At 62.2% G+C, this 57,671-nt stretch carries 46 protein-coding genes, 1 tRNA gene and 2 pseudogenes (2 of these 49 only partly in view); 15 read left to right on the forward strand and 34 right to left on the reverse strand.

Going from position 1 to position 57,671, the window contains the following annotated elements; genetic code table 11:
- The 4 genes and pseudogenes from MKD49_RS22510 to MKD49_RS22525 all read right to left on the reverse strand — a co-directional run.
- Positions 1–927, reverse strand: partial view of a DASS family sodium-coupled anion symporter gene (locus MKD49_RS22510; RefSeq protein ID WP_252697424.1) — the 5' portion only. It extends 579 nt beyond the left edge of the window; only the first 927 of its 1,506 coding nucleotides appear in the window; it begins with the start codon at positions 925–927; its stop codon lies beyond the left edge, outside the window.
- Between the two features lie 165 nt (positions 928–1,092).
- Positions 1,093–2,427 (reverse strand): DUF3100 domain-containing protein, encoded by a 1,335-nt coding sequence (locus MKD49_RS22515; protein WP_121044595.1) that lies wholly within the window; start codon positions 2,425–2,427, stop codon positions 1,093–1,095.
- A 96-nt stretch (positions 2,428–2,523) separates the two neighbouring features.
- On the reverse strand, positions 2,524–4,038 hold the full coding sequence (locus tag MKD49_RS22520) for an aldehyde dehydrogenase family protein (RefSeq protein ID WP_252697425.1): 1,515 nt from the start codon (positions 4,036–4,038) through the stop codon (positions 2,524–2,526).
- Between the two features lie 14 nt (positions 4,039–4,052).
- Positions 4,053–4,934, reverse strand: a pseudogene (locus MKD49_RS22525) (NAD(P)-dependent oxidoreductase); the annotation flags it as partial.
- Positions 4,935–5,183: 249 nt separating this feature from the next.
- Here MKD49_RS22525 and MKD49_RS22530 point away from each other — a divergent pair.
- A complete protein-coding gene (locus MKD49_RS22530) occupies positions 5,184–6,098 on the forward strand; it encodes a LysR family transcriptional regulator (RefSeq protein WP_034341250.1) in 915 nt (304 codons plus the stop codon).
- Between the two features lie 16 nt (positions 6,099–6,114).
- Here the strand turns inward: MKD49_RS22530 and MKD49_RS22535 are convergent, their stop codons facing one another.
- The 8 genes from MKD49_RS22535 to msuE all read right to left on the reverse strand — a co-directional run bounded on the left by MKD49_RS22535 (position 6,115) and on the right by msuE (position 14,226).
- Positions 6,115–6,876, reverse strand: coding sequence for an ABC transporter ATP-binding protein (locus tag MKD49_RS22535; protein WP_252697427.1), 762 nt, complete (start codon positions 6,874–6,876; stop codon positions 6,115–6,117).
- A 1-nt stretch (position 6,877) separates the two neighbouring features.
- On the reverse strand, positions 6,878–8,137 hold the full coding sequence (locus MKD49_RS22540; RefSeq protein WP_051057714.1) for an SfnB family sulfur acquisition oxidoreductase: 1,260 nt from the start codon (positions 8,135–8,137) through the stop codon (positions 6,878–6,880).
- Positions 8,138–8,231: 94 nt separating this feature from the next.
- Positions 8,232–9,548: an ABC transporter substrate-binding protein gene (locus tag MKD49_RS22545; RefSeq protein WP_039790040.1), complete on the reverse strand. Its 1,317-nt coding sequence runs from the start codon at positions 9,546–9,548 to the stop codon at positions 8,232–8,234.
- Between the two features lie 46 nt (positions 9,549–9,594).
- On the reverse strand, positions 9,595–10,650 hold the full coding sequence (locus MKD49_RS22550) for a branched-chain amino acid ABC transporter permease (protein ID WP_134137293.1): 1,056 nt from the start codon (positions 10,648–10,650) through the stop codon (positions 9,595–9,597).
- 1 nt (position 10,651) lies between these two features.
- Positions 10,652–11,548, reverse strand: a complete 897-nt coding sequence (locus MKD49_RS22555; protein WP_039790041.1) for a branched-chain amino acid ABC transporter permease — start codon at positions 11,546–11,548, stop codon at positions 10,652–10,654.
- Complete coding sequence (locus tag MKD49_RS22560; protein ID WP_371925505.1) at positions 11,548–12,435, reverse strand: ABC transporter ATP-binding protein; 888 nt, start codon at positions 12,433–12,435, stop codon at positions 11,548–11,550. The genes MKD49_RS22555 and MKD49_RS22560 overlap by 1 nt, the downstream gene beginning before the upstream one ends.
- Positions 12,432–13,592, reverse strand: a complete 1,161-nt coding sequence (sfnG, locus tag MKD49_RS22565; protein WP_252697429.1) for a dimethylsulfone monooxygenase SfnG — start codon at positions 13,590–13,592, stop codon at positions 12,432–12,434. The genes MKD49_RS22560 and sfnG overlap by 4 nt, the downstream gene beginning before the upstream one ends.
- Positions 13,593–13,653: 61 nt before the next feature.
- A complete protein-coding gene (gene msuE / locus MKD49_RS22570; RefSeq protein ID WP_252697430.1) occupies positions 13,654–14,226 on the reverse strand; it encodes an FMN reductase in 573 nt (190 codons plus the stop codon).
- 447 nt (positions 14,227–14,673) lie between these two features.
- On the opposite strand from msuE, the gene MKD49_RS22575 reads away from it, so the two are divergent.
- Together MKD49_RS22575 and MKD49_RS22580 are read left to right on the forward strand one after the other, a co-directional pair.
- Complete coding sequence (locus MKD49_RS22575; RefSeq protein ID WP_252697431.1) at positions 14,674–15,816, forward strand: sigma-54-dependent Fis family transcriptional regulator; 1,143 nt, start codon at positions 14,674–14,676, stop codon at positions 15,814–15,816.
- 126 nt (positions 15,817–15,942) lie between these two features.
- Positions 15,943–18,093, forward strand: coding sequence for a TonB-dependent siderophore receptor (locus tag MKD49_RS22580; protein WP_252697432.1), 2,151 nt, complete (start codon positions 15,943–15,945; stop codon positions 18,091–18,093).
- 32 nt (positions 18,094–18,125) lie between these two features.
- On the opposite strand, the gene MKD49_RS22585 is transcribed toward MKD49_RS22580, so the two are convergent.
- From MKD49_RS22585 to MKD49_RS22620, 8 genes are all read right to left on the reverse strand, one after another.
- Complete coding sequence (locus MKD49_RS22585; protein ID WP_252697433.1) at positions 18,126–20,420, reverse strand: heavy metal translocating P-type ATPase; 2,295 nt, start codon at positions 20,418–20,420, stop codon at positions 18,126–18,128.
- Positions 20,421–20,606: 186 nt separating this feature from the next.
- Positions 20,607–21,821 carry a PLP-dependent aminotransferase family protein gene (locus MKD49_RS22590; RefSeq protein WP_252697434.1) on the reverse strand — a complete coding sequence of 405 codons (1,215 nt, stop codon included), beginning with the start codon at positions 21,819–21,821 and terminating at the stop codon, positions 20,607–20,609.
- Positions 21,822–21,834: 13 nt separating this feature from the next.
- Positions 21,835–22,872, reverse strand: coding sequence for an ABC transporter substrate-binding protein (locus MKD49_RS22595; protein ID WP_371925507.1), 1,038 nt, complete (start codon positions 22,870–22,872; stop codon positions 21,835–21,837).
- Positions 22,873–23,026: 154 nt separating this feature from the next.
- Positions 23,027–24,541 carry an aldehyde dehydrogenase family protein gene (locus MKD49_RS22600; protein ID WP_252697436.1) on the reverse strand — a complete coding sequence of 505 codons (1,515 nt, stop codon included), beginning with the start codon at positions 24,539–24,541 and terminating at the stop codon, positions 23,027–23,029.
- A 359-nt stretch (positions 24,542–24,900) separates the two neighbouring features.
- Positions 24,901–25,785 carry a transcriptional regulator GcvA gene (gcvA, locus tag MKD49_RS22605; protein ID WP_209567925.1) on the reverse strand — a complete coding sequence of 295 codons (885 nt, stop codon included), beginning with the start codon at positions 25,783–25,785 and terminating at the stop codon, positions 24,901–24,903.
- Positions 25,786–25,886: 101 nt separating this feature from the next.
- A complete protein-coding gene (locus tag MKD49_RS22610; RefSeq protein WP_252697437.1) occupies positions 25,887–27,293 on the reverse strand; it encodes an FAD-binding protein in 1,407 nt (468 codons plus the stop codon).
- Positions 27,283–28,356, reverse strand: a complete 1,074-nt coding sequence (locus MKD49_RS22615) for a DUF1338 domain-containing protein (RefSeq protein ID WP_252697438.1) — start codon at positions 28,354–28,356, stop codon at positions 27,283–27,285. Before MKD49_RS22615 ends, MKD49_RS22610 begins: the two co-directional genes overlap by 11 nt.
- A gap of 475 nt (positions 28,357–28,831) precedes the next feature.
- Positions 28,832–29,770, reverse strand: a complete 939-nt coding sequence (locus MKD49_RS22620) for a LysR family transcriptional regulator (protein WP_252697439.1) — start codon at positions 29,768–29,770, stop codon at positions 28,832–28,834.
- Between the two features lie 408 nt (positions 29,771–30,178).
- Here MKD49_RS22620 and MKD49_RS22625 point away from each other — a divergent pair, with 408 nt between their 5' ends.
- From MKD49_RS22625 to MKD49_RS22640, 4 genes and pseudogenes are all read left to right on the forward strand, one after another.
- Positions 30,179–30,514, forward strand: a complete 336-nt coding sequence (locus MKD49_RS22625; RefSeq protein ID WP_051057514.1) for a helix-turn-helix transcriptional regulator — start codon at positions 30,179–30,181, stop codon at positions 30,512–30,514.
- Entirely contained in the window at positions 30,501–31,760 is a 1,260-nt protein-coding gene (locus MKD49_RS22630; RefSeq protein ID WP_252697440.1) for a type II toxin-antitoxin system HipA family toxin, read from the forward strand. Before MKD49_RS22625 ends, MKD49_RS22630 begins: the two co-directional genes overlap by 14 nt.
- A gap of 81 nt (positions 31,761–31,841) precedes the next feature.
- Positions 31,842–32,198: pseudogene (locus MKD49_RS22635) on the forward strand (isocitrate lyase/phosphoenolpyruvate mutase family protein); the annotation flags it as partial.
- Between the two features lie 388 nt (positions 32,199–32,586).
- On the forward strand, positions 32,587–33,069 hold the full coding sequence (locus MKD49_RS22640; RefSeq protein ID WP_209567931.1) for a group 1 truncated hemoglobin: 483 nt from the start codon (positions 32,587–32,589) through the stop codon (positions 33,067–33,069).
- A 195-nt stretch (positions 33,070–33,264) separates the two neighbouring features.
- Here MKD49_RS22640 and MKD49_RS26530 read toward each other — a convergent pair whose 3' ends face one another.
- From MKD49_RS26530 to MKD49_RS22660, 3 genes are all read right to left on the reverse strand, one after another.
- A complete protein-coding gene (locus tag MKD49_RS26530; protein WP_305882137.1) occupies positions 33,265–34,830 on the reverse strand; it encodes a methyl-accepting chemotaxis protein in 1,566 nt (521 codons plus the stop codon).
- Between the two features lie 113 nt (positions 34,831–34,943).
- Positions 34,944–35,849, reverse strand: coding sequence for a transporter (locus MKD49_RS22655; RefSeq protein ID WP_245202094.1), 906 nt, complete (start codon positions 35,847–35,849; stop codon positions 34,944–34,946).
- A gap of 58 nt (positions 35,850–35,907) precedes the next feature.
- A complete protein-coding gene (locus MKD49_RS22660; protein ID WP_209567936.1) occupies positions 35,908–36,309 on the reverse strand; it encodes a hypothetical protein in 402 nt (133 codons plus the stop codon).
- Between MKD49_RS22660 and MKD49_RS22665 the strand changes: the two genes are divergently transcribed.
- The 6 genes from MKD49_RS22665 (at position 36,308) to MKD49_RS22690 (ending at position 42,917) form a co-directional block, all read left to right on the forward strand.
- Positions 36,308–37,822 (forward strand): amidase, encoded by a 1,515-nt coding sequence (locus MKD49_RS22665; RefSeq protein WP_209567938.1) that lies wholly within the window; start codon positions 36,308–36,310, stop codon positions 37,820–37,822. The genes MKD49_RS22660 and MKD49_RS22665 overlap by 2 nt on opposite strands.
- A 70-nt stretch (positions 37,823–37,892) precedes the next feature.
- Entirely contained in the window at positions 37,893–38,492 is a 600-nt protein-coding gene (nthA, locus tag MKD49_RS22670) for a nitrile hydratase subunit alpha (protein WP_252697441.1), read from the forward strand.
- A gap of 62 nt (positions 38,493–38,554) precedes the next feature.
- Positions 38,555–39,214, forward strand: coding sequence for a nitrile hydratase subunit beta (gene nthB / locus MKD49_RS22675; RefSeq protein WP_252697442.1), 660 nt, complete (start codon positions 38,555–38,557; stop codon positions 39,212–39,214).
- Positions 39,211–40,452: a GTP-binding protein gene (locus tag MKD49_RS22680; RefSeq protein ID WP_209567944.1), complete on the forward strand. Its 1,242-nt coding sequence runs from the start codon at positions 39,211–39,213 to the stop codon at positions 40,450–40,452. Before nthB ends, MKD49_RS22680 begins: the two co-directional genes overlap by 4 nt.
- Positions 40,453–40,477: 25 nt before the next feature.
- The gene (locus MKD49_RS22685; RefSeq protein WP_209567947.1) at positions 40,478–41,527 is read left to right on the forward strand and encodes a phenylacetaldoxime dehydratase family protein; all 1,050 of its coding nucleotides are present in this window, start codon (positions 40,478–40,480) and stop codon (positions 41,525–41,527) included.
- A gap of 466 nt (positions 41,528–41,993) precedes the next feature.
- Positions 41,994–42,917, forward strand: coding sequence for a helix-turn-helix domain-containing protein (locus MKD49_RS22690; protein WP_252697443.1), 924 nt, complete (start codon positions 41,994–41,996; stop codon positions 42,915–42,917).
- Between the two features lie 78 nt (positions 42,918–42,995).
- Here the strand turns inward: MKD49_RS22690 and MKD49_RS22695 are convergent, their stop codons facing one another.
- The 4 genes from MKD49_RS22695 to MKD49_RS22710 form a co-directional block, all read right to left on the reverse strand.
- Positions 42,996–44,144, reverse strand: coding sequence for an acyl-CoA dehydrogenase (locus MKD49_RS22695; RefSeq protein ID WP_209567950.1), 1,149 nt, complete (start codon positions 44,142–44,144; stop codon positions 42,996–42,998).
- 36 nt (positions 44,145–44,180) lie between these two features.
- Positions 44,181–45,383 carry an acetyl-CoA C-acyltransferase gene (locus MKD49_RS22700; RefSeq protein ID WP_252697444.1) on the reverse strand — a complete coding sequence of 401 codons (1,203 nt, stop codon included), beginning with the start codon at positions 45,381–45,383 and terminating at the stop codon, positions 44,181–44,183.
- 68 nt (positions 45,384–45,451) lie between these two features.
- The gene (locus tag MKD49_RS22705; protein WP_209567954.1) at positions 45,452–46,216 is read right to left on the reverse strand and encodes an SDR family NAD(P)-dependent oxidoreductase; all 765 of its coding nucleotides are present in this window, start codon (positions 46,214–46,216) and stop codon (positions 45,452–45,454) included.
- A gap of 47 nt (positions 46,217–46,263) precedes the next feature.
- Complete coding sequence (locus MKD49_RS22710; protein WP_252697445.1) at positions 46,264–47,934, reverse strand: AMP-binding protein; 1,671 nt, start codon at positions 47,932–47,934, stop codon at positions 46,264–46,266.
- A gap of 126 nt (positions 47,935–48,060) precedes the next feature.
- Between MKD49_RS22710 and MKD49_RS22715 the strand changes: the two genes are divergently transcribed.
- Positions 48,061–49,089, forward strand: a complete 1,029-nt coding sequence (locus tag MKD49_RS22715; RefSeq protein WP_252697446.1) for an AraC family transcriptional regulator — start codon at positions 48,061–48,063, stop codon at positions 49,087–49,089.
- A 249-nt stretch (positions 49,090–49,338) separates the two neighbouring features.
- Here MKD49_RS22715 and MKD49_RS22720 read toward each other — a convergent pair.
- Positions 49,339–49,417, reverse strand: a tRNA-Ile gene (locus MKD49_RS22720).
- Positions 49,418–49,474: 57 nt separating this feature from the next.
- Positions 49,475–51,700: an RNA polymerase sigma factor RpoD gene (gene rpoD / locus MKD49_RS22725; RefSeq protein ID WP_008325811.1), complete on the reverse strand. Its 2,226-nt coding sequence runs from the start codon at positions 51,698–51,700 to the stop codon at positions 49,475–49,477.
- 52 nt (positions 51,701–51,752) lie between these two features.
- Here rpoD and MKD49_RS26610 point away from each other — a divergent pair, with 52 nt between their 5' ends.
- A complete protein-coding gene (locus MKD49_RS26610) occupies positions 51,753–52,046 on the forward strand; it encodes a hypothetical protein (RefSeq protein ID WP_227022640.1) in 294 nt (97 codons plus the stop codon).
- A gap of 490 nt (positions 52,047–52,536) precedes the next feature.
- Here MKD49_RS26610 and dnaG read toward each other — a convergent pair whose 3' ends face one another.
- The 5 genes from dnaG to MKD49_RS22755 form a co-directional block, all read right to left on the reverse strand.
- Positions 52,537–54,333 (reverse strand): DNA primase, encoded by a 1,797-nt coding sequence (dnaG, locus tag MKD49_RS22735; RefSeq protein ID WP_134135372.1) that lies wholly within the window; start codon positions 54,331–54,333, stop codon positions 52,537–52,539.
- 40 nt (positions 54,334–54,373) lie between these two features.
- On the reverse strand, positions 54,374–54,820 hold the full coding sequence (locus tag MKD49_RS22740) for a GatB/YqeY domain-containing protein (protein ID WP_121044756.1): 447 nt from the start codon (positions 54,818–54,820) through the stop codon (positions 54,374–54,376).
- A 297-nt stretch (positions 54,821–55,117) separates the two neighbouring features.
- Entirely contained in the window at positions 55,118–55,330 is a 213-nt protein-coding gene (rpsU, locus tag MKD49_RS22745; protein ID WP_006462949.1) for a 30S ribosomal protein S21, read from the reverse strand.
- Positions 55,331–55,542: 212 nt separating this feature from the next.
- Positions 55,543–56,751, reverse strand: a complete 1,209-nt coding sequence (locus MKD49_RS22750) for an NAD(P)/FAD-dependent oxidoreductase (protein WP_252697447.1) — start codon at positions 56,749–56,751, stop codon at positions 55,543–55,545.
- A 260-nt stretch (positions 56,752–57,011) separates the two neighbouring features.
- Positions 57,012–57,671 carry the 3' portion of a YbdK family carboxylate-amine ligase gene (locus MKD49_RS22755; protein ID WP_227022641.1) on the reverse strand. It continues 570 nt past the right edge of the window, so 660 of the gene's 1,230 nt are visible here — the last part of the coding sequence; the start codon falls outside the window, past its right edge; the stop codon is at positions 57,012–57,014.

Below are 57,671 nucleotides of genomic sequence, written 5' to 3' on the forward strand. Positions count from 1 at the left end.
CATGGCCGGGACATTGGCCCACAGCAGCAGCAACAGCGCAAAGGTCCCCAGCATCACCTTTTCGCTGGCCCCGAGTTTGCCCATCTTGTCGAGTTCGCTGCGGGCGTAGTCCACCGCATTGGGCGTGGACTTCAGCTCCGGCGGCGAGAGCAGGTAGATCACCATCGGCATGATCAGCAGGCACACCAGGCCGGGCAGCAGCATGCACAGCGCCCAGGTGGTCCATGAGAGTTGCAGCGCATGGCCGGTGGCCTTGGCCACATAGTTGACCACCAGCGGATTGGGCGCGGTGGCGGTGAGGAACATGGCCGAGGTGATCGGATTGGCGTGATAGTTGACCAGCGCCAGATAGGTGCCGACCTTGTTCTGCGTGCCCTTGGCCGGATCGGAATCGAAAGCGTTGGCAATCGACTTCATGATGGGATGCACGATGCCGCCGCCACGCGCCGTATTGCTGGGCGTGAACGGGGCCAGCACCAGTTCGCAGATGGCCAGCCCGTAGCCGATGCCCACTGTGCGCTTGCCCAGCAGCGCAATGAACATCAGCCCGACGCGGCGGCCGAGCCCGGTCTTTTTCAAGCCGCGCGAAATCAGGATGGCCACCACGATGAGCCAGATCAGCGGATTGGAAAAACTCGCCAGCGCATCGGCAATCGCACCCTTGGAGGAAGTCGAGGTGACCTGCGACAGCGAGACGATGACGATGGCCATCATCGCCATCACGCCGATGGGCATGACCTTCAGGATGATGGCCACGATGGTGGTGAGGAAGATCGCCACCAGTGCCCAGGCCTTGGGCTCCAGCCCCGCCGGGCAGGGTGTGAGCAGCAGCAGGATCAGGACCGCCGTGGCGATCAGGGCCGGACCCAGCTTGAACGGGACGGCATCATTGAAATACTTGAAGGTGGCTTTGAGTTGATTGAACATCACATCATCCTGGGACGGAAACTGGAACCATGAAAGCAAGATGGCCGCACAGCCTGTTGCCGTGCGGCCATCCTGGTGCCAAGTATAGTCAGCCGGGTGAGTGCGCTGTTGCGCTCATTGGCGATGTTTTGATCTGGGCCAGCCAAGCCTCAGTTTTATGGTCCCTCAGTGGAAGATCTCGGCCACCAGCGTGGCACCGATGAAGGTACCGGCGTTGGCGGCGAAGGACACCAGCACGATGCGCCAGCCCAGGCGGCGGAACGCCGGGATATCCTTGGCCAGCGACAGACCGGCGAAAGTCAGCATCACCGGTGTCACCGACAGGAAATTGATCTTGCCGGTCAGCGCCACCAGTTGTGCGGCCCACGGACAGAGCGGCGAAGTCAGCGCCATGGCCACGATGGAGACCCAGCACACCGCCGGCACCTTGCGGCCGGTCAGGCGGCACAGCATGTCGCCCACGGCCACTGCGGCCACGATCACCAGCATGCCCGGCAAGGTCTCGACGGGCTTGCTGCCATACAGGATCCAGTCGCTCACCAGCGTCAGTACTGCGGCCACGCCCCAGGCTCCCCACTTCTGCAGTTCGCTCAGTTCCGGAACTTCGGCATGATCGCTGGCCGTGACCTGGCTCTGCTCGGTCGAGGCACGCGTGGTGCGGCCCAGGATGGGCTCCAGAATCCGATAGCCATACACCGCCAGCGGCAGCGAGATGAACAGCGTGAAGTAAGTCCCCAGCGTGGTGGTGATCAGGTTGCTGGCGGCGGCGAAGGTCATGACATCCTTGGCCACTTCCGCGGTCTGCTGGGCAGCCACGGCGCCGGCGGCGGCGGCCATCATGCTGCCCGATCCGACACCTGCGCCCATGGCCAGCGCGTAGGGATGGAAGATGTTGAGGCTGGCCAGGAAACCGGCCAGGATGGCGATGAACACGGCACCGAACAGGGTGCCGGTCAGATACTCGGCCAGCACGCCGCGTCCCTCGGGAGAATCCATGCCATAGCGCTCGCCGATGATGGCCAGGCTGGGTTCGCGCCCCACCGAGAAGGTCGCACCGATGGCTTCGCGCTTGATGCCCAGCAGCAGTGCCAGGGGCAGGCCGATCAGGATGGTGCCGACGAAGTGGCCCAGCTCCTGGAAGGCCAGCGCCCAGCCGGCGGCGGCCAGCTTGGGCAGCGAACTGCCGACCATCAGACCGAGTTTGGCGATGAACAGCAGCAGCGCCGGCTGCAGCACCGACGCGGCACGAAACTGCAGGGACGTATCCAGGCGCAAGGGCGCGGGCATGGACTTGTGCAGCAAGCCCAGCAACCCGCCCATGATGATGGCCCACACCATCGGCAGCAACACCACCTTGCCCGGACCGACATTGAGCGTGACCGAACCGATCCAGTCGGCCAGCAACATCACGATGGCCGTGAAGAAGTACAGCTTCAGGAAGGGAAAGCGGGTCCGCTCTCCCTGTGGTTGCGCGACATGGCTTGCGTAGCTTGCTTGCATCTTGCTTCTCCCTCGTGACGTTGGCCGCCCGGCATCGGCCGGGCAGCCCTCTGTGATGGTGGATCGGTCGGTGTGGTGCTGCCTGGAACGGAATCGTCAGCCGGCGTAGCCGAAGGGCGTGGCCGGATTGGCTGCGGTCTCGACCCACACGCTCTTGGTCTGCGTGTAGTCGTAGAGCGCTTCCATGCCGCTGGAGCGCCCGTAGCCGCTGCGATTGAAACCGCCGAAGGGCGAGGCCACGTTGATGGTCTTGTAGCTGTTGACCCAGAAGGTACCGGCGTTCACGCCCGCAGCCACCCGATGCGCACGTGCCACGTCGCGCGTCCACACCGCACCGGCCAGACCGAATTCGCTGTCGTTGGCAATGGCGATGGCCTCGGCTTCATCCTCGAAAGGAATGGCCACGGCCACCGGACCGAAGATCTCCGCGCGCGCCACCTCCATCGCATTGTTGGCCTGCGCCAGCAGGGTCGGCCGCACGAAATAGCCCTCATCGCCATAACGCGTATGACCGGCGGCCAGGGTCGCGCCCGCTTCCAGTCCGCTGGCCACCATGCGCTGGATGTGTTCGTACTGGCGGCGGTTGTTGATGGGCCCGACTTCGGTGCTGTCCTCCAGCGGTGCGCCGAGCCGGATCTTTTCCGCGCCGGCCGCAACCGTCTCGACGAACTGCTCATACACCTTGCGCTGGACCAGCAGGCGCGAACCCGCCACGCAACTCTGTCCGGCCCCCGAGAAGATGGCCGCCTGCGCACCGAAGGCGGCCAGGCGCAGGTCGGCATCATCGAAGATGATGTTGGCCGACTTGCCGCCCAATTCCAGCACGCAGGGCATCACGCGTTCGGCGGCGGCCTTGGCGATGAGCGCACCGGTGGCGGGCGAGCCGACGAAGATCACCTTCTTCACCGACCAGGTCGCCATGGCCTGCGGCACCATGCTCTGGCCGAGGCCGGCCAGCACGTTGACCAGCCCGACCGGCAGACCGGCCTGCTCACCGAGGCGCGCGATGGCCAGCGACGAGAACGGCGTCAGCTCCGAGGGCTTGAGCAGTACCGCATTGCCGGTGGCCAGCGCCGGACCTAGCTGCCAGCCACAGGTAAAGGCCGGGGCATTCCACGGCGTCATCTGCAGCACCGTGCCGTAAGGTTCGCGGCGGGTGTAGTTCAGGTGCGAACTGGGGACCGGAATGACTTCGCCATAGAACTTGTCGGCCCATCCGGCGTAATACTCGAACATCTCGGCGACCTTCTGCATCTCGGCACGACAGTCGCGAATCGGCTTGCCGGAGGAGATCGCTTCCAGCCGCGCCAGGGCTTCGGCCTCGGCCCGGATGACTGCGCCCACCGCGTACAGCGCGCGGCCACGGGCCGCATGGCTCAGTGCCCACCACTGGCGTTGCGCACGCTGGGCGGCAGCGGCAGCGGCCTCCACGGCGGCGCCACCGCCATCACGGTAGCTCAGCGAAGGGCGGCCGGTGGCCGGGTTGTAGAGCTGGATGCTCTCGCCCTGCCCGGCCACGAGCTCGCCGTTGATCCAGGAGCCGATTTCCTTGGCTGCGGGGAAGAAATGGCCGAAGGCCAGCATCAGTTGGTCTGTGTCATGGGGCTGCATGCGTGCTCCGGCAATCAATGTTGGGAAGGTTCGATGTAAGTCACGATGCGGTTGAAATCTTCCGCATCAGCCAGGCGCTCCACGCTCCCGGCCCACAGCCGCCCGGCTTCCTGCGCCAGCGGCGTGGCACTCCCGGTCTGTTCGATCAGGTTCATGGCCAGGCGCAGGTCCTTGCGCATCAGTTTCATGGTGAAGCCGGAATCGAAGGCTTCATTGAAGATCCAGGTCGGATAGAAATGCTCGATCACCTTGCTGTTGGCCGAGCCGGCGGCCAGCCCCTGGAAGATCTGGCGCGCATCCAGTCCGGCAGCCGCAGCGATGCGCGCGGCCTCACCGGCGATGAGCAGATGGGTGCCGGTGACCAGATTGTTGAGCAGCTTGGCCACATGGCCGGCACCCACCGGACCGACGTGCACGCGCTTGGCGCTCATCACGGCCAGCACCGGTTCGATGCGCGCCACGATCTCGGCGCTGCCGCCGATGACCATGCCCATGGTGGCCGTGGCCGCGCCCTTGGGGCCGCCGCTGACCGGCGCATCGACCAGTTCCATCTCCGCTGCCTGCAACTCGGCCGCCAGGCGGCGCGTGCTGTTGGGGTCGGCGGTAGTGGTATCGACGATCACCAGTCCGGCCTTGCCACTGTACAACAGCCCGCCCTCGCCCAGCACGACCTGCTCCACGATGTCCGAGGTCGGCAGCGACAGCACCACCAGTTCCACCGCCGCAGCCAAAGCCGCAATCGTCTCCACGCAATGCAATCCCCGCTGCGCCAGCTCCGTGCGGGTCGCTGCGAGGGCGTCATAGCCGGTCACCTCATAGCCCCCGCGCTGCAGGGAAAATGCCATCCCACGGCCCATGTTGCCCAGGCCAATCACTCCGATTTTCTTCATCCTTGTCCTCTGCGTTCTCTTGCGATCAACTCATCTTCACCAAATCGAGGCAGGCTTGCGCCAGCGTGATGCGCGGCTCGCACCGATTTTGCGCATCGCAGCAAAATCACCGAAATACACCACAAGATGCACGGTGTTCACTGTGTTTTGCGCGAACTTGCCTTTGATGGACGTTGAGTTTGGCGGCTTTGATCACTACAATCAATCCGCACAGATCATGTTTATTGTTCTAATTTCGAGAACACGGAGAATCCCATGGGCGAGACCCTCAACGACCACCGCATCGCCTATCTGCACGAGGCAGTACGCAGCGGCAGCGTGCGCGCTGCGGCCGACGCGCTGGACATCGCGCCTTCGGCGGTGAGCCGCCAGATCAGCCTGCTGGAACAGGAGTTGGCGGTGCCGCTGATCGAACGCCACAAACGCGGCGTCAGTCCGACCGAGGCCGGGGCCCTGCTGCTGGAGTATTACCGCGAACAGCGTTCGCACCAGTCCGACGTGCTGGCCAAGCTGCAGGAGATCCGCGGACTCAAGCGCGGATCGATCAACATCATCATGGGGGAAGGATTCATCTCGGACATGGTGAGCGGACCCATCAAGCAGTTCTGCAAGAAGTATCCGGAGATCTCACTGGTGCTGGATCTGGCCGGCACCAACGAAGTCGTCAGTGCGGTCGCGGCCGATGAGGCGGAAATCGGGTTGGTCTTCAATCCGCCGGTGGAAGCCAAGATCGTCAGCCGCGCGGTGGCGCGCCAGCCCATGTATGCCATCGTGGGACGGCAGTTTCCCTTGCTGGGCAAGGTGGAATCGGTGACGCTGCGCGAGCTGGCGGCCTATCCGATGGCGCTCACGCATCTGGCCTATGGCACGCGGCAACTGGTGGAAGCCGCCACGCTGATCGAGAAGACCCGCCTGACGCCGACCATCACCACCAACTCGATTGCCATCCTCAAGCATTTCGTGAAGTCCGAGCTGGGCTTCACGCTCTTGCCCCTCTTCGCGGTCACTACCGAACTGGCGGCGCGTGAACTGTACGCGATCCCGGTGCGCAATACGCTGCTGACACGCTCGGAGGCGCATCTCATCACGCGCACCGGACGGCAATTGTCGACGGCGGCCAACCGGCTGCTGCAGCACCTGAGTACGCGCATGAAGGCCTTTCAGGATTAGGGCCTGTTCACGCAGGTCAGGCGGCCTGCGCGACATTGCCCTCGCCGAAATAGAAGGCCTGGATATCGGCACGCTCCCGCAGCGCCCGGGCGTCGCCGCTCAACACGCTGTGCCCGTGCTCCAGCACCGTGGCGCGATGCGCGTACTGCAGCGCCACCGCCGAATTCTGTTCAGCCACCAGCAGGGCCACGCCCTCCTCGCGGTTGAGCCGGCTCAGTTGCGCAAAGATGTCCGCCACCACCTTCGGTGCCAGCCCCATCGAGGGCTCATCCAGCACCAGCAGGCGCGGCCGCGAGATCAGCGCGCGGCCGATGGCCAGCATCTGCTGCTCGCCGCCCGAGCACAGCCCGGCCAGGCTGCGGCGACGCTGATGCAGCAGCGGAAAGAAGGCATAGATGCGCTCCAGTGCCTCCCGCAGCACGGCACGCCGCGTGAAGTGCGCGGGCCAGCCGGTGAGCAGATTCTCTTCCACGCTGAGGGACGAAAAACAATGCCGTCCTTCCAGCACCTGCGCCAGTCCCTGCCGCACCAAGTCGGCAGGACTGCTGCGCGCCACCTCCCGCCCCTCGAACAGGATGCGCCCGCCGCGCACCTGCCCGCGCTGCGCCGCCAGCAGATTGGAGACCGCCTTGAGCGTGGTCGACTTGCCCGCGCCATTGGCCCCCAGCAGGGCGTGGATCTCGCCCGCCTGTACGTCCAGGCTCACATCCTGCAAGGCCAGCAGCGCGCCCTGATAACGCACCTCGATGGACTCGATCTGCAACAGCGGCGCACTCATCTCAGCTCCATGCATGGAAAGGCGGCTTGACGCCATTGAGGTAGTAATTGCCGACGATGGCGTATTTCCAGCGCACCGGATCATGCAGCGTGTGCGTGCGCGCATTGCGCCAATGGCGGTCCAGGTTGTACTGGCCCAGTGTGGAACGCGTGCCCGCCAGCTCAAACAGCTTGTTGGTGGCGTGGATGGCGATCTCGGTGGAGAGCACCTTGGCTTCCGCCGTCAGGATCTGCGCTCGCGCCACGTTCTCGGCATCGGGGGCGGCGACGGCCGCATCGATGGCGCGGCCCGCGCGTTCCAGCAGCGCTTCGCTGGCATGCAGGCGGATCTGCAGGTCGCCCACGGCCTGGATGGAATACGGATCTTCCCAGGCGTGATCGCGCTGGCTGTCGATCCACGGGCGCGACTTGGTGCGCACGAAGTCCTGGGTATCGGCAATCGCGGCGCGGGCAATGCCCACGTCCACCGCAGCCTGGATGATCTGGAAGATGGCGCCGTCGGCGGAGGGTTCGAGGTAGCCCTTGTAGGCCGGGATCAGATGCGTCTTCGGCACTTTCACCTGATCGATGATGACGGTGCCGCTCAGGGTAGTGCGCTGGCCGAAGGCTGACCAGTCGTCGATGACGGTCAAGCCCGGTGCATTGCGCTCGGCCACCACGTACCAGGTGCGGTTCTCTTCATCATTGGCGACGATGGGCACGTAATGCGCCAGCAGCGCGCCGGTGGAGTAGAACTTCTTGCCGCTCACGATGACGTGGTCACCGGCATCGACGAAGCGCGTCTCGAAGTCCGCAGCCCGCTTGGATCCCGACTCGGAGAAGGCATTGCCCCACCGCACGCCGCGCAGGAAATCGGCGAAGAAACGCTGCTGCTGTTCCGGATCGGAAACGGTGCGCACCGCCGCCACGAAGCCCAGGTGATTCTGCGTGATCTGGCCCAGCGACGGGTCGGCCGCGGAAATGATGGCGATCACTTCGGCCAGCGTGGCATAGGAGACTTCGGCCCCGCCGAAGGCACGCGGCACGTTGATGGCCCACAGGCCGCTTTGCGAATAGGCCTCGATCTCTTCCACCGGCCAGCGGCGCAGCTGGTCGCGTTCGGAAGCGCCTTGCGCCAGGCGCTTGGCCAGCGTGTGGGCGACGGCGATGGCTTCGGCGTCATCACGGATCACGTGCGCCGGTTGCGCCGCGCGCGGCAAGCCGGGTACCGGGCCGCTGGCGGGAGAATAAGACTGTGTGGAGGGGGCGAGCACGGCAGACATGGTCGGACCTTTCAGAAAAAATGGGGAAGTGGAAGAAGACGGCAGGTGGTCCCGCAACAGCGCAACAGCGCATCAGCGCAGGACCGCCCTGCCCTCAGTCATCGATGCTCTTGCGCACCTTGATGTTCTTTTCCTTGGCATAGGCCAGGGCGGACTTTTCGATGATGGGACGCAGCAGTTTCCAGTCCGGGGCGATCCAGTCGGAGACCACGTTCCACTGCTTGCCATCCCATTGCTGGAAGGCCACCAGGCCATCGCCTTCGTGGTTGTCCCAGGTCACGTGGATGGAGTGGAACAGGCCCTTGGCACCGAGTGCAGCCGTGCGGGCCTGGTCGATATTGAGGTTCTCCAGACCCCAGCGGATTTCATCCCCGGTGAGCGTGCGCTTGCCGAATTTGGCCTGGGCGATGCGGATCGCTTCCACATTGAGGATGCCGTTGAGCACGCCGAGATTGTGATAGACGCTGCCGATGCGCTTGGGATCCTGCAGGTTGCCCTTGCCAGCGCCGTAGACGGTCTTCTGGATTTCCTGCAGCACCGGATACTGCGCGCCTGCGGCCACGGTGGTGATCGCCACATAGCCCTTGGCCGCGTCACCAGCCGGGATCACGTCCTCCTCCGAATTGGACCAGACGTTGCCGATGATGTGATCCGCCGGGAAGCCCGACTTCTGCGCCGTCTTCAGCGCCACCGGATTCATCACGCCCCAGCCGCGCAGCACCACATAGTCGGGCTTGGCGCGGCGGATCGCCAGCCATTGCGCCTGCTGGTCATTGCCGGGGTGCGGCACTTCGATCTGCTGCAGCGAGAAACCATATTTTTCCGACAGCAGCTTGTAGATCGGGATGGTCTCCTTGCCATAGGGCGAGCCGTGATACAGCACCACGATCTTCTTGCCCTTGAGCTTGTCGCTGCCGCCTTCCTTGCTGGCGATGTAGTTGACGATACCCGAGGTCTCGCTGTAAGGGTTGAGCAGCAGCGGGAAGATGTACTTGAACACGCGCCCATCGGTGGTATCGGTGCGGCCGTGGTTGATGGTCAGCAGCGGCACCTTGTCGGCCGTGACGCGATCCAGCAGCGCATAGGCGATGCCGACCGAGAGCGGGTTCCAGGTGGCGATGTTGGGACGCTGCTTGAGGCGCTCGTAGACTTCCACGCCGCGCTCCACTTCGTACTGGGTCTCGCCTTCTTCCCAGGTCAGCTTGACGCCGCCCACGCCGCCGTCGCGCAGGTTGACCAGGTTCAGGTAATCGATGAAGCCGCCAAAGAAGCCGGTCCCGCCAGCCGCATACGGACCCACCCGGTAACTCTGCAGGGGGAAGAATTGTTCATCGGCATGGGCATGTTGCAGGCCTGCAGACAGGAGGGCTGCGGAGAGAATGAAGGTTTTTAATAATTTTGCGTGCAGCATGGTGAGAGAGCTTCTCCGTGGTGAGGGTGGAAGTGAAGGTAAATAGTTATGGCGCAGGCGCGCGCTTGTGAAGGCGACGCCGTGCGCGTTCCCACAGGGCAGCCAGGCCCTGTGGCTCGACAATGAGGAAGAAGATGATCAGCGCCCCCAGCACGATGCGCTGGCTCATTTCCAGCACGCCCGAGTCGAACCACTGCCCCAGCAGCAGGCTGCCCAGGCGCGACAGCAGCAGCGGAAACACCACGATCAGCGCCGCCCCCAGGAAGGCCCCGCGAATGGTCGCCAGCCCGCCGATGATGACGATGAAGAGAATCTGCAACGAACGATCCAGATTGAAGCCGGCCGGCTCCACCGTGCGCAGGTAGACGAAGCCCCACAGCACACCGGCCACGCCGATGACGAAGGACGACACGGCAAAGGCCAGCAGCTTGGTGCGCAGCACCGGCACGCCGATCACGCGGGCGGCCTGTTCGTTGTCGCGCACGGCGATGAAGTGATGGCCGGTCTGGCTCTGCACCAGCCGCCAGCACAGCAAGGTCAGCACCGTGACGATGGCCAGCGCGAACAGGTAGCGGCCCGCCGGCGTATCGAAGGCCAGCCCGCCCACCACCAGCGGCGGCGCATCGATCACGCCGGACGGATTGTCATTGCTGAACCAGCTGAACTTGACCAGCACCCACTGCACGAAGAACTGCGCCGCCAGCGTCGAGACGGCCAGATAGAAACCGCGCAGGCGCAGACTGGGCAAGCCGAACACCAAACCGATGGCGGTCGCCGCCACGCCGGCCAGCGCGATGGAGACCAGCAGCGGCAGGCCCTCCACGCGCAAGTTGAGGTTGTAGGCAGCGAAGGCACCCACCGCCATGAAGGCCGAACTGCCCAGCGAGAGCTGGCCCGCGTAACCAGTCAGCAGATTGAGTCCGACCGCCGCCAGCGAGAGTGCCAGGAAAGGAATCAGCAAGGCATCGATGACATAGGGCGAGGCGAACCAGGGAAGAATGACCCAGGCCACCAGCAGCAACAGCAGCCAGGGTGCGGCACGCCGCCACGAGAGGCCACGCAGGGGCAGCACGCGCGGCGAAGAAGCGAGAGAAGTCGTCATGTCAGGCCCTTTGCCATGCACGCTGGCCGAACAGGCCACTGGGCCTGACCAGCAGGAAGGCCAAGGCGGCCACGTAAGCGAACCAGCCTTCGATGCCGCCGCCCACCAGCGGACCGAGATAGACCTCCGCCAGTTTTTCCAGCGCACCGATGAGCAGGCCACCGACGATGGCCCCCAGCACCGAATCGAAACCGCCCAGCACCAGGACCGGCAAGGCCTTCAGCACCACCAGCGACAGCGAGAACTGCACGCCCAGGCGCGCGCCCCACAAGAGACCGGCGATCAGTGCGATCAATCCTGCCGTGGCCCACACGGCGGCAAGAATGCGCGGCAGGCGCAAACCCACTGCCAATGCGGCAAAGCCGTCATCGGCCAGCGCGCGGAATTCCAGTCCGAGGCGGGTGTAGCGGAAGAAGGCCGACAGCAGCGCCACCATCACGGCCGCCGTGGCAGCGGCAAAGAGATCGAAGGAAGAGATCATCATCCCGCCCAGTTGCAGGGGCGTATCGGCGATGCCCAGCTCCAGCGCATGCACCTGCGTGCCCCACAGCAATTGCGCCGCGCCCTCGATCACGTAGGACAGACCCAGCGTGGCCATGAACAGCGTCATCGGCGACTGGTTCTGCAAGGGACGCAATACCACCCGCTCAATCGAGAGGCCCAGCAGGATCATCGCCGCCAGCGTCAGCAGCAAGGCCAGCGCGAAAGGAACACCGCGCTCCACCAGACTCACGAAAGTCAGCGCGGCAAACAGCAGTTGCGCGCCCTGCGCAAAATTGAGCACGCCCGAGGTCTTGTAGATCAGCACGAAGCCGATCGCTACCAGCGAATACATCACCCCCGAGAGCAGGCCACCGGTCAGCACTTCGGCGAAGAACACCCAATCGAAGTCAGCCATCACGCGGCCTCCTGCGTGGTGTGATGCTCAGGCTGGGCCACGCCCAGATAGGCCTCGATCACGGCGGCATCCTGGCGCACCTCCGCCGGTGCGCCATCGGCAATCTTGCTGCCATGCTGCAGCACCACCACGCGGTCGGAGAGTCCGAAGACCAGGCCGATGTCATGTTCGATCAGCAGAATGGCGGTCCCGAACTGATCGCGTGCGGCGCGCACGAAATGCGTCATCTCGCTTTTTTCGGTGACGGTCATGCCGGCCATCGGCTCATCCAGCAACAGCAGCCGGGGCTGCGCCACCAACGCGCGCGCCAGTTCCACGCGCTTCTGCAGGCCATAGGGCAAGCCACCCACCGGACGCTCCGCATGCGCGCGCAGGTCGAGGAAGTCCATCATCTGCGCGGCCAGTGCACGGGCCTCGTTGCGCTCGCGGCGGGCGCGGCCGAGACCGGCGATCTGCTCCACGAAGCTGGCCCGCATCGCATCGACGCGGCCCAGCACGATGTTGTCGCGCACGCTCAGGCCCTTGAACAGGGCCAGGTTCTGGAAGGTACGCGCCACGCCCAGCCGCGCCAAACGTGCCGTGGGCACCTGCCGGAAACGCTTGCCGGCCAGGCTGACCGTGCCCTGCGTGGGCCGGTACAGTCCGCTCATGACGTTGACCAGCGAACTCTTGCCCGCGCCGTTGGGACCGATCACGGCCAGGATCTCGCGCTCATGCAGGGCCAGGTCGACATGACGCAAGGCCTGCACGCCACCGAAGGACAGGCTGATGCCCTCCAGCTGCAGGACCGGCGCGACGCCGCCCTGCACCGAGCGCTGCGCCGATGTGCCGGCGTCAGCGTCCGCATGAGCGGGCAGCGCGAGCTCAAGCGTGCCGCTCATGCTCATGCCACCGCTTCCAGTGTCTTCGCCTGCTGTGGTGCAGCCGCTGCCGTGGCCTGACGCGCTTCCAGTTCACGCACCAGCGGCAACACTTTCTGGCCGAAGTATTCGACTTCCTCGATGAAGTGCAGGAAGCCGGTCAACACCAGATCCACGCCGATGGCCTTGAGCGCGACGATGCGTTCGGCGATCTGTTGCGGTGTGCCGATCAGGTTGGTCTTGAAGCCGTCGTTGTATTGCACCAGGTCGTCGAAGGTGGACTTGGCCCAGTTGCCCTCGCCTTCGGGCGAAGCCTTGCCCGCCTGCTTGACCGCGTCGCCGAAGGCATGCACCGCCTCCACGTGGGCGTGGTCGATGATGTCCTGCAGGACGGCTTGCGCTTCTTCTTCGGTATCGCGGGCGATCACGAAGGCGTTCACGCCGATGCACACCTTGTGGCCGTTCTGCGCGGCCTTGGCCTGGATGTCATCGATCTGCGCCTTGAGGCCCTCGACCGTATTGCCGTTGGTGAAGTACCAGTCCGAGACGCTGGCCGCGTTGTCGCGCGCGGCACGGGAGCTGCCGCCCTGGAAGATTTCCGGGTGCGGCTTCTGCACCGGCTTGGGACTGAGGGTGTAATTGTTGAAACGATAGAAATCACCCTTGAAGGTGAAGTCATCCTGGGTCCAGATGCCCTTGAGTGCGCGGATGAATTCATTGGAGCGGCGATAGCGTTCGTCATGTTCCAGCCAGGGTTCGCCGATGGCCTGGAACTCGCCCTTGAACCAGCCGCTGACCACGTTGATGGCGATGCGGCCCTGCGAGATGTGGTCGATGGTGGCGATCTGCTTGGCCACCACGGCCGGATGCCACGGACCGGGCAGGATCGCGGCCAGCACCTTGAGCTTGGTGGTGGCGTGCAGCAGGGCCTGGCTGAAGGAGACCGACTCGTGCTGGTATTCGGCACCATAGCCGGCGGTGAAACGGATCTGGCTCAAGGCGTATTCGAAGCCGGCCTTTTCCGCGGCCACCGCCAGGCGCTGGTTGTACTCCAGGCTCCAGTCGGTGCGTTGCGGGATCGTGCTCACCACCAGGCCGCCGCTGACGTTGGGGACCCAATAGGCGAACTTGACGGCATCGGTGCGCGGGGTGGTGGAGGTCGTGGTAGCGGGGACTTGGCTCATGAAAAAACTCCTGTGAAAAAGAGGATGATCGGGTGATCGAAAATGAAATGGCGCGCGGTGATCAGCGGGCGGCGCGGGACGGTGCCGCCGATGCGGCAAGGCCTTGCAACACCGGCAGCGCCCGCTGCACGGTCAGGGCAATGCGTTCCTGCAGGGCCGCACTGATGATGGTTTCGTTGTCGAACTCCTGGGCATTGGCATATACGCCCAGCGGCAGCGTGAGCGCCTGGAAGAAGGCGAACAGCGGACGCAACTGGTGATCGATGGCCAGCGCATGGCGATCACTGCCACCGGTGGCGGCCAGCAGCACGGGCTTGCCGAACAGCGACTCCTGCGGCACCAGGTCGAACAGATGCTTGAACAACCCCGAATAGGAGCCGCGATAGACGGGGCTGCCCGCCAGCAGCAGATCGGCGCTTTCAATGGCGGCGATCTTCTGGCGTACGGGGTCGGGCAACTGCGCCAGTTCAGTGGCACTGAGCAACTGGCCGCTCAGGTCGGAAAGCGCCACCACTTCCGTCTGGATGGCGATGTGCTGGCCCAGCTGCGCTGCAATGGCATTGAGCAGGCCCAGCGTACGGGAGGGACGGCGGCCGCTTCCGGCGACGATGACGACTTGCAGGGGACGGCTCATGAAGAAGGCTCTCCTTGGATAACTGAAGGAAGGACGCGATCGCATCCGCCCTCCTCATTCAGCGAAGAACGTGCCACCCTGCGAAGCCTTTCAAATCAAGGACTTGCAAAAATGCGGGCTACTGCTGCAGCAGCAATCTGCTCCCGCGCTGCTGCTGGAGCAGCAAGAATGCTGCGCCAGGCTTGCTCCGATGTGCCTCCTTATTTACTAAGTTTTCGAAGCTGTATGACAGCTTTGCATTCTCCTGCCGAAGCTGTCGCCAGACGGCGACGGATGATCGTCAGGTCCTTGTCAGACAAGCTTTTGCGGGCGATGACCCAACGTATACCGAGCATGCTTATGCTGAATTGGTCGTTAATGCGCTCTTTGCATATTGTTAGAATCAATTCACCTTCCCTTCCTGCCTCTCCCCCCGGAGCAGGAGATTCCACAAGCCCGGAGCCTGACATGCATGCCAGCCCTCGCTCTGCCCATCTGTATGCGCTGCCCTCTTCGCCGGAGGGTGATGGCGACCTTGCCGCGCGCACCGCATCGCCGCTGCTGACCTTGCCGCATGCGCGCAAGCTGGGCACGTCCATTCGCGCCACGGCGCAGGTGTTCCATGATCCGGTCTCGGTGGCCCTGCTGGAACGCGTACAGCGTGTGGCACCGAGCGATGCCAATGTGGTCATCATCGGTGCCACCGGTACCGGCAAGGAACTGATCGCGCGTCATGTGCATGCGTTGAGCCATCGCCGTGATGCGCCCTTCGTGGCCGTGAATTGCGGTGCGTTTTCGGAGAGCCTGGCCGAGAGCGAATTGTTCGGCCATGAGAAAGGCGCCTTCACCGGTGCCATCGCGCGCAAGGCCGGCTGGTTCGAGGCGGCCAACGGCGGCACGCTGTTCCTCGATGAAATCGGCGACCTGCCGCTGGCCATCCAGGTCAAGCTGTTGCGGGTGCTGCAGGAACGCGAAGTGGTGCGGCTGGGATCACGGCGCAGCATCCCCATCGACGTGCGCGTCATCGCCGCCACCAACGTGCGCTTGCAGGATGCGGTGGCGGCCGGGCATTTCCGCCAGGATCTGTATTACCGGCTGCAGGTGGTGCAACTGGCCATTCCGCGTTTGCGCGAGCGGCCTGCGGATATCCTGCCGCTGGCCTATCACTTCCTCCATGAATATCGCCAGCGGCTGGGCTATGGCGCGCCCCGCATCGATGCCGAAGGCGAACGCAAACTGCGCGAGCACGACTGGCCGGGCAATATCCGCGAACTGGAAAACGCGATCCACCATGCGCTGCTGATCTGCCAGGAAGACAGCCTGCGCGCCGAGCACTTCCATCTCTCCCATGTGGAGCGGCGCCCGGCCTACGCCGCGCATGGCGGCATCGATTGCAGCAACGATCCCTTGCAAGCGCTGGAACAGGCCTTGCAGAACCTGTTCAATCAATCGCAGGCGGGCCTGTTTGAAAAAATCGAAGACACGGTATTTCGTACCGCCTTCGAGTTTTGCGAACGCAATCAGGTACAGGCCGCGCGCCTGCTCGACATCAGCCGCAACGTGCTGCGCGCCCGGCTGATCCGCAACGGGCAGATCTCGGCGCTGAAATGACGCTCATTGCAAAATAACAACTTGAACAGACTTTTCTTCACAATAAACTTACAATTTCCCAACAATTGTTAACGATTATCATTTATATTCATCGGCCCGATTATTTGCCTGGCTGTTTGAATACCGATGATGATGCACCGAGGATTTGCGACTTCCCTTCCCTGCCGCTGCGCCACCAGCGCCGCGTGGCTGCTGACCAGTCTGCTGGCGGTGGCGCCCCTGGCCTGGGCCGACGATGCGGCCACGGCCGCAGGCAGCAATGCAGCGGCCCTGCCCGAGATCAGCGTCTCTGCTGGCCGCGACAAGGCCAGCAGCAGTTACAACGCCACCAGCACCAGCGGTGCCACGCGCACCGAAACCCCGCTGATGGAGCTGCCGCAGTCGGTACGCGTGATGACTACCCAGCAGATCGAGGATCTGGGTGCGGTGCGTCTGGCCGACACGGTCGATTACGTCAGCGGCATCAGCCGCCTCAATGACTTCGGCGGCACCTGGGACAACTTCGCCATTCGCGGCTTCAGCAGTACCGACATGGGTTTCCTGGTCAATGGCTTCCCCGGTTCGCGCGGCTACAATCCGCGCCGCGATACGGCCACGATCGAACGCATCGAGTTCCTCAAGGGCCCGGCCGCCGCGCTCTATGGCAGCAGCGAGCCGGGCGGCACCATCAACATCGTCACCAAGAAACCGCAATTTACGCGCAAGAACAGCGCCGAACTCAGTGCCGGTACTGGTGGCCTGCGCCGTGCCACGGTCGACAGCACCGGTCCCCTGAGCCAGAACCTGGCCTATCGCCTGATCGCCATGACCGAGGAAGGCGACAGCCGTTCCAGCCTGCTCAACAACCGCCGCTCGCTGGTGGCCCCGTCACTGGCCTGGGTGATCGACAAGGACACCCTGCTGAACTACGAGGCCGAATTCCTGCAGGCGAGCACGCCGCTGGACCGCGGCCTCATCAACGTGCGCGGCGTGCTGGGCACGCTGCCGCGTGACCGCGTCCTGAACGAACCCTCGGATGGCAACATGGCCATGCGCAGCAATACGCATCAGCTGACGCTGGAGCGCACGCTGTCCGAGCAGTGGCGTGCCAGGCTTGGTGCCAGCTACAAGGAAAGCAGCTTCGATGGCTATTACACCGAAGCGGCCCTCTCCAATCCGCTGGCCGCCGACAATCGCACGCTCAACCGCACCCGCACCTGGCGGCAGCTTCCCTCACGCGATACCTCCTTCCAGGCGGAGCTGCAGGGCAACTTCAACACCGGTGCCATCGGCCACACCCTCCTGATCGGTGCAGAAGCATCGACGCTGTGGATGAATACGGAAATCCTGCGCTCGGCCAATACCCCCATCGATATCTACAATCCGGTCTATGGCAGCCCGTTGCTGCCGCTGACCAACCGCACCAGCAGTTCGGACGAAAGACAGCGCGTGAAGGGCGTGTTCGTGCAGGACCAGCTGAGCCTGTCGCCGCAATGGAAATTGCTGGCGGGCCTGCGCTGGGATCAGTACAAGCAGAGCATCGAGAACCGTGGGGGCGGCGTCACCACCACCTCGCAGCAACAGAGCGCCGTGTCGCCGCGCGCCGGCATCACCTATCTGCCGACGGCCTGGAGTTCGGTGTATGTGACGGCGGGCAAATCCTTCCGCGCCAACAGCGGCGTGGATGCCAGCGGCCGCGCCTTCGATCCGCAGCATTCGACCGCCTATGAAGCCGGTCTCAAGCTGCAGACTACGGATGAACGCCTGGGGGCCAACTTCGCGGTCTACGACATCACCAAGACCAATGTCCTTACCGCCAGCGACACGCCCGGCTTCCAGGTGGCGGCTGGCGAAGCCAAGAGCACCGGCTTCGAGGCCGATGCCTATGGCCAGATCGATGCGCACTGGCGCCTCTCGGCCAACTTCGCCTGGGACAATGCGCGCGTGACCAAGGACAAGACCCTGGCCGCCGGCACGCGCCTGGCCAACATTCCGGCCTACAGCGCAGGTCTTCTGGCCATGCGTGAGGATGCGACGGCCAGTGGCGCACGCTATGGACTGGGGGGCGGCGTGAACTACGTCGGCAACCGTTCGGGCAATACCGCCGACACCTATTCGTTGCCGGCATATGCGACGGTCAAGCTCCTGAGCTACTGGCAGGTGAGCAAGAATGTGCGGCTGTCGCTGGATGTGCACAACCTCTTCAACCGCAACTACTATCCGGGTTCGTGGAACAACCTCTACGTGATGCCGGGGGCGGAACGCACTGTCGTGGCGCGCATGAAGATCGACCTGTAATCCGTAAACAATATCCCGGGCAAGCGAAGCATTCAGGAAGAGAGCCCATGAAAAAGCTCTTCCTCCTGCGCGATATGCAAGCGCAGGATGGCCTCCAATGCGTACAGCGCATGCCGCAGCTCCTGCGCCGTGGCCGGTGCCAGCGGCGGATCAGCGGGACTGGTACCGAGCTGCGCGGCAATCCGTTCGATGGTGCGGCTCAGTCGATGGATTTCACGATGGGTGCTGCTCATCGCGGCCATCGGGTCACGGCCGCCTATCAATGTCGCCAGACGCGGATAGAGGCGCGCATCATCCTCGGTTTCATGCGGCAGCAGGCGCGTCTTGAGCAATCCGTTCAGGGACTGCAGTGCCTCGCGCAAGGCGCTGACCGTGAGGACATCGCTGTGCCCGGCCAGCCACAACAGGCGATCCAATATCGGTGCCAGCACGGCATGCTCCTGCTGCAATCGCTCCCGCTCGCCAGCTGGCAAGCGGCTGCGCAAGACGTCCTTCTGCAACGTCAGCACCCGCAGTGCATTGAGGATGACGGCCACGTCGATGCCTTCCTGCAGGACCGCACCCGCCACCGGAGGCAGATAGCCGAACGCGGCCACCAGCATCGCCAGCACCGATAGCCCCATCCCGGCCATCACGCTCTGCAAGGCAATGCGGCGGGTCTGCTGCGCCAGCTGCACGGCGAACACCAGGCGATCCAGACGATCCACCAGCAACACCACCTGCGCCGATTCGGCCGCCGCAGCAGCCCCGCGCGCGCCCATGGCCACACCGATATCGGCGGCGGCCAGGGCCGGGGCATCATTGACCCCGTCGCCGACCATCAACGTGACACCCTGCTGGCGCGCTGCAGTGATGGCCGCCAGCTTGGAGGCCGGGCTCTGCTCGGGCAGGATCTCGTCCACGCCCAGTGCACGGCCGATGGTGGTGGCCACATCGTGGCGATCACCGGTCAACATGACAATGCGTCGGGCACCGAGCGTGCGCAGCAAGCGCAGCGCACGCGGGGCTTCCAGCCGCACTTCATCGGCCAGCAACAGCACCCCGGCAAAACGCCCTTCGATGGCGACATACACCCCCGCCACTCCCTCATAGCCGATCCGCTCGTTCAACGGCACAGCCCAGGCGGGCAGCGCCGTACCGGCCAGCACATGGTCAAGGGTGCCGACGCGCAGCGCGCGCCCTTCCACGCGGCCGCTCAATCCGGCACCGGGGGACTCGCTCACCTGCTCGGGCAGCGCCAGATCGAGTCCGCGTTCAAGCGCCGCACTGACCACGGCTTGCGCGATGGCATGGACCGACATCTGCTCCAGCGACGCCGACAATCTCAGCAACTCGTCAGCGCCCATGCCGGGCGCAGGATGCAGGGCCATCAGATGCGCCTTGCCCGTGGTCAGGGTACCGGTCTTGTCGACGAAGAGGGTATGCAGCTGCGCCAGCTTTTCCAGCGCACCGCCGTGCTTGATGAGTATCCCCTGCTGGGCGCAACGCGACATGGCGCACACCAGCGCCACCGGTACCGCCAGGATCAGGGGACAAGGCGTTGCCACCACGGCCACCGCCAGCGCGCGCTGCGGGTCACCGCTGATGAGCCAGGCCAGCCCGGCCAAGACGAGCGAGAGCGGCACGAACAGCAAGGCATAGCGGTCGGCCAGCCGCACTGCCGGTGCACGTGACTGACGGGCGGCACTGACCAGGCGCACGATGTTGCCCAGGGTCCCCTGCTCTGCCGTGCTGGTGGCCAGCAGCTCGAAGGCCTCGCCGGCATTGATGCTGCCGCTGCAGAGCGCAGCCCCCGAGGCGAGATTGACCGGCAGTGACTCGCCTGTCAGGGTGGCCTGGTCGAGCAGCGCTGCGGACAGTGCGATGCCATCCACCGGCACCGTCTCGCCGGGACGCACCAGCAGGCGGTCGCCGGGCCGGATCGCTGCCACCGCGACCTCCACGACACGGCCGTCTTCGTGACGATGCGCCTGTTGCGGCACCTTCGCCAGCAGCGCCGACATCTCCTGCTGCGCGCGGCGTTCGGCGTGGCTTTCCAGGGCGCGGCCGGTGACGAACATGAGGGCGATCACCGCTGCGGTCAGTTCCTCCTGCAAGACCAGCGCACCAGCCAGGGTGAGCAAGGCCATCAGGTCCAGCCCCCACTGGCGGTGCCACAGGGACAGCACCGTTTCACTGACAACGAAGAGCAGCACAAGCGCGGCACTGACTTTCCAGACGCACGCGGCGATGAGTGGCAGGTGCCAGAGATGCAGCAGCCCGCCCGTGGCCAATGCCAGGGCACAACAGAAAACCAGGGGAAGATGGAAACGATGGCGCCAGTTCATGGATCTGGGCCGCAGCATCACGGCAGTTGGCGAGCAGGATCGCAACAGCGATGATGAGGCCGGAGAGCGCCTCAGCGATGCTTATCTCTCTCACAAGGCTGACTTGCGTCAAGTCCAGCCTCCGCAACATGTTCAGTGCGGCAACATCGGGCGTACCGTGGAAGCATCACGGCACGCCCATGCGGATCAGGACAGAGTTTGTTGCGCCTCGGCATGAGCTCGGCGCAGTCGCGTCACGCCTTCAATAATCTCCTGCGGCTGGGCATTGGCGAAAGAAAGTCGCCAATGGCCCGGATCGGATGGCGTGGCATAGAAGGCGCTGCCCGGCACGTACATCACGTTGTGACGCACCGCGATCCGCAGCAGCGCCGTGGCATCGGTGCCATCCTTCCAGCTGGCCCAGATGAACATGCCGCCTTCCGGGGCAATCAGTGAGAGACGATCGCCGAAGGCCTCGCGCAGCGAAGACAACATGATCGCGCAACGTTCGCGATAGGTAGCGATGATGTGCGGCAGATGGGCCTCCAGATGCCCGGCCTGCAGATATTGCGCCGCCACCATCTGCATCCACGGCGCGGTGCACAGGTCGCCGGTCTGCTTGGCGATGACGGCACGGCGCAGAATCTCCGAGGGGCCGCACATCCAGCCGATGCGCAAACCCGGTGCCACGATCTTCGAGAGACTCGACAGGTACACCAGCCAGTCACGCGCCCCCTCGATCTCCTGCGCCACCTGCAGCAGCGGCGGCTCGGCCTGCCCGGAAAAACGCAGCTGGCCGTAGGGATCATCCTCGATCACGATGAACTGGTAACGCACCGCCAGCGTGAGCAAATGACGGCGGCGTGCCAGCGGCAAGGTGGCGCCGGTCGGATTGGCGAAGCTCGGTACCAGGTACAGCAGCTTGGGCCGGGCACCCGCCAGCAGCAAGGCTTCCAGGGCATCGGTATCCATGCCCTGGGCGTCACCGGGAATTTCCAGCAGTTCGGCATGCGCCAGGCGCAAGGCCTGGATCGCCGCCGGATAGCAGGGCCGCTCGATGACCACGCCATCGCCCGGCTCCAGCAGGATGCGCAACAGCAACTCGAAGCCTTGCTGTGAACCGGTGGTGACAATGAGTTCGCCCGGATCGGCACCGCCGATGCGCGCACGCGTGACCTGCTTGAGCACTTGGGCCAGTTGCGCCGCCCCTTCGGTGGCCCCGTATTGCAGGCAGGCCGCCGCTGCGCTGTCGAGCAGGGTGGCGGCGCTCTTTGCCAGCCCTTGCGTATCGAACAGCGCAGGCGCGGGATAGCCACCGGCAAAGGAGATCATGCCGGGTTGCTGCGTGTACTTGAACAGCTCCCGGATGGGCGACCCCTGAGGCGACTGGAAGGCCGGATTGAAACGATAGGCTGCGGTCATGATCGATACAGGCTTATTGCTCGATCATGCGGTTCCAGCGGTTGTTCCACTCGGAGCGCTTCTCGTTGACGGTATCCCAGTCGACGGTGTTGAGGTTCTTGGTCAGCACTTCGCTCTTGCCCAGCTTGGCCTGCGCGGCATCCGACAGCGGCACGTTGCGGTTGACCGGAATCGAATTGGCCAGCGCCATGCTCTTGGCCTGCACCGCCGGGGTCAGCAGGAATTCCAGCAGCTTCTGCGCCAATTCCGGTTCGCTGTTGCCCTTGATGGGGCAAGCGCCGGTCATGAGCAGCACGCCGCCTTCCTTGGGGGTGGCGAATTCAGCGGGGATGCCCTTGTCCTTCAGGTTGGCGATGCCGGTCACGGTCAGCGGGAAGATGGCCGCTTCATTGGTCTGCACCATCTCGGAAATCTTGGCCGAGCTGGAGAGATATTCGACCACGTTGGGGCCGATGGTGCTGCCCCACTTCTTGAAGCCGGGGTCGACGTTCTTGTCGGTACCGCCCACCAGGCGGTTGAACATCATGAAGCCATACAGGCCGAAAGTACTGGCCGAGATCGACTGGAACACCACCTTCTGCTTGTACTTGGGATCAGCGAAATCCATCCACGAGGTCGGTGCCGGCCAGCCCTTCTCGGCGAACAGCTTCTTGTTGTAGCCGATGCCGAGCACGCCCATCTCGATGGCCACGGCCTGGTCGTTGGCCAGGCGCGCGAAGGGATAGACATCCTTGAGCACGGCGGCGTCCTTGACCTTTTCGCACAGGCTCATGTTGATGGCGCGGTACATGATGCCGTCATCGAGGAAGGCCACGTGCATCTGCGGCTTGTCGCGCTGGGCCTGCATCTTGGCGATGATGTCAGAGGAGGTGCCGGGCACCACCACCACCTTGACGTTGTTGGCCTTCTCGAAGTCGGGGAAGATCGAGGCGGTGTAGTTCTTTTCCATCGTGCCGCCGTTCATGCCGACGTAAATGGTCTTGGTCTGCGCCTGCGCGCCAGTGGCGATCAGGGTCGCAGCGATTGCACAGGTCACTGCCAGGGTCTTCATCTTCATTACTGCACTCCTTGCCGGTTTGCCGTTGTGGATCCCGCTTGCGCGGGCATGGGTCGTGGGATGCCATGCCGGATTCCCAGGTGGAGCAGGAATCCGGCAGCGGTGCTGCATTTTTGCTTGGGGTACTGCAGGTGGACGTGGCCGTCGCTCAGTCGATATCGAACTTCACACCCTGCGCCAGCGGCAGGGTCTTGCTGTAGTTGATGGTATTGGTGGCGCGGCGCATGTAGTTCTTCCAGGCGTCCGAACCGGATTCGCGGCCCCCGCCGGTTTCCTTTTCGCCGCCGAAGGCACCGCCGATTTCTGCCCCGCTGGTGCCGATGTTGACGTTGGCCAGGCCGCAGTCGCTGCCCACGGCCGAGACGAACAGCTCGGCTTCGCGCATGTCATTGGTGAAGATGGCCGAGGACAAGCCTTGCGGCACGGCGTTGTTCATGGCGATGGCATCGCCCAGTTCATCGTACTTGACGATGTAGAGGATGGGCGCGAAGGTCTCGTGATGCATGATCGCGGTCTGGCCGGGCATGGTCACCAGTGCCGGGCGCACGTACCAGGATTGCTGGCCCATCACGTCCACCCGTTCGCCGCCGGTGACTTCACCGCCCTGCGCACGCGCTTGCTTGAGTGCCGCCTGCATGGCATCGAAAGCAGCCTGGTCGATCAGCGGGCCGACCAGGGTATCGCCCTGCAGCGGATCACCGACCTTCACGCTGGCGTAGATGCGCTTGATCTGCGCCACTACCTGGTCATGAATGCTGCTGTGGACGAACAGGCGGCGCAGGCTGGTGCAGCGCTGGCCGGCGGTGCCCACGGCGGAGAAGGTGATGGCGCGCAGGGCCAGGTTCAGGTCGGCCGAGGGCGCGACGATCATGGCATTGTTGCCGCCCAGTTCCAGGAGGCTGCGGCCCAGGCGTTCGGCCACCACGGTGGCGACCTTGCGGCCCATGCGCACGCTGCCGGTGGCGCTCACCAGCGGCACGGTGGCCGAACGCGAGAGGGTCTCGCCCAGGTCGGCACCGCCGATCAGCAGGCCGCACAATTGCGCCGGCACCAGGTTCGGACGCTGTGCCGAGAAACGCGCCACGGCCTTGGCGAACAGGGCTTGGACGGCCAGCGCCGTGACCGGTGTTTTTTCGGAAGGCTTCCACACCACGGCATTGCCGCACACCAGCGCCAGCGCGGCGTTCCACGCCCACACCGCGACCGGGAAATTGAAGGCGGTGATCACGCCGACCACGCCCAGCGGATGCCAGGTTTCCATCATGCGGTGGCCGGGGCGCTCGGAGGCGATGGTCAGGCCATGCAGCTGGCGCGACAGGCCCACGGCGAAGTCGCAGATATCGATCATTTCCTGCACCTCGCCCAAACCTTCGGAGAGGATCTTGCCGGCTTCCTGGGTGACCAGGGCACCGAGTTCGTCGCGATGCTCGCGCAGCACTTCGCCCAGCACGCGCACCAGTTCGCCGCGCACCGGCGCCGGCACTTCGCGCCAGACCAGGAAGGCCTGCTGCGCGCCGGCGATGGCCGCTTCGGCGTCGGCCGGCGTCTGCGCCTTGAGTTGCGCGATGACCTCGCCATCACGCGGCGAACGGATCACCAGATCGTTGCCGGCGTAGGCCGAGAAGTCGGCACCCAGGGTGGAGAAGATGCGTGGAGAAGACATGGGGTTCCCTTGAAAAGTGGAGTGGGATGGGTCTGGAACGATGGAGTATAAGGACAGCCGCCCTACTTCTTAAAACCAAAAAATTTCACCACATCATGAGTTTTTGGAATGCACTGGCCTGGCGCGCGAGAATGCGCGAGGATGGGCGAGGATGGTGCAGCGCATCACTTCATATCGGCCGCAAGCCCCCGTGCCGTGGCGCTTCCAGCCGCGGTGCCGGGGCCGCGCCGGTGGCGGCTTGCAGCGCCCTCATGGCATGACACGAGATGCATCTGCACGCAGGAGAAAAATGCGCGGCCATGAGTTTTAGTCAGCCTGGAAAATCACTGCACCGAATCGATGCAGCCCGATGGAAGACCTCAGCCGCCCTGTGCTTCGCTCAGGATCCACTCGCGGAACTTGAGGATGGCCGCCTTGCCGGCGTTCTTTTCGGGATAGACGAGGTAATAGGATTGCGGGCTCTTGACCGCCAGTGGGAAAGGCACGTGCAACTGCCCCAGGCTGATCTCGGTCTCGACCATGAACTTGGGCATGAGCGCCACCCCCATGCCGGCGACAGCGGCCTGGATGACCATGGCCAGTTGCTCGAAGCGCGGGCCCGACAAGGCATTGGGGCAATCCACCCCGACATGGCGGAACCAGTCCTGCCAGGCCTGCGGGCGCGTGGTGTGCTGGAGCAGCGTGACGTTGGCAAGGTCCTCCACCGAGCCCAGGCCTTCGGCCAATGCCTTGCTGCAGACCGGCACCACTTCCTCGCCCATCAACCGCACCATCACGGTATCGGGCCAGTCGGGTTCGCCGAAGTGGATGGCGGCGTCGACCTGGCGCGTATTGAAATCGAAGGGCAGCACTTCCGTGCTCAGGTTCAGCAGCACATCGGGATAGGCAGCGGCGAACTTGGCCAGTCGCGGGATCAGCCACTTCACGCCGAAGGTCGGCAGGATCGCCAGGTTGAGCACGCTGGCCAGGCTGTTGTAGGTCATCACCTGGAAGGTCGCCATCTCGATCTGCTTCAGGATGGTGGAGACCTGGGCGGCGTAGTCGCGGCCGGCTTCGGTGAGGATCAGGCGGCGGTTGATGCGCTCGAACAGCTTGACGTTGAGGTACTCCTCCAGGATCGCCACCTGGCGGCTCACGGCGCCCTGCGTCATGTGCAATTCATTGGCCGCCTTGGTGAACGACATGTGCCGGGCCGACGTATCGAAGGCGATCAGGCAGGACGTTGACGGGATGAAACGGCGCATGGGACGAAGACCGCTGGCTGAAGGCGGGGCAGAAGGTGAAGGAGCCCGCACTATAGCAAATGGCGTGCCCTCCCCTCCAGAGCGTCCCGGCACGCTGCCCGTCATGTGAAGCGCGTATTGCCCAGCAGGCAGTGCGGATCGAACACGTCTTGCACCCGGCCGGCCAGCGCGCGTTGTTCGGGCTGCGTGTAGCGCTGGTAGTAATGCTGGTTGAAGGGACCGATGCCGTGCTCGGCGCTGAAACTGCCTTGGTAACGTTTTGCAACCAAGTCATACAGCGCGGTGCGCAGGGCCTCGATGCGCTCCGGCGGGAACTGCGGCTGCTGCGCCGGCGGAATGGCCAGGTTGAAATGCACGCCGCCATCGCCCCAATGGCCGAAGTCGAACACCTCGGCACCGGCGAAGTCCCGTTCCACCAGGGCCAGTGCTTCGGCGCGGAAGGCCGGCATGCGCGAGCGCGAGACGGAGATGTCGAAGGCGACGATCCTGCCTTCCTGCTTGACGCTGTCGCTGATGGCATGGCGCAGGCGCCACAGGGTCTCGGGCTTGTCGACCACGGCATCGACGATGGCATCGTCGAAATGACGTTCCAGCCAGGCCATGAAGAGCTGGTCGAGATCGAAGTGCTCGCTGGCGGCCGACGACGAACTCACCTCCACCAGCAAGGCATAGTCCGGTAATGGATCAAAGGGTGCATTCACCTGCGGCAGGTGGCGCAAGACCGACGCCAGCGCATTGCGCGAGATGCCTTCGAAGGCCGTGAGGAAATCGGCGAACTGCGCCTGGGCATCCTGCAGCAGGCGCAAACCCGCTTCCAGCGAGGACGGCACGATCAAGGCGGTGGCGCGCTGACGCGGCAGCGGATGCGCGCGCAGCACCGCTTGCGTGACGATGCCGTAGCTGCCGGCGGTACCGATGAAGAGCTGCTTCCAGTCGGGACCGGTATTGTTCTTGTGCAGGCGGTTGCCCATCTCCAGCAGTTCGCCGGGCGGCTGCATCAGCAGCGCCTGCAGGCCCAGCGTGTTGTGGCGCACGTCGCCATAGCGGATCAGGCGCGCGCCGCCGGTGTTGGCGGCCAGCATGCCGCCCACCGAAGGATCGGCCCCGAGGTCGATGGGGAAGCACAGCCCGTGCGGGGCCAGCGCCTGGTTCAGGTCCGACAGGCGGGTGCCGGCCCAGGCCTGGATCACGCCATCGACCGGATCGATATCGATCACGCCCTTGATGCGTTCCATGCTGAGGATAAGTTGCAAACCCGAACTATCAGGCGAAGCCGCGCCGACCAGGCCGGTGTTGGCTCCCTGCGGGACGAGCCGGATCTTCTCGGCTGCGCACAGGCGCATGAGCTCGGCGGCTTCCGCCACATTGGCCGGACGCGCCACGCACAGCGCCTGCCCCGCCCCATAGCGCGGGCCGTGCTCATAGGGCTGGCGCTCGGGCGCGGAGGTGATCAGGCCGGCGCTGCCCAACAAGTCCTGCAGACGCGCCAGCGTGGCCTCAGCAGACACTGGCCGCCTCGCCGCCGGCTGCGCCCGATGCCACCGCCTCGGTCATCTTGAAGATGCCTTGCGCGTTGCCGCTGTCGAAGGTCAGGTCCAGCTTGCGCTGGCCGGCCTCGTCGGCGAAATAGTCGCGCGAGATGAATTCGTAGAAGGAACCCGGCACGGTGACGGCGACCGGCTGGCCGTCCTCGCCCTGCAGCTGGTAATCGACCTTGACTGCACGGAAGGCGGTCTGGCGCACGCGGCCATTGCGCGAGACTTCGACCTGGTCCTTGATGGGACGTCCCAGCTGGCGCTGGCGTTCGGCGGTGGCCACCACGTCGGAGACGCGGTCGGTGGCGTGATTGAAGGCATTGCCTTCGGTGGAGATCCAGGCCATCTCGGCGGACTCGGCCTTGAGCGTTTCGTACTGCGCCAGGGTCGGCAGGTCGTGATGGCGGGCGAAGCACTTGAGCATGGCGGGCAGCAGGCGCTTGGCCTCGTCCATACCCAGCTTGCCTTGTGCGGACAGCTTGGCCAGTAAGGCCAGCACCTCATCGGACAGCGGATTGCGCGACGTGGCCAGTACGGCATCCACGGTCTGCTGGAATTGCGGCGAGAACTGTTCCGGATGCAGTTCGCTCACGAAGAACTGGGCGATCTGTTCGGCGTCGTCGATGTGGGTATAGACGCGGCCGGTCATCTTGATGCGCGCCAGCGGGTAGGTACCGGTCTGCTGGTAGCCCAGCGGCAACAGCACGCTGGTGAAGAGGGTTTCGCCATCGGGGAAGCCGCTGTCGCGGCCCAAGCGCACGGTGCGCACGGCGCCGTGGTCGAAGCAGATCTTGACGCCCTCGCGCTCGGCATCGGCCACGTAGTCACGGCCGGTGGCGACCTGTTGCAGCAGGCCTTCGAAGAGCAGCATGTTCAGGGCCTGCGCCAGTTCCAGGCGCGAGACCTCGGACGCGGCGGGGCGCAGGGTCGAGGCGGGGACTTCCAGGCGCGCGAACTGGCGCTGCACCAGGGCCTCGTCGCCGTAGTGGGAAAGCAGGAGTTGATGGAGATTGCTGTGCTGCGCGGAGATCGTCATTTGCGTGCCTTTGACCGGGTGACTATGAGATAGCCTCATGGTAAGGGCAGCGCGGGGGGCAAATAAAACGATAAATTCTGGGGCTTCGATGCCTTTTACTCATGCAAGGGCGGGAGCGGGGGTGGAGCGCACAAGCCGGCTGACGGGGCAGGGGCAGCCCATGCGGTTGATATGCCAATGTCGATCACGATGCCGAGCAGATGCTGATCTGTCCATTGACTGTCGTCCCAGAGAGGAAAGGCGGGTGCATCCTGCGCTTGTCGGCATCGCCCTCTTCCCTCTACCGTGTTGCGCCACCGAAAACCCCCTCCGCGGTGACGCAACGCCGGCGCGAGCTTGCAGCCCGCAGTGCCCCCCGACACATGACCGGCAGGGAACGACAGGGGAACTGTATTACAAGCGAAGCAATTTGATTAGCCGTCGTTTTGCGAACGTACTCGTTAATCAAATTGAACAATGCAAGCGCCGCCACGCTTTACCGCGCAGCCGTTTCCTCGTCCTCGGCTGGATGACGGCGTGCGAAATAATCCTGGATCTGGGCGATGCAGGCCAGGATCTTGGCGGGCACGGCGTCGCGATGACGGGTGGTGATGAAGGCGCAATAGCCTTCCAGCGACCAGTCCGGCAAGACTTCCACCAGGCGTCCCGACTTAAGATCATCTTGCACCTTACTGCGCAGGAAGCGGCCTATGCCATGTCCCTGCACGGCCAGCCGCCGGATCGAGCGGGCGTGGTTGGCGGTGATGCGCGGACCGAGGCGCAGTTGCGCGCATTGCCCGGCGCGATTGGTCAGGGTGAGATCGACCACGGCATCCGGACCATGCGGAGTGAAGAACAACATCTGATGCTGAAGCAGATCCTCGGGACGGCGGATGGCGGCCCTGGCCTGCAGGTAATCGGGGGACGCGCACAGCACGGCGCCCATGCGGGCCAGCGGGATATCGCCGGGGCCGGGAGTCTTGCCTACCCGCAAGGCCAGGTCGACGCTGTGGTCCATGAGGTCGACGTTGTGATCGCTGACGTGGATGCTGATGCGCAGCTGGGGATGGCTGCGGATGAAGTGGTCGAGGGCGGGCACCAGGTATTCGGGGGCCATGAAGCTGGAGGAAGCGATGCGCAGTTCGCCGACCAGTTCCTTGTGCAGGCTCTCGGTGGCATCGCGCGCTTCATTGGCCAGCGCGACGATGCGCGCGCAGTGGGCATAGAAGCCCTGGCCGGCTTCGGTCAGGCTGAGCTTGCGGGTGGTCCGGTGCAGCAGGGTGGTACCGAGGATGGCTTCGAGCGCACTGATGTGCTGGCTGACCGACGACGAGGTCAGCCCCAGTTCGCGAGCGGCCTTGGAAAAGGCTCCCAGCTCGACAACGCGGGAGAAGATCACCATGCGGGGCAGGTAATCCATGGCTTGGTTTTTCATCGTGGCATGCAGGAGGTCGATGGGGTCAGCGTCGACTATAGCGCGGGATGTTGTGTGATGAGCAGACGAGGTGAGGTGGAGATTGGGGCTTGTTTCCTGTTTGGTGGGAAGTGGCTGGAGACGGGTGAGATAGTCACAGACGTTACTATTTCCGGGGAGAACTGTTGGGCTTGCTGTCGCTGGCGGGCTCCTCGCACGCCCTGGCGGCCATGGATGCCCTATCCTGCAGCAGACTGGAAGATGGGGTCGATCAACAACAAGAGAGACGGCGGCGAGCCCTTCCAGAGTGCATCATAGAGATTACATTAAGTAAAATAAAACCATATCTATGAGGCATGGAATTGCAAACATCAGAACATAGATAATGCATTAAACTCTATAATGTCACATCTATGAACGGAGAAACGCATGCCCAAGAAACTCTCCACAGCCCAGGACTGGCCGACACTGGTACAAGAGCGCCTGACGACCTGGGGCAAATGTATTGCCACCCAGCGCCTGCGTCAGCGCATCACTGCCATTGATTTGTCTGCCCGGCTGGGAATCTCGCGGGTGACGCTGGCCAGATTGGAAAAGGGCGATCCCGGTGCCGGCGTGGGTGCTTATCTGACCGCGCTTCTGGCGCTGGGCATCTTCGACCAGGCCGTACCGGCATTGCCTGCCGAACTTTGGCAAGGTGACTATGGCCAGCGTGTCAGACTCAATCGGGAGCAGAAGGGAGCTGGCGACGATGACTATTTCTAAACCGGTCTATGTCTATCTGCAGCGTCCTGACAATGGCGAGTGGCTCACTGTTGGCCGGTACAAGGCAGGCGATTCCGGAGAGGGATTTTTCAGGTATGCCCCGTCTTACATCGAGGCCGGGCATACCTGGGCCATTGATCCGCAGAACTTGAAATTTTTGCCCGAGACGGATTTCCGGGCACAACGCTATCAAGGTCTGCATGACGTATTGCGGGATGCCTGCCCGGATGCCTGGGGACAAGCGCTGCTGCGTCGCGAACACAATCTTTCGGAAGATGCTCCGCCGCTGCAATATCTGCTCAAGGCCAGCAATCTGGACCGCTGGGGTGCGCTGGCCGTAGGAACAAGTGCCAAGCCGCCCGCTGCGCAAATGAACACCCCTGGCCTGCCTCAACTCAATGAAGTGATCGAAGAACTGGCGGCGCTCGCGGAGCATCGTCCTGCTATCCGGGCCAGCATTCGCAAACGGCTGGTCCAGACCGCCAGCGTGGGCGGTGCGCGGCCCAAAGCGACGGTACGGGGCGACCACGGTCAGTTCTGGCTGATCAAGCCGGAGATTGCTACAGACGCCGGCCCTGTTCCGCTGCTTGAGCACGTGGGCCAGCAATGGGGGCTGGCCAGCGGATTGAATTTTGCTCAAACCGTTTATCACGCTGACGCAGGTGGCAGAAAGTCGGTACGCGTTCTCAGGTTTGACCGCACCGGGCAGCAACGACACCTGTGTGTGAGCGCCGCATCCTTGCTGCAGGCTGAATATCCCGGGCGTCATGAGACGGACCGCTGGAGCTATCCACGTCTGGCCGAAGAACTCAGGCTGGCGGGCGCACCAAGTACTGACCGTATCGAACTTTTCGGTCGCATGGTCTTCAATGCCGTTTGCGGCAACGATGATGACCATGTACGCAATCATGCGATCGTCTATGCGGAGGAGGAACGCCGCTGGCGTCTCGCACCAGCGTTTGACGTGGTTCCGAATCCGGTGGACACGCCCGCTCGCCTGCACATGCAGCTATCGCAGGGACGCTTCGACATTTCGCGCGACGCAGTTTTGGCTGACGCACATCGTTTCGGATTTGCCAGTCGGGAGGAGGCCGCGAGGTGTCTCGACGCGCTGCTGGCGCGTATTACGGGCAGCTTTGATGCGGTGGCAAATTGCCTGGATCAGGAATGGCAAGCCATGTTGCGCGAACGCTTGTCTCACAACGTTGCGATTCTGCGCCGAGGGCGAGAGCGCGACAATAGTTAGTTGCAGTGCCTTCCATCTCCTCCCTGATGAGCCGGCGCATCATAAAAAACTCACTTATCCGGGCGCTACAAAATTCGTCTCAGGTCAGACCTTGATGACACGTTACGCCGTTTAAAAGCCTACGCTGATGCCGGGGCGGACTGCCTATATGCTCCAGGCATCAAAACAGCCGACCAAATAAAGGCAGTTGTCGAAGCAGTGGCGCCGAAGCCAGTTAATGTTCTCATTGGCTGGCCATCGGACCTGACGCTGCAAGATCTGGAGAATCTAGGGGTGCGACGTGTCAGTCTAGGCGGGGCGCTTGCTCGTGCAGCATGGGGATCTGCTCTACACGCTGCCCGTACCATATTGCAAGATGGAAAATTCAGTGAATTCGCAGGAGCACCATCTGGCTTGGAGCTTAATACCCTGTTGGGGCAGCAACATCCACGGGAATAAAAGCGCAAACAACATGGCGATGCCACTGGGTAGTCGCCGACTCCCGAGCGGCATGTTTTTAACACAGAATCAAGTGCCCGAAGTATTCAGAATACCTGGTACCACAACCGCAGGCTCCAAGTCGTTCTCGTATTGAATTGGGAAACCAGTCACCCCGGCTGAAGGGCATTAATTTGCACAACGATCTGCGACGTTGTCTATTTCCGTCAAGTTGATTGACCCTCAGAAGCAAGCTGCAATGAACCGTCGTCGCTACATTGGACACGGCAAGCTTGTTCGTTGAATTCAAGTGCAACGTCATCGCTTGCGTATGCCCCGACTGCGTATGGAAAAGATTTTCCTCCCCGCCGGAATACCAGGAATCACATCAACATGGAGAAGCGATAACATGACTGACAGCCAAGCATCCGAGCCTCAAAAGCCTTCCCTCTACGAACGTCTGGGAGGCTACGACGCGATCTACAAGTTTGCAGGAGAAGTGCTGCGGACCTGTATGAAACACCCCGCCATAGGTCATATCTGGAGCCACATGTCGGAATCCACCTTCCAGAAGGAGCACATCAATTTTGTCGATTTCCTGTCAGTTCACTGGGGCGGAAATGCTCAATACAGAGGGCGTGACATGGTGACCGCACACCGTGGCATGGGCCTAACTGAAGTTCATTGGCAAGCAGTGATGGAATGCATGGACGAATGCTACGACAACTTCGCAGTGCCTGCAGATATACGGGAAGAAGTGACGGCCTTTCTGACAAAGTTCAAGCCCGCTGTCATCGGCAGCCCATCCTACCGCGACGTCGTGCTGGCCCATCCGGAAATGGATGTGGCCAAAGGAATGAAAAGCGTAGGCATCACTTGGCCAAAACCTTGAGCCTCGGAGTAGTACGGATCTTGATAAATTGGTGATCAATCCCCCCTTGATCACCAATTCTGGGCATGGATTTTTTCAGAATTGACCGATAGTGCGCGCCGGTGCAATCGATCGACAAGATGGGATCCTCAAAAGAGCATTTGCTCTACCGGAATTCCCCCATCTTCCCCCCTGCTGGACAAAACAGGGCACAAATTACACCGGTAGGTCAGCCGCCAACTTGAAGGTGGCAACGGCCTGCACGAGCTGCAGCGCCTGCTCCTTGAGGTTCTGTGCTGCAGCTGCACTTTCCTCGACCAGGGCAGCATTCTGCTGGGTGGCTCGGTCCATCATACCCACCGCATTGCCTACCTGAGATATTCCACTGGTCTGTTCGACGCTGGCCGAGGTAATCTCCGCCACGATACCGCTGACATGCCCGATCGAGGCTACGATCTCATCCATGGTCTTGCCAGCCTGATTAACTAACACAGTTCCCTGCTCGACCTGCTCTACGCTACGACTGATCAAGGCCTTTATCTCCTTGGCCGCTCCCGCGCTACGTTGCGCAAGATTGCGCACCTCGCTGGCCACCACCGCGAAGCCCCGTCCCCCTTCGCCGGCGCGAGCGGCTTCCACTGCCGCATTGAGAGCCAGGATATTGGTCTGGAAAGCGATGCCATCAATGACACCGATGATGTCACCGATCTTGCGACTGCTGTCGCTGATGCCCTGCATGGTACTAACTACCCGTCCCACGACTTCACCGCCTTGAGCCGCGACTGCCGAAGCGCCCTGAGCCAACTGATTAGCCTGTTCGGCACTGTCAGTATTGTTCCTTACCGTCGTGTTGAGTTGCTCCATCGTGGCGGCGGTCTGCTGCAATGCACTGGCCTGCTGTTCCGTGCGCCTGCTCAGGTCCTGATTACCCTGTGCGATTTCGGCTGAGGCAGTCGCCACGCTTTCCGACCCCTTGCGAACCGAAGACACAACACGCCCAAGCGATCTCTGCATATCGGACAAAGCCTGGAACAAGGGGCTGAACTCATCACGATCGTCGTCCCGAGCACTGACCATGAGATCTCCATCACGGATATGCTCTACTACTCGCTGTGCCTGTTCTGATCGACGACGCAGCACTCGCGCGCAATACCACGAAAACGCGACCAGGCCAGCAATTACGATAGCGGTCAGCCCTACCAGCAGATTACGCAAGGATTTGCTGCTTTTCTGGATTAGTGCGATTTGCTCCAGCAGAAGATCCGACTGCACCTTCTTTTCCCCTATCAAACCGTTGAGCCAGGTATTGAGCGCGGGCAGGGTCTTCTCATTAAGAAACGCAAAGGCCTCATCCTGACTGCCGGAAGCGATGCCTGCCTCAATGAGCTTGATATTGAATTCGGCAGCGTCCCAGAATCCAGTCTTGTAGGTGACAGCTCTGGCGAAAAATTCTTCTCCCTCCTTGGTATGGATTTCCTTTTTATACTCGACAAAAATTTCGCCCAGTTTCTTTTCGTCACTGCGCATGGCTGCCTGAATCTCGGCTACCGCCTGCGGCTGCCGGGCATTGAGCATGGTATGACGCAACTGTGCAGAGATACGCGTGATCATCAATTCCACATCTGCAATGCGCTCCAGCTGCTTTACCCGCACACTGGCAGTGCGCTCGGCGATGGCAGAGACGTTGTTCAGTGAAATCCAGGCCATGCTACTGACACCCAGCAATCCCAGTGCCAACACAAAACTCACCAGATTCAAGCGAGACACGATACTCAGCTTCATAGTGATCCTTCAAGGTAGATTCAGACAGCATGGCTTGTTCGCCCCGCAGCTCGGCAGCCAAGCCGCGAACCATCGGAGCGATCAAGCATGCACAACGATGGATCCCCGCTCAATCAGAAAATCTGCAGCAGTCGCAGGTTCAGACGGAAGTTTTCTTTAAACCCATTGTCGACCGACAAGTCGCGACCGATACTGCCCATGATCTGCGTCTTGGCCGCCACGAAGGTGCTGCCACCGAAGGAAATCTTCAACTGATTGGGTTGGTCGTGGCTGTCCACGCCATTGACGCTGGTTTCTCCGCCCCAGGTCCGCGACAGCCCCGCAGTGGCGTTGGTGGTGGCAGAAAACTGGTAGCGCAGATAGGACTGCAATTGATAAAGCGGTGCTTGGCGCATACTGCCGCGACCGCTTCCATAATCGTTGTTCTTGCCATAGACCATCACATCCCCGGTCAGGTCGAGATACAAGGGACCGGATATCCGCTGAACCAGACCCGCTTGCAGGTCGAACTTCCATCGGTTCTCGCCAACGTTGAGCGCGCGACTGTCGGAATACGATCCAGTGGGCAGGTAGAGATACGGGGCCACCGCAAAGAAGGTCGATTTGGAAGGATCGTTGACCAGCCACACAGGCGCGGCCAGGATCAGGTCACCCAGGGCGTTCTCACTGCCCAGCGCCTTGATGTCGCGACCACTGCGCAGACTGGCGAAGGGCAGCAGCACCTGGGGACCCACCGTATAGCCGCCGATGTTCATGTAATGCACCAGGCGCAGGATGGTCACATCAGTGGTCAGCAAAGGATTGCCAGCACTGCGGGTACCACCGCTGTAGCTGGCGTCGCGTTCGGCATGCTGCTGATACAGCAGACCGGCGGTGGTCCCCGCAGGGGCCGGCACATAATCTGCCGGATCGACATCGATGGCGCAAGCGTCGGCCATCACGCCCATCGCCAGGGCAACGGCAATGGAGAATAAGACCGTTCGCAACGAGGCGAAACGGCGTCCTGCTTTCAAGTGCATGTTCATCTTGTCCTCTCTTTTCATATGGATGGAATCGCCGTGTTCCGAACAGGCGTCGTCACATGCCTGCACCGATCCGACGGTGATGAAAAGATAAAGAGGCAAGGCCCGCCTGACTCGTCAAATCAGGCCAAGGTACTTGCCATAACAAGACATTCTGAAAACTGATACTTTCCACGCCCGCCTTGACGTGGATTGCATGCCTGTCGTGCCTCTCCTGGTGTGCAGAACGCAAAGACGGAAATACGTAAACGATTTCCCATTTTTCCTCACGACACTGGCTGGCTTGTCCGCAAATGACAAACGAATGACCTGCACGGACAAGCATCGACAGTAATGCTCGCCAATGATAGCGATGCACGGTGGCCGCGACGAGCTTGCTGACCGCCGCTGCTGACCTTCCCATTGCAGTGCAATGCCCCATCACGGGGCATTCGAAATACAGGAGCGCGAATTTCATGCCTATCGTCCGACCCACCCCAGAGCAACTCAAGGAGCTCGCCAGTTCCCTGCACATCCAGCTCACCACGGAGCAGGCCAGTCAATACCTGGACTTGATGCAGGCAAGCTTCGATGCCTACGATGTCATCGATGGCTTGCCCGATGAAATTCCCGCCGTCAAGTATCCGCGCGCGGCTGCCGCCCGGCCGGCAACCAAGGACAATCCCCTCAATGCCTGGGCGTGCAAAAGCACCGTCAAGGGTGCCCCCCAGGGCAAGTTGGCGGGCCGCACCGTGGTGCTCAAAGACAATGTGGCCCTGGCAGGCGTGCCGATGATGAACGGCTCTTCCACACTGGAAGGTTTCGTGCCGAGCTACGACGCTACCATCGTGACCCGCCTGCTCGATGCCGGCGCCACCATTCTTGGCAAGGCCACCTGCGAGCATTTCTGCCTGTCGGGCGGCAGCCATACCTCCGACCCGGCTCCGGTTCACAATCCCCGCCGCCACGGCTATGGTTCGGGCGGCTCCTCGTCGGGCAGTGCGGCGCTGGTGGCGGCAGGCGAAGCGGAGATGGCCATCGGTGGCGACCAGGGCGGCTCGATCCGCATTCCCTCGGCCTTCTGCGGCACTTATGGCATGAAGGCCACGCATGGCCTGGTTCCTTATACCGGCGTCATGCCCATTGAAGCGACGGTCGATCATGTGGGGCCGATCACCGCCAACGTGCGCGACAACGCGCTGATGCTGGAAGTCATCGCCGGCGCCGACGGCCTCGATCCACGTCAATACGCGCCTCAGGTGCAGCCTTATACTGCAGCGCTTGACCGGGGCGTGCGTGGCCTGAAGATCGGCATCCTCACCGAAGGTTTTGCCCTGGGCAATATGGATCAGCGGGTGGCAGATAAGGTGCAGGATGCGATTGCCCAACTGGAAAAACTGGGGGCATCCGTAGCCCCCGTATCGGTCGAGGAACATGTGCTCGCCGGTGCGCTCTGGCAGCCCATCGGCTGCGAAGGCCTGACCATGCAGATGATGCATGGCAACGGCATGGGCTTCAACTGGAAGGGGCTCTACGACCTTGGCCTGCTGCAGCACCACGCCCATTGGCGTGAACATGCCGACGATCTGTCGGCCACGCTCAAGCTGTGCATGTTCGTCGGCCAATACGGGCTGACCCGGTATCAGGGCCGCTTCTACGCCAAGGCCCAGAACATCGCCCGCCGTGCGCGCGTCGGCTACGACAAGGCGCTGGCCGATTTCGATCTGCTGGTCATGCCCACCGTCCCCATCATCGCGCAGCCATTGCCGGCCGCAGGCTGCCCCCTGGCCGAGTACGTCGCGCGCGCCTTCGAGATGATTGGCAATACCGCACCGCTGGACATCACAGGTCACCCGGCCATGTCCATTCCCTGTGGCACGGTCGATGGCTTGCCCGTGGGATTGATGGTGGTCGGCAAACACTACGCCGAAGCCACGCTCTATCAGGCAGCGGCAGCCTTCGAGGCCAGCATGGATTGGCAGCAGCACTGATGTTTCTTTCGTGAAGTTCTTAGCGGCATTTTTTACCACCCCGCATTTTCAAGCCAGGAGTCAAAAAATCATGAGCAATCCATCCTCTTCCGCACAAACTTCCACCCCGGGTGAACGGGCGTGGGCGCTCTTCAAGGTTCTCAACGACAAAAAGCTGATTCCGGAAGGCTATATCGAAGGCCTGACCGATCTGCTGGCCAACAAATTCTCCCCGGCCAACGGTGCCCGCGTGGTGGCCAAGGCCTGGAGCGATCCGCAATACCGCGAACTGCTGCTGCGTGACGGCACGGCCGCCTGCGAAGAGTTCGGCTATACCGGCCCGCAGGGCGAATACATCGTGGCGCTGGAAGACACGCCCACACTCAAGAACGTCATCGTCTGCAGCCTCTGCTCCTGCACCAACTGGCCAGTACTGGGCCTGCCGCCGGAGTGGTACAAGGGCTTCGAATTCCGCGCCCGCCTGGTGCGCGAGGGACGCACGGTGCTCGCCGAACTCGGCACCGAACTGCCTAAGGACATGACGGTGAAAGTCTGGGACACCAGCGCCGAGACCCGTTACCTGGTGCTGCCGATGCGTCCGGCCGGCACCGAAGGATGGAGCGAAGAGGCGCTCAGCAAGCTCATCACAAAGGACGTGCTCATCGGCGTGGCCCTGCCAAAGGTGGGTTGAGCGCCGGTCTGCTCCACCGCAGCTTGGCTTTTATTTCATATTCAATCACTGGAGATTCAAACATGGATGGCTTTCACGACCTCGGCGGTGTTCAGGGCTTCGGCCGGATTCCGCATACCATCAACAGCCTCGATTACAAGAAGGTCTTCAAGCAGGACTGGGAACACCTGGCCTATACCCTGATGTTCCTGGGTGCCGATCACATGAAGCTCTACAGCGTGGACGAAGTGCGTCACGCGGTGGAACGCATCGAATTCCGCCAGCAGGCCAACACCCAGTACTACGAGCGCTATGTGATCGCCACCGCATCGCTGCTGGTGGAGCTAGGCGTGCTCACCCAGCAGGAGCTCGACGAGGCGCTGGGTTCCCACTTCCAGCTGGCCCGCCCCGCACAATCCCAGGGCCGCCCCGCCATCACCGGCCGCCCGCCCTTCGAAGTGGGCGACCGCGTCCTGGTACGCGACGAGCGTGTCACTGGCCACATCCGCTGCCCAGGCTATGTACGCGGCAAAGAGGGCGTGGTGCTGCACCGTACCACCGAACAATGGCCCTTCCCTGACACCATCGGCCACGGCGACAAGAGCGCCGTGATGCAGCCGACCTATCACGTCCAGTTCAGCAACCGCGATGTGTGGGGCGATGCCTGCGACGACGGCTTCGTGGTGGTCGACCTGTTCGAAGGCTATCTGGACAAAGTAGCGCAACAAGGTGGACGCGCATGAACGAACCCGCGCCCGAGGTATTGCTGAATGCTCAGGCGCAGAGGATCCCGGTGACGGTGTTATCGGGATTTCTCGGATCTGGCAAGACCACCTTGCTCAACCATATCCTGCGCAACCGGGCGGGGATGAAAGTGGCGGTCATCGTCAATGACATGAGCGAAGTCAACATGGATGGCGACGATGTAAGGCGCAATACCGAACTCTACCGCGGCAATGATGAGCTGGTGGAGATGAGCAATGGCTGCATCTGCTGCACCTTGCGCGCTGATTTACTGGAGCAGGTCAGCGCATTGGCAAGGTCGGGCCGTTTCGATTATCTGCTGATCGAATCGACCGGCATTTCCGAGCCCATTCCGGTGGCGGAAACCTTTGCATTTCTCGACAGCGATGGTTTCAGCCTGAGCGAGCTGGCGCGACTGGACACGCTGGTCACGGTGGTCAACGGCGAAACGTTCCAACAGCAATTGGCTGACCACGTCACCATTGCCCAGGCCGATGGCGCCAGCACGCGCCCGCTTTCCGACCTGCTCATCGAGCAAGTCGAGTATGCCAACGTGATCCTGGTCAGCCGCATCGACCTGATCGACGCCAGCGCCTTCGCCGCGCTCAAGGCAGTGCTGCAGAAGCTCAATCCGACTGCACGGATTCTGCCGATGGCGCACGGCAAGGTCGATCTGGATCAGGTACTCGACACCAGACTGTTCGATCTGCCCAGCCTGGCCCGCATGCCAGGATGGATGCAGACCATGGATGGCGCCCACCCACCTTCGGAGGCCGACACCTACGGCATCTCTTCCAGCGTCTATCGCGCACGACTGCCCTTTCATCCCGGCCGGCTGCTGGATTGGCTCGGACGTCCTTGGCGCAATGGCCGCCTGCTGCGCTGCAAAGGCTATCTGTGGATGGCCAGCAGATATTCCGACATTGCCATGCTGGTCCAGACTGGCGGCCAGTTTCAGTGGGGCTTTGTGGGCCGCTGGTGGCGTTTCATCGAGCAGACCCAATGGCCGCAGGACAGCTATCGCCGGCAAGGCATCCAGGAAAAGTGGGACGCACTGGCGGGCGACTGCCGACAGGAACTGGTCTTCATTGGCCAAGGTATCGATTGGGACTTGCTGACCGAGGAGCTCGACGCCTGCCTGCTTACCACCACCGAAATCGAAGCCGGTCCGGACGCCTGGGCACAGCTATACGGTGCTGCCGCGTTCGACGAGCGCGCCAGTACCACTTTGCATTGATATTTTTCCCAGAAGGAGATCCCGCATGGAATCCGCAATCGACCAGCATCTCAAATGTCCTCGCACGCTCTCACGCCGGGTGGGCGACGATTACCAGCCGCCCTTCCCGATGTGGGTCGGCCGCGCTGACGAAAACCTGACGCAGGTAACGATGGCCTACCTGGGCATCCAGTTCAAGGAAGAAAAGCGGGCAGACGCGCTGCAGGCCATGCGCCACATCGTCTCCAGCTTCGCTCTGCCCGATGGCCCAGGCAACCATGACATGAGCTATCACCTCGACAACCAGGGCTATGGCAACTTCATCGTCGTCGGCTACTGGCGTGATGCGGGCCGCTATTGCCGCTGGATGCGCTCCCCCGACGTCGCCGGATGGTGGGACAGCGATGCCCGGCTCGCCGATGGCGTCGGCTACTTCAAGGAAGTCTTCTCGCCACGCGCCGAGCAGTTCGAGACCCTGTATGCCTTCAAGGAAGAGCTGCCAGGGGTGGGCGCTGTCATGGACCGCATCAGCGACGACATAGAAGAGCACGGATACTGGGGGTCGATGCGTGACCGTATTCCCGCTTCACAAGTGGACCGGATGCGCCCTTCAGGTCAGCTGGAAGTGATCTACGGCGAGCCCGCCAAAGGCGGCCGGGTGCGGCTCAAGGGGCATGACAACATCGCCCTGATCCGCTCCGGACAGGATTGGGTCGATGCCGACCTGGAGGAGCGCGCGCTCTATTTCAACGAGATGCTGCCACCTCTGCAGGATGGCATGGACTTCCTGCGGGATCAGGGAAAGGAGATCGGCTGCTACAGCAACCGCTTCGTGCGCAATGTGGACCTGGAGGGCAATCTGCTCGACATTGCCTACGACATCGGCCACTGGCGCTCGCTGGATCTGCTGGAACGCTGGGCCGAATCACATCCCACCCACCTGCGCATCTTCACCACCTTCTTCAAGGTCGTCACCGGTTTGAAAAAACTCAGGCTTTATCACGAGGTATCAGTTTCCGATGGTGCTACGCAATGGCTGGAATACATCAACTGCCATCCGCAAACCGGCATGTTGCGCGACGCCAAGACTTCCTGAGCAGAAACGCCCGAGCCAGTCACCCGACAGGTCATCGGCAAGACCACTGGGCAATCCACCCAGTGGTTTTTTTTCGCCCTGAGCAACATCCTGGGCCCTGCCTGGAACGACGCCGCCTCACCAGCCAGCATTTGCTGCGCTGCGCTGAAAACGCTTTCCCCTGGCCGTTTTCCGGGCAATCGAGGGTCGTGAACTGCACGCAATCCATCAATCAAATTCCTCCTTCAGCGCAGCTTGTCCAGATATCCGAAGGCAGGCATAAATTTTGCACAAAATATGTAGCGCCATTGGCAGCGATGCATGAAATTCTATTGCCCTTGCGCGTTCATCTGGCGGATACTTTGCTACCGGGGATCGGTCCTCCAGCAGCCACAACGCTGCACGAAACCAGCCAGCCAAGCCCATTCGCCAGGCCGGTCATCAGCCAGCATATCTGCATCGACTCGATACATCAGGAGTGCCCCTTATGAAGGCTCAATACACCACTGAGATCGTCGAAGCGCCACGGCGCTTCGAGTATTGGAATGATGTCGTTTGTCGCCATTGCCTTCAGGCCGACAGCAAGCTGTTGGGCGCGCCAGTCTTCGACGGCGCCATGTCAGTGAGTTCCATCGGGATGCTCGATATGGCCATCATGAGCTCGCCCCTGCACCATTGGCGACGTGATGCGCACCATATTCGCTCAAATCCCGACGATGACCTGTGGCTTGCCTTCATGGTCTGCGGCGAAGCCTATCTGGCGCAGGACGGTCGCCAGACCCGTCTGCAATCGGGTGACATGGCCTTGTACGACGGCGCTCGGCCTTTCGAGTTCGCACTGGGTCCCGAGAAGATCTATCTGACCCGCTTGCCCCGCAAGTCATTGTTGAGCCGCTGTCCCGAAGCCGAACACCTGACCGCGCAGTTGATCGATGCCCGCCGGCCCGGTGTGATGGCGCTGCGCTCGATGCTGGAAGAAGCAGGCACTTGCGAATTCAACGACGCCGAGTCGGCGGTGCGCTACAGCGCTGCCTTGCTGGACGTGCTCGCCTTGAGCCTGGCCGCGCCCGGTTCCAGGGCAACTGCGGCAGAAAAGAATGATCTCTACAAACGTGTTCTCGCCTATCTGCGCGAGAACTATACCGACCCGCAACTCAACCTCCACGTCCTAGCCGCCGCTCACCACGTCTCTGAACGAACGCTGACACGCGCCTTTGCCCAGCACAACCAGACTCCCATGGACGTGCTGCGCCGGGTGCGACTGCAAGCCAGTTATCGCGCCCTCACCGAAGGCAATGCCGGCAATGTCACCACGGCGGCGCTGGACGCCGGGTTCTCCGATCTGTCCCACTTCAGCCGGGTATTCCGGGCCGCTTTTGGCTGTACCCCGCAGAGCCTGTTGTCGCACTAGGTCCCTGCTCCATAAAGAACAAAGAATAAAGGCTGCCGATTGGCAGCCTTTATTCTTTCGTTCGACCTACGTCACGTTTCACGAATGCGCTTGATCGCTGGTGATGGCTCGACCGATGACCAGGCGCTGGATATCATTGGCCCCTTCATAGATCTGGCAGATGCGCACGTCACGGTAAATGCGCTCGACCGGAAAGTCGCTGGTATAGCCGACGCCCCCATGGATCTGGATCGCATCGGAGGCAATTTTCTCGGCGGCCTCGGAAGCAAACATCTTGGCCATCGACGCCTCCTTGAGGCAAGGTCGTCCCTGATCCTTCAACTGGGCGGCGCGCCACACCATGAGCCTGGCGGCGTCCAGCAAGGTGTTCATGTCGGCCAGGCGGAAATTGACGGCCTGGTGCTCGATGATGGGGACTCCGAACGATTCCCGCTGCCGGGCATAGCTGACGGCGGCCTCGAAGGCGGCGCGCGCCATGCCCACGCTCTGCGCGGCAATGCCGATCCTGCCAGCTTCGAGATTGGACAAGGCGATGCGATATCCATCCCCTTCCTTGCCGAGCAAGGCTGCGACGGGAACACGGCAGTTGTCGAGCATGATCTGCACCGTATCGGAAGCATGCTGTCCCATCTTTTCTTCGCTGCGTCCGACCACGAAACCTGGGGTATCGCACGGCACCAGGAAGCAGGAGATGCCCTTCTTGCCTGCTGACCTGTCGGTGACGGCAAATACGATGGCCACCCCGGCGTGCTTGCCGCTGGTGATGAATTGCTTGGTCCCGTTGAGGATGAAATCGTCACCGTCTCGCTCGGCCTTGGTCTTGATGGCTGCCGCGTCCGATCCGGTGTGCGGCTCCGTCAGGCAGAAGCAGCCCAACATCTCGCCGCGTGCCAACGGCTTGAGCCACTGCTCTTTCTGGGCCGGGCTCCCGTACTTCTCGGTAATGCCACAGGCCAGGGAATTCTGGACCGAGACGATGGTTGAAGTCGCCCCGTCGCCTGCGGCAATCTCTTCCAGCGCCAGCACCAGGCTCATGTAATCCATTCCGGCGCCGCCCCACTGCTCCGGCACGCACATACCCATGGCGCCCAACTCGGCCAGTTCCTTCAGGGCCTCGGCGGGAAAGGTATGATTTCTGTCCCAGTCTGCGGCAAAAGGTAACAGGCGTTCTTGTGCAAACTGACGCATGGCGTCGCGAATCATCTCGTGCTCAGGGCTCAGCAACATCTCCATCTCTTTCTCCGTTTAAACGGCGTGCGACCGTCACGCCAGTGCCAGGGCGATGGCCGTCGCTTCGCCGCCGCCGATACACAGGCTTGCGATCCCGGTCTTGAGGCCGCGTGCCTTGAGTGCCCCCAACAAGCTCACAATGATGCGCGCACCGGAAGCACCGATAGGATGTCCCAATGCACAGGCCCCGCCATGGACATTGATCTTCTCCATGTCGATGTCCAGTTCCCGGCTGGCCGCCATGGGCACCACCGCAAACGCCTCGTTGATTTCAAACAGGTCGGTGCTGGCGGCATCCAACCCGGTCTTGGCGAAGATCTTGCGCAGCACGCCGATTGGCGCGGTGGGGAATTTCTCGGGCGCGCCGGCATACGAGGCATGACCCAGTATCCTGGCCAGGGGCGTCAAGCCCTGCTTCACTGCCTGCGATTCGCGCATCAGTACCAGGGCCGCCGCGCCGTCCGAGATGGAAGAGGAATTGGCCGCAGTGACGGTGCCATCGCTACGGAAGGCTGGCTTGAGGGTAGCGATGCGCTCCATGTTCACCGCCATCGGTCCCTCATCGTGACGGATCACGAGGCTGCCCTTTTTGCCCGTCACATCGACGGGAACCACTTCCCAGTCGAAGCCGCCGTTGCTGATCGCCTCGCGCGCGCGCAAGGTGGACTGGACCGCGTAGGCGTCCTGCTGGTCGCGAGTGAAACCGAACTCACTGGCGCAATCCTCGGCGAAGCTTCCCATGAGCCGGCCGCGATGCTGGTCCGAATACGCGTCTTCCAGTCCATCGAGGAACATGTGATCCAGCACCCTGTCGTGTCCCAGACGGTAACCCCGCCTCGCCTTGGGCAGCAGATAGGGCGCATTGGACATCGACTCCATGCCGCCTGCCACCACCATCGACGCGGAACCGGCCAGTATGCTGTCATGCGCCAGCATGACCGCTTGCATGGCCGAGCCGCACACCTTGTTCAAGGTGGCACAGGCTACCGACTGCGGTAAGCCGGCGCGCAAGGCGGCCTGGCGTGCGGGGGACTGTCCCAGGCCTGCCTGCAGCACACAGCCCATCCATACCTGTTCGATCTGCGCAATCTGCTGCGCGGAGAGGCGGGCACGTTGCAGGGCAGCCGACATCGCCACTGCCCCCAGTTGCGGGGCCGGCAGATCCGCCAGCGCGCCTTGGAAACTGCCCATCACCGTACGGGCAGCCGACACGATCACCACCGGGTCTGCGGACATGCTGGTTCCTTTTGCTTTTTCATTCATCTGTCTTTCTCTCGCTTGCTGACGTATCGGGCCTGGTGCCGCTACTTGGCGCTCATGCGAAGCGCACCATCCATCCGGATGACCTCGCCGTTCAGGTAGCGGTTTTCCAGGATGTACATGACCAGGCCGGCGAATTCGGAAGGTTTTCCGAGGCGAGGTGGAAAAGGTACGTTGCGGCTCAAGGATTCCAGCACCTCTTCCGGCATCCCCAGCATCATGGGCGTCTCGATGATGCCGGGCGCAATCGTCATGACCCGGATGCCATGACGCGCCAGCTCGCGTGCCATCGGCAAGGTCATCGATACCACCCCGCCCTTGGAGGCGGCATAGGCCACCTGCCCCATCTGTCCGTCGAAGGCGGCAATCGAGGCCGTATTGATGATGACGCCACGCTCGCCCTCTGCGTCAGCCTGGCCGCCGCTGATGTGCTGTGCCGCCAGCCGTGCCATGTTGAACGAGCCGACCAGGTTGATGTTCAGCGCGCGCATGAAGCTGTCCAATCGATGCACGCCGCTCTTGCCCAGCAGTTTTTCCCCCGGTGCAATGCCGGCGCAGTTGACCAGGCCGACCACCGGGCCCATGGTGGCGGCGACCGCAAAGACCTCTTGCGCACTGGACTCACTGGTGACGTCCGTCAACACGAATCGGGCATTGGCACCGAGTGTGGCCTGCATCTTTTCACCGGCCACCGGGTTGACGTCCGCCAGCACCACCTTCGCACCGGCCTTGATGAGCTGCTCGGCGGTCGCCGCACCCAGTCCGGAAGCTGCGCCGGTGACGACATAGACACCTTGTTTAATGGCCATGGTTATCCTCGATTATTCTTGATTGCATCAAACTCGATCATCACGTTTCAGGAATGGTCAGTCCGCCGATCCGCTTCCATCTGGCGCAGCATGAAGCGCTGCAGCTTGCCGCTGGGCGTCTTGGGCAGCGCCTCGAGAAACTCGATGGCACGCGGATAGGCATGGGCGGAGAGTCGCCGTTTGACGTGTTGTGCCAACTCCTCCGCCAATTTGTCATGGGCCTTGAACTTGTCCGACAGGACCACGAAGGCCTTGACGATCTCGGTGCGCTCCGGGTCGGGCAAGCCGATGACGGCCACATCGGCCACCGCAGGATGCTCCAGCAGCGCGCTTTCGACATCGAATGGCCCGATCCGGTAACCGGCTGAGGTAATCACGTCGTCGGAGCGACCAATGAAGCTGATGCTGCCGTTTTTCTCCAGCTCGACGTTGTCGCCGGTGGCGTAATAGCCGCCGGCAATAGCCGGGGTTTCCTGCTTCCAGTAACCGGAAAACCAGAACAGGGGCGAGCGCGCAATATCGATGGCCAGTTCGCCTGGCTGGTTCGCACCGAGCTCCTGCAGATTCTCGTCAAGCACCACCACGCGATACCCTGGCATGGCAAAACCGGCCGACCCGGGCACGACCTCGTGCTGCAAGGCGTGATGGTTGTTGACCACCATTCCCAGCTCTGTCTGCCCGTAATGGTCATGGATGGGGACATCCAGAGCGCTGGCGAACCAGCGCACCACCTCGGCATTCAATGGTTCGCCGGCACTGCTGACGGTGCGTAGCTGGCCCTTGACGCTGGCTGCCGCTTCCTCGCCGGCGGCCATCATCATGCGATAGGCGGTGGGGGCGCCGGCCAGGCTGGTGATGCCCAGGCGGCGGATGATCTCGTAGGTTCCCTGGACGGTGAATGCGGCCTCATTGAAGGTAATGCCCTGACCGAGGGCCAAGGGACCGATGATGGCGTAATAGAGGCCATAGGCCCAACCCGGATCGGCCATATTCCAGAATCTGTCCTCCGGCAACAAGCCCACTGCCTGGCGCATGTAGAGCGCGAACGCCGGCAGGGCAGACAGCGGCACCGGTACCCCCTTGGCAGCGCCCGTGGTGCCCGAGGTGGACATCATGAGCATCAGGTCGCTGCCGGTTCGCATGACGGGGGCAAAGTCGTCGGACTGGGCGTCCACGGCCGCACGGAAATCGAGATCACCCGCGCGCACGGGCTCGCTGCTCTCCCTGATCGTGCAGACTTGCGGACAATTGGCGACCTCATCCAGCTTGGCCCGGTTGGCCGTACTGGTGACGATCAGGCTGGCACCGCTCAGTGCCAGCCGATGTTCTATGGCCTTGGGTCCGAAGGCCGTAAACAGAGGTTGATAGACCGCACCGGCGCGCAGCGTGCCGAGCACGGTGGCCAACAGTTCCGGCGTGCGCGGCAGCATGCCGGCCACGATCTGGCCCGGCTGTATCCCTTGCTGCCTGAGCAGATTGGCCACCCGCGCTGCCATCGAACGCAACTGGGCAAAACTGTACTGGCGATGCTCGCCTTGTGCGGACACAAAATCCAGGGCGATCTTGTCCCCGTCGACATGACGATCACAGCATTCGACACAGGCGTTGATGCCCGTCTCGAAATCTCCTTGGAACTGCTCTCGCAGCGCTTCGATGCGAAATGCCGCATAGGCGTCTGCATAGTCCGGCTTGCGCGGCTCGGGGGTAGGGTCAGGCATGGTGTCGTCTCCACTTTGTATTTTTGCGCTTACACTATGACTTCGATGTGTATGGCAATAGATACTAGGCGGGCAGAACATTGCAAGCAATGACAAATACCTGCTGATTCCTTGATCGGATTTACCATGTTGAAAAAGGTCAGCGAGACGCCTTCCATCCAGTTCTCGTTTGTTGAAGACGCCTTGCGCTGCCTGGTCAGGCAGGGATACGAGACTGCCCCGCTGCTAAAGGAGGCGGGACTGGACATGACGCAGGCGGGGCCTGTCACTGCAGAGCAATATGGGGCATTGTGGCTGGCGATTGCGCGGACTACGGACGATGAATTCTTCGGCCTTTCTGCGCGGCCGATGCGCCACGGAAGCTTCACCTTGCTGTGCCATGCCGTGCTGCATGCACAGTCGCTTGGGCAGGCCTTGCGGCGCGCGTTGCATTTTCTGCGCATCGTGCTTGATGAGCCGTATGGAGAATTGCAGATTGATGGCGGCAAGGCCCACATCATCCTGATCAAGAACAGATCGCCCTATCCTGCCTTTGCCTATCGCACATTTTTGCTACTGGTGCTGGGACTGGCCTGCTGGCTGGTCGGCCGGCGCATTCCTTTGCAGTGCATCGACTTTTCTTGCTCGATTCCGGAAGGGCGGCCTGATTACCTGGAATTCTTCGGGGTGCCCGTCAACTTCAACAAAGCGCGCTGCGCCCTGAGCTTCGACGCCGTCTATCTCGACCTTCCGGTGATCCGCTCGGACATCGCCTTGAAGCCCTTCCTGCGCGATGTCCCCGCCAACCTGCTGGTGCGTTACCGTCACGATACCGGTTGGGTCACCAAGCTGCGAGCCCATCTGAAGCAATCCTCCCCCAGCGACTGGGCAGACTTCGATGCCATTGCAGAGCGCCTCGGCGTCTCGCCTGCGACCCTGCGACGTCGCCTGCGCGAAGAAGGACAAAGTTATGCATCGCTCAAGGACGAGATACGCAGCGGCATCGCCCAGACATTGCTCGCAGAAAATGAATTGAGCGTGGCTGCCATTGCTGTGCATCTTGGCTTTACTGAAGCCAGTGCGTTTCACCGGGCCTTCCGCAAGTGGACAGGGAAAAGCCCTGGGGCTTATCGGCGGGACTTGTTGCAGGTCAGGGTGATGGATTCTCAGCGCTGAGGTTGAGGTCGCGTGCGAAGGTAGAGGGCGGGTTAAATCATGTCGGGAGCGGGGTGCTTCACGGATGGTGATTTGCTCGCGAGAGCTGACTGACCCTCGCGAATTGACCTGTTTTCCACTGCCTGCCAAAGGCAGCCACGCGGTCTTAGGGCTCGTCATAGCCTGTTCTTCAAACTCCGGCCGCAGGTCGGGCAAACGTCGGAAGTCAAATAAAAAAAGGGCTTACGTTTTACCGTAAGCCCTTCTATATGGTGGCCCCCCCGTGAGTCGAACACGGCACCAACGGATTATGAGTCCGCTGCTCTAACCAAGCATGAGCTAGGGGGCCAAAAAATCAGCCGGCGATTTTAACATCTCGCCGGCCAATCCTGACTCACCCTTAAGATCAATTCCCTTCAAGGAAGCTCTTGAGCTTGTCCGAACGCGAAGGATGACGCAGCTTGCGCAATGCCTTGGCTTCGATCTGACGAATACGCTCGCGGGTCACGTCGAACTGCTTGCCCACTTCTTCCAGCGTATGGTCGGTCGACATCTCGATACCGAAACGCATGCGCAGCACCTTCGCTTCGCGCGGGGTCAGGGAATCCAGGATGTCCTTGACCACGTTGCGCATCGAGGCATGCAAGGCCGCATCGGCCGGCGCCAGCGTGTTGTTGTCTTCGATGAAGTCGCCCAGATGAGAATCGTCGTCGTCACCGATCGGCGTTTCCATGGAGATCGGTTCCTTGGCGATCTTCATGATCTTGCGGATCTTGTCTTCCGGCATTTCCATCTTGATCGCCAGGGTCGCGGGATCCGGCTCGGCACCGGTTTCCTGCAGGATCTGACGCGAGATGCGGTTCATCTTGTTGATCGTTTCGATCATGTGCACCGGAATACGGATGGTGCGCGCCTGGTCAGCGATCGAGCGGGTGATGGCCTGACGGATCCACCAGGTCGCATAGGTCGAGAACTTGTAGCCGCGACGATATTCGAACTTGTCCACCGCCTTCATCAGACCGATGTTGCCTTCCTGGATCAGGTCCAGGAACTGCAGGCCACGGTTGGTGTACTTCTTGGCGATCGAGATCACCAGACGCAGGTTGGCCTCGGTCATTTCACGCTTGGCCATGCGCGCCTTCTTCTCGCCGGCGCCCATCTTCTTGTTGATCGCACGCAGGTCCGGCAGCGGCAGTACCACGCGCGCCTGCAGGTCGATCAGTTTCTGCTGCAGTTCCTTGATGGCCGGCACATTGCGGCTCAGCACGGCGCTGTAGTCATGGTTGGCGGCGACTTCGCCATCCACCCAGTCCAGGTTCACTTCATTGCCCGGGAACACCTTGATGAAGTGCGCGCGCGGCATGTTGCACTTGTTGACGGCCACGTCCAGGATCTGGCGTTCCACGGTACGCACTTCGTCCACCTGCGCACGCAGGGTGTCGCACAGCTTCTCGACTATCTTGGCGGTGAAGCGGATGCCCAGCAGCTCGTTGGAAATGATTTCCTGCGCCTTGACGTAAGGCTTGGAGTTGTAGCCTTCCTTCTCGAAAGCCTTGCGCATGTTCTCGAACTGGGTGCCGATGACGGCGAACTTGCCCAGCGCGTCGCGCTTCAACTGTTCCAGCTGTTCGGCAGAGAAGCCGGCGGCACCAGAGCCGCTGCTCTCGTTTTCCTCTTCTTCTTCGTCTTCTTCCTCTTCTTCCTCTTCCTCGTCGTCCTCATCGGAGTCGGAAGAGGCCGCCTCGACCTGCTGTTCGCTCTCGTTGGGATCGACCAGGCCGTCGACGATTTCGTCGACCTTGATCTCATCCTTGGAGATGCGGTCAGCCGCAGCCAGGATCTCGGCGATCGTGGTCGGGCAGGCGGAGATGGCCTGGATCATGTCCTTCAGGCCGTCTTCGATGCGCTTGGCGATTTCGATTTCGCCTTCGCGGGTCAGCAGTTCGACCGAACCCATTTCACGCATGTACATGCGCACCGGGTCGGTGGTACGGCCGAAATCGGAATCGACGGTCGACAGTGCAGCTTCAGCTGCGGCTTCGGCGTCATCATCGCTGGCCACGTTGGCCACGTTGTCCGACAGCAGCAGGGTTTCCGCATCAGGAGCGTGCTCGTAGACCGAGATGCCCATGTCGCTGAAGGTACCGATGATGCCTTCGATGGCTTCCGGATCGACGATGTTTTCCGGCAGGTGGTCGTTGATTTCCGAGAAGGTCAGGAAACCACGTTCCTTGCCCAGCTTGATCAGGGTCTTGAGCTTCTGGCGACGGCGCTCCAGCTCTTCTTCGCTGGCTTCGGTGTCGGAAGAGAAAGCGTCCTTCAGCAAGGCCTTTTCCTTGGCCTTGCGGTCCTTGGCCTTGGCCTTGTCGGCGGCCTTCAGTTCGGTACGCTCGATGGTGTTCAGTGCGGCAACTTCATCGCTCTCGGGCTGGAATTCCTTGGGCTTGCGGCCACGGCGGCCCGGCACCTTGACGCTCGGCAGCACATAGCCGGACGTGTCGATGGCTGCCAGGGCAGCGGCATCAGTGGTTTGGCTTACGCTCGACGCAGCAGTCGCGCTGACGTCTTTGCCTTCCACCTGTGCGGCTTTGGTGGTCTTGGCGGTCTTGGTTTCGGGTTTCTTGGTGGTCACGGAAGTCTTCGTCGCTTTCACAGAAACCGCTTGTTCGGCGGCTTGAGGTAACTTGTTGGCTGGCGTTGCAGTCGCTTTGGGCGATGCGGCGCGGGCCGGCTTGGCGGCAGTTGTCTGGGCTGCCGTCTTTTTCGGCGTCGCTGCTGCTGCAGTCTTGGCCGTGGGTTTTACGGTGACAGCAGCCTTCGCCGTCCCCTTGACTGGCGATTTGGCGGCTACCGCCTGGGTGGTCTTGGCCGCAGCGGTCGATTTTACCGCCGCTGCCGTCTTGCTGCTCTTTGCCGACGCTGCTGGAGTTTTCGCGGGTTTCTTCATTGCATTTGCCATAGAATCAACTGCCAATTGAGAATTCACTCATTGCGCCAATCAAGTCATGCTAATGATGCAACTCCGGTACCGGTTGCCCGGTAGACTCCGGCTGCACGCGCAACGTTCCTTTTACCGGCGGGCCATCGATCGCGCGCAGCAGGCAGTCGTGCCGCTTGCAATCCGGCAGCGATACCGCTGTCTGCCGTCCCTCCTCCCGATGCGCCGGGGTGAAGGCATGTCGCCGCAGGGTGGGGATGCAAGAGCCATCCGGCGGAACTAAAGCCCTCTATTATAGCACAGATGGGGCTCTTTTCCCTGGGATCAAGCCGCGATATTCGGCCATCCGCCAGCGATCCGGTGCGTAAAACACGACAATTTGCAGTGCTTTACCGCGTTTTCCACACCAAGCCGATTTCTGCTTCCCTAATCCTGCTCACTCTTCAGATCGGGTCACGCAAACATCACGCAAGACCCTCCCTGCCGATTCTTCCTTCAGCCCCTCCCCGCTTCCACGGGAAAGCCGCCCGTCAACCTGCTGCGACCGCACCGCCGGTCTGGCGCTTGAGCCATTCCTTGCGCTGCATCAGCTCACGATAGCGATTGCGCTCTTCCTCGGTGCGCAGGTTGGAGGCCACCAGCATCTGCATCTCGTCATCGAGCGCGCGGATCCTGGCCTGGCGGATGGCACCGGCCATCTCGGCCCGCACCACATCAAATTCGGATTCCGACTCGGCCGCGATTTCCGCGATCATCGAGTCAAACTCGGGGCCGCCCTCGCGCAGGTGCTCGACCAGCGCGGCGAAATTGGCCTGTTCGCCCATGCCTTGGGCCACACTGACCAAATGGGCGAGCATCTCGGCCTGATCCGGCGCGATGCGGGCGATGGCTTCCAGCGCGGCGGCATCGAGGTCGGCCGAGAGTTGCGGATGCGCCACCAGCAGCCGCATGATCTGGCGCTCCAGCCCGACCGGGGCGGTGCGCTTGGTGCGCGGCGGGGCGCTGCGTACGCGCGCCACCGGCTTTTCCAGCTCAAACAGCACTTCCAGCTCGGCCGGCGTGGTCTGCGTGGCCTGGGCCACGCTGCGCACGATCTGCAAACGCAAACCGGAGGCCGGCAAGGCCTGCAGCAGCGGCTTGGCGGCAAACTGCGCATGGGCGCGGCCTTCGGGCGTACGCAAGTCGTTCTCGCCGATGATTTCCTTCAACAGGAACTGCGACAGCGGCATGGCTTCGCGGATCTGCTCTTCAAAGGCCGGCGCGCCCATCTCGCGCACGTAACTGTCAGGGTCGTGTTCCTTGGGCAGGAACAGGAACTTGATGGTCTTGTTGTCCGAAGCATGCGGCAGGCAGGCCTCCAGCGCGCGGCGGGCGGCGCGGCGGCCGGCGTTGTCGCCGTCGAAGCTGAAGATCACTTCATCGGTCTGGCGCACCAGCTTTTGCACGTGGATGGGCGTACACGCCGTTCCCAATGTGGCCACAGCCTGCGGGAAACCCAGCTGGGCCAGCGCCACCACATCCATGTAGCCTTCGGTGACCAGCACATAACCCGCCTCGCGGATCGCCTGGCGCGCCTCGAACAGGCCATACAGCTCGCTGCCCTTCTGGAACAGCGGCGTTTCGGGCGAGTTCAGGTACTTCGGTTCACCACCGTCCATCACCCGGCCACCAAAGCCGATCACCTGGCCCTTGGTATTGCGGATGGGGAACATGATCCGGCCACGGAAGCGGTCATACCGCTTGCGATGGCCACCACCCTCTTCGCTCTTGTCGATCACCAGGCCAGACTCGACCAGCACTTCGTTCTCGTAGTCGGGAAAGACCTGGCGCAGGCTGTCCCATTCGTCCGGCGAATAGCCCAGGCCAAAGCGGGCAGCGACTTCGCCGGTCAGTCCGCGTCCCTTGAGATAGGCAATCGCCGGCTGGGCACTGCGCAACTGATGCCGATAGAAATCGTTGGCACGCGTCATCACGTCCGACAGGGCCATGCTCTTGGCCTGCTTTTCCTGGCGCTGCGCCAGGGGGATGTTGTCTTCGCGCTCGGGCACCACCATGCCCACGTTCTGGGCCAGATCCTTCACCGCTTCCACGAATCCCATCCCCGAATACTCGATCAGGAAACTGATCGCCGTACCATGCGCGCCGCAGCCGAAGCAGTGATAGAACTGCTTGGTCGGGCTGACGGTGAAGCTGGGGGATTTCTCGTTGTGGAAGGGGCACAGGCCCATGAAATTGGCGCCGCCCTTCTTCAGTTGCACATAACGACCGACCACGTCGACGATGTCGACGCGGTTGAGCAGGTCCTGGATGAACGACTGAGGAATCACCTGGGCAGCGGGGCGTTAGGCAACGAGGCGAAGGGGCTGCTTACGCAGCCAGCGCGGCCTTGACTAGGGCGGACACGGCCGTCATGTCGGCACGTCCGGCCAGCTTGGGCTTCAACACGCCCATGACCTTGCCCATGTCCTGGGGACCGGCAGCACCGGTGGCAGCCACGGCGGCCTGGACTTCAGCCTTGATCTCGTCATCCGACAGGCTGGCCGGCATGTAGGTGGCCAGCACGGCCAGTTCGGCCTTTTCAACGTCAGCCAGGTCCTGGCGGCCGCCGGCTTCGAACTGGGAGATGGAATCCTTGCGCTGCTTGACCATCTTGTCGATGATGGCCAGCACGTGGGCGTCGGTCAGTTCGACGCGCTCATCGACTTCCTTCTGCTTCATCGCGGCGGTCAAGAGGCGGATGGTGCCCAGCTTGCCCATGTCCTTGGCGCGCATGGCGGCCTTCATGTCTTCCGTGATCTGCTCTTTCAAACCCATGGGGTACTCCGAAGATGAGGTGGATGAGTATTCTGCGATCTGGCGCCATCCCGCATCCAGTATTCCGGGCAGCAACAAGGCAAGGCCCGGTCTTGGCATCGTAGAACATGGATGGGCTTATCGCCAGCCCGAATTGGTGCTTTCCTTCGTATTTGGGGCTGCCAACAGGAAAAACCAGGCCAGCCAGGCACCCGGAGAAAACACCTCGACAAATCGGGAATAAATGCGAAAACCCGCTGCGGACCAACACCGGAGCGGGTTTACACATCGGCCGCACGAGTGCGCGGCGAGAAATTCTTAGTACAGCTTCTTCGGCAGCTGTTGGCTGCGGATACGCTTGTAGTGACGCTTCACGGCAGCAGCCAGCTTGCGCTTGCGCTCAGCGGTCGGCTTTTCGTAGAACTCGCGTGCGCGCAGTTCGGTCAGCAGACCGGTCTTCTCGATGGTGCGCTTGAAGCGACGCATTGCAACTTCGAACGGCTCGTTCTCTTTAACGCGAATAGTGGTCATGTAAATTCAAACCAGAAAGGTTAGGTTGGATTAGCAAAGAAAGCGATTGTAGCAGGACTGGCACCCGATTGGAAGGCCAAACGTGGCATTTTTTCCACCACCGTGGTAAAAAACGGATAAGAATCAGGCACTTATCACAGTCAAGATGATCCTTCACCTGAAGTCAAGGGCAAATGAAGGAAAAAGTCCAACACCTGCCTTCCAGGCCGGCCTCACACCGCGGAACCCGCCGCCACGCCAGAGGCCCACGCCCACTGGAAATTGTAGCCGCCGAGCCAGCCGGTCACGTCCGTCGCTTCGCCGATGAAATGCAATCCCGGCACCTTGTTGGCCATCATGGTCTGCTGCGACAACTCGCGCGTATCCACGCCGCCGAGCGTGACCTCGGCCTTGCGATAACCTTCCGAGCCACTGGGCAGGATCACCCAGTGATTGAGCGAGTCACCCAGCTTCTTGAGCGACTTGTCGGGCATATCGGCAATGCGCGCGTTGGCATCGAAGCCATTGATCTTGAGCCAGCCTTCGGCCAGGCGGTTGGGCAGCCACTGTGCCAGCAGATTGCCGAGATTCTTCTTCAGCGTGCCCTTGCCGTGGATCAGCAACTGCGCCACATCCAGTTCCGGCAAGAGATTGAGCCGCAGCGGCGTGCCCGGCCGCCAGAAACTGGAAATCTGCAGGATGGCCGGCCCGGACAGCCCGCGATGGGTGAACAGCAGGTCTTCAAGGAAATGTCCGCGCTCCTTCTTCTCGCCGGTCTCCACCGACACCTCCAGCGCGATGCCGGCCAGTTCGGTGAGCGACTGCCAGGCCTTGCCGTCGAAGGTCAGCGGCACCAGGCCGGGACGCGTCTCCACCAGCTTCAGGTCGAACTGGCGCGCGATGCGATAGGCGAAATCGGTGGCCCCGATCTTGGGAATGGACAAGCCGCCGGTCGCAATCACCAGACTGCTGGCCTGGATCTCGCCGGCACTGGTAGCGATGCGGAACTGTTCACCGCTCTTGCCGACCTCCTGCACCGTACAGGGCATGCGCCAGCTGACGTTGCCCGCCTCGCACTCGGCCTTGAGCATGGCGATGATGTCTTCGGCAGAGTCATCGCAGAAGAGCTGCCCCTTGTGCTTCTCATGGAAACCGATGCGATGGCGCTTGACCAGCCCGATGAAATCCTGCGGCGTATAACGCGACAAGGCGCTGCGGCAGAAATGCGGATTCTGCGAGAGATAGTGCTGCGGCCCCGCCCCCACATTGGTGAAATTGCAGCGGCCACCGCCGGAGACGCGGATCTTCTCGGCCAGCTTGCCGGCATGGTCGATGAGCACCACGCGCCGGCCGCGCTGGCCGGCCACGGCGGCGCACATCATGCCGGCCGCACCGGCGCCGATGATGGCGACATCAAATTGATTGGGATTGTTCTTGCTCATGCTTCCTCCGGCACGCATCTCGGTGCAGCCCGAGGCCGCTTCAAAGCCGTGATTGTCCGCGATCCCGCCCCGAAAACACAAGAGCCAGGAAACAACGCAGATTCCAGCCACCACAAAGACCAAGGGCCGGCATCTCGCGATACCGGCCCTTCGCCTTCTTCCTCCCATCATCCCGCGTGCTCTGCAAACACGCGGAATGCCAGGTGCCTCAACTTTGGTGCAACTTTATCCTAACCAGAAATTTATATCATTTATATCGTTTACTGAAAATACGGCGGCGGCTCCACGCCCATCCACAATTCCGAGGACAAGCGCATCATGTCATTGAGCGAGCCCCGCTGCGCAAACATCTGGCGCAGCCAACTGGCATCGGACAAGCGATCATGCGCGATGCGGCGCAGGCGCGTGATGGTCTGCTGCTCGGCCTCGTTGGCCACATAGGGTTCCAGCAACTGCAATTGCTGCAGCAGGTGTTCATAGATGGGCAGCTTGCGCGATTGCGAAGGTGTCGCGCCGTGCAGCGCCAGCTGGCCGTTGAGCCCGAAGCGGCTGGCCTCGAAACGGTTGAACTGGTAAAGCAGATAGAAATCATCGCCGACCACGAACGGCCGCTCAGTGAGGATCCAGCGCGCCAGCAATTGCGCATACGCGCCCAGGTGCGCCGCATGCTCGATGGTCAGCGGCGTATCGCAGACGCGGATTTCCACGGTGCCGTACTCCGGCTTGGGACGGATATCCCAATAGAAATCCTTCATGCTGGCGATGATGCCCATCTGGTGCAGTTCATCGTAATACGTCTCGAACTCGGCCCACTTGGTATGCACCGGTGCCGTTCCCGACAGCGGGAACGCCCGCACCACGTTGCTGCGCGAGGAATCGAACTTGGTGTCCGCGCCCTGGTAGAAGGGCGACGCCGCCGA

It is taken from the genome of Herbaspirillum sp. WGmk3 (assembly GCF_023952535.1).
Lineage (GTDB): Bacteria > Pseudomonadota > Gammaproteobacteria > Burkholderiales > Burkholderiaceae_D > Herbaspirillum > Herbaspirillum huttiense.

Bases quoted from the DNA above. Each gene is read 5' to 3' on its own strand.
- MKD49_RS22530 (WP_034341250.1), top strand. From the start codon at position 5,184: ATGGGCGAGACCCTCAACGACCACCGCATCGCCTATCTGCACGAGGCA.
- sfnG (WP_252697429.1), bottom strand. From the start codon at position 13,592: ATGAGCCAAGTCCCCGCTACCACGACCTCCACCACCCCGCGCACCGAT.
- MKD49_RS22625 (WP_051057514.1), top strand. From the start codon at position 30,179: ATGCCCAAGAAACTCTCCACAGCCCAGGACTGGCCGACACTGGTACAA.
- MKD49_RS22590 (WP_252697434.1), bottom strand. From the start codon at position 21,821: ATGACCGCAGCCTATCGTTTCAATCCGGCCTTCCAGTCGCCTCAGGGG.
- MKD49_RS22685 (WP_209567947.1), top strand. From the start codon at position 40,478: ATGGAATCCGCAATCGACCAGCATCTCAAATGTCCTCGCACGCTCTCA.
- MKD49_RS22660 (WP_209567936.1), bottom strand. From the start codon at position 36,309: ATGAAATTCGCGCTCCTGTATTTCGAATGCCCCGTGATGGGGCATTGC.
- MKD49_RS22700 (WP_252697444.1), bottom strand. From the start codon at position 45,383: ATGTCCGCAGACCCGGTGGTGATCGTGTCGGCTGCCCGTACGGTGATG.
- rpsU (WP_006462949.1), bottom strand. From the start codon at position 55,330: ATGACCACTATTCGCGTTAAAGAGAACGAGCCGTTCGAAGTTGCAATG.
- nthA (WP_252697441.1), top strand. From the start codon at position 37,893: ATGAGCAATCCATCCTCTTCCGCACAAACTTCCACCCCGGGTGAACGG.
- MKD49_RS22665 (WP_209567938.1), top strand. From the start codon at position 36,308: ATGCCTATCGTCCGACCCACCCCAGAGCAACTCAAGGAGCTCGCCAGT.
- MKD49_RS22690 (WP_252697443.1), top strand. From the start codon at position 41,994: ATGAAGGCTCAATACACCACTGAGATCGTCGAAGCGCCACGGCGCTTC.
- nthB (WP_252697442.1), top strand. From the start codon at position 38,555: ATGGATGGCTTTCACGACCTCGGCGGTGTTCAGGGCTTCGGCCGGATT.
- MKD49_RS22560 (WP_371925505.1), bottom strand. From the start codon at position 12,435: ATGAGCATGAGCGGCACGCTTGAGCTCGCGCTGCCCGCTCATGCGGAC.
- MKD49_RS22575 (WP_252697431.1), top strand. From the start codon at position 14,674: ATGCATGCCAGCCCTCGCTCTGCCCATCTGTATGCGCTGCCCTCTTCG.
- MKD49_RS22515 (WP_121044595.1), bottom strand. From the start codon at position 2,427: ATGCAAGCAAGCTACGCAAGCCATGTCGCGCAACCACAGGGAGAGCGG.
- MKD49_RS22705 (WP_209567954.1), bottom strand. From the start codon at position 46,216: ATGGCCATTAAACAAGGTGTCTATGTCGTCACCGGCGCAGCTTCCGGA.
- MKD49_RS22540 (WP_051057714.1), bottom strand. From the start codon at position 8,137: ATGTCTGCCGTGCTCGCCCCCTCCACACAGTCTTATTCTCCCGCCAGC.
- MKD49_RS22545 (WP_039790040.1), bottom strand. From the start codon at position 9,548: ATGCTGCACGCAAAATTATTAAAAACCTTCATTCTCTCCGCAGCCCTC.
- MKD49_RS22520 (WP_252697425.1), bottom strand. From the start codon at position 4,038: ATGCAGCCCCATGACACAGACCAACTGATGCTGGCCTTCGGCCATTTC.
- MKD49_RS22695 (WP_209567950.1), bottom strand. From the start codon at position 44,144: ATGTTGCTGAGCCCTGAGCACGAGATGATTCGCGACGCCATGCGTCAG.
- MKD49_RS22600 (WP_252697436.1), bottom strand. From the start codon at position 24,541: ATGTCTTCTCCACGCATCTTCTCCACCCTGGGTGCCGACTTCTCGGCC.
- MKD49_RS22750 (WP_252697447.1), bottom strand. From the start codon at position 56,751: ATGAGCAAGAACAATCCCAATCAATTTGATGTCGCCATCATCGGCGCC.
- MKD49_RS22710 (WP_252697445.1), bottom strand. From the start codon at position 47,934: ATGCCTGACCCTACCCCCGAGCCGCGCAAGCCGGACTATGCAGACGCC.
- MKD49_RS22580 (WP_252697432.1), top strand. From the start codon at position 15,943: ATGATGATGCACCGAGGATTTGCGACTTCCCTTCCCTGCCGCTGCGCC.
- MKD49_RS22620 (WP_252697439.1), bottom strand. From the start codon at position 29,770: ATGAAAAACCAAGCCATGGATTACCTGCCCCGCATGGTGATCTTCTCC.
- MKD49_RS22715 (WP_252697446.1), top strand. From the start codon at position 48,061: ATGTTGAAAAAGGTCAGCGAGACGCCTTCCATCCAGTTCTCGTTTGTT.
- MKD49_RS22630 (WP_252697440.1), top strand. From the start codon at position 30,501: ATGACTATTTCTAAACCGGTCTATGTCTATCTGCAGCGTCCTGACAAT.
- msuE (WP_252697430.1), bottom strand. From the start codon at position 14,226: ATGAGCCGTCCCCTGCAAGTCGTCATCGTCGCCGGAAGCGGCCGCCGT.
- MKD49_RS22595 (WP_371925507.1), bottom strand. From the start codon at position 22,872: ATGAAGACCCTGGCAGTGACCTGTGCAATCGCTGCGACCCTGATCGCC.
- MKD49_RS22550 (WP_134137293.1), bottom strand. From the start codon at position 10,650: ATGACGACTTCTCTCGCTTCTTCGCCGCGCGTGCTGCCCCTGCGTGGC.
- MKD49_RS22585 (WP_252697433.1), bottom strand. From the start codon at position 20,420: ATGAACTGGCGCCATCGTTTCCATCTTCCCCTGGTTTTCTGTTGTGCC.
- MKD49_RS22655 (WP_245202094.1), bottom strand. From the start codon at position 35,849: ATGCACTTGAAAGCAGGACGCCGTTTCGCCTCGTTGCGAACGGTCTTA.
- MKD49_RS22680 (WP_209567944.1), top strand. From the start codon at position 39,211: ATGAACGAACCCGCGCCCGAGGTATTGCTGAATGCTCAGGCGCAGAGG.
- gcvA (WP_209567925.1), bottom strand. From the start codon at position 25,785: ATGCGCCGTTTCATCCCGTCAACGTCCTGCCTGATCGCCTTCGATACG.
- MKD49_RS22555 (WP_039790041.1), bottom strand. From the start codon at position 11,548: ATGGCTGACTTCGATTGGGTGTTCTTCGCCGAAGTGCTGACCGGTGGC.
- MKD49_RS22535 (WP_252697427.1), bottom strand. From the start codon at position 6,876: ATGAGTGCGCCGCTGTTGCAGATCGAGTCCATCGAGGTGCGTTATCAG.
- MKD49_RS22640 (WP_209567931.1), top strand. From the start codon at position 32,587: ATGACTGACAGCCAAGCATCCGAGCCTCAAAAGCCTTCCCTCTACGAA.
- MKD49_RS22740 (WP_121044756.1), bottom strand. From the start codon at position 54,820: ATGGGTTTGAAAGAGCAGATCACGGAAGACATGAAGGCCGCCATGCGC.
- MKD49_RS26530 (WP_305882137.1), bottom strand. From the start codon at position 34,830: ATGAAGCTGAGTATCGTGTCTCGCTTGAATCTGGTGAGTTTTGTGTTG.
- MKD49_RS22615 (WP_252697438.1), bottom strand. From the start codon at position 28,356: ATGACGATCTCCGCGCAGCACAGCAATCTCCATCAACTCCTGCTTTCC.